Source organism: Faecalispora sporosphaeroides DSM 1294 (assembly GCA_000383295.1).
GTDB lineage: Bacteria > Bacillota > Clostridia > Oscillospirales > Acutalibacteraceae > Faecalispora > Faecalispora sporosphaeroides.
Genome location: KB911066.1, coordinates 458,590 through 513,642 on the forward strand (window position 1 = coordinate 458,590; position 55,053 = coordinate 513,642).

The window sequence follows — 55,053 nt, forward strand, 5'->3', positions numbered from 1 at the left end:
TTGAAATCTGTTTGGTTCGGCTTACTCCAGCACGCAGGGCAGCATCAAAGGAAGCCCCGCTGCACAGGCTATTGATAATTGCTTCTGTAACGCCCCCCTTTGTGACCATTTTTTCAATATATTGATTCTGCTCCTTTTGTGTTTGAAAGTGTGGTAACACACTGACAGCCCATTGATAAAGCTCTGAAAAAAGAGGATATTCGTCCGCGATTTCGTAAATCGCCTTTTGCGCCTCATCCCGATGACCTGCTTTTAAGATTGCTGCTGGCATACAGACTCCAGCAGTAAAAACATCCAGATCATTTTCACTCTTCGACCGGATATGTGTTAGATTCATGCAGCGCAACAGCAGCTTCAAATCCTCGTGCTCTGGGAACATAGATGCTACACCACTCTCCTGTTCTATGGTGTCCGGCCCGCTAAACATCATTCGACACACCGGTGCATTCAATGCGGTATTGATTAATGAAATGGGAACGCCCGCCATACAAGAAACAATCAGTCCTTTTCCCGGTACCATTGTTTTTTTCAGCTCCGGGAGATCCTGAGGTCTTATTGTGATTAAAATAATGCCCGCGTTTTGAAATATTTCTTGATTTGTCTTAAGATTTTGGGCCAGTCCCAATGCTTGTAACCTACTTTGAGTCTTTGGATTTCCCCTACTGGAAAGAAAAAGGGTTTCTCTTTTCAGTCCGTTCTTTATGAGTGACAGGGCAATTGATTGCCCCAAATGACCGCAACCAACAATTCCAACTTTGCGATCGTTAAGAAATTCAATTTTATCTTTTTTTATCATGCACAATGCTCTCTTTCAGTTTTTCCGCACCAGCAATATAAGCATAAAAGACTTTCAAAAACACCCGATTGTAAGCTTATTCTATATCAAAAGAAACAGATTGTCTGCCCAGCAGCGAAAGTCTTTTTTGTATTTCAGGTACCTTCACAACAGCCTTCTTTACAATGAAACAGGGTGATACCTTTTGGTATCACCCTGTTTACGGAGAATATTTATTAATACATGCCGCCCATGCCGCCGTCTGCGGGCATTGCGGGAGCAGCCGCCGGTTCTTTCTTATCGGCAACCAGAGATTCGGTGGTCAGAATCATGGCCGCGATGGAAGCGGCGTTCTGCAGAGCGGAACGGGATACCTTGGTAGGATCGACAATTCCTGCATTAATCATGTCGCCGTACTCCTGGGTCAGCGCGTTAAAGCCGTAACCAACCTTGTTATCCTTCTTCAGGTTCTCTACGATGACAGAACCTTCGAGGCCGGCATTCACAGCGATCTGACGCACGGGCTCTTCCAGAGCCTTCAGAACGATCTGCACGCCGGTTTTTTCGTCGCCGTCCGTGCTTTCCAGCAGCTTTTCCACCGCGGGGATCGCGTTGATGAACGCAACACCGCCGCCGGCCACGATGCCCTCTTCCACGGCAGCCTTGGTCGCCGCCAGAGCATCTTCAATGCGCAGCTTCTTCTCTTTCATTTCCACTTCGGTAGCGGCGCCGACCTTGATGACGGCAACACCGCCGGCCAGCTTCGCCAGGCGCTCCTGCAGCTTCTCACGGTCGAAGTCGGAGGTAGTGGTCTCGAGCTGAGCGCGGATCTGGGCGACTCTGTCCTTGATCTCTTCGGACTTGCCTGCGCCGTCCACAATGATGGTGTTCTCTTTGTCCACCTTCACCTGGCGGGCACGGCCGAGCTGGTCGATCGTGGTGTCCTTCAGCTCCAGGCCGAGCTCCTCGGAGATTACCTGGCCGCCGGTGAGAACAGCGATATCGCGCAGCATTTCTTTTCTTCTGTCACCAAAGCCGGGAGCCTTCACGCCAACGCAGGTAAAGGTGCCGCGCAGCTTGTTGAGGATCAGGGTGGTCAGCGCCTCGCCCTCAATATCCTCGGCGATTATCACAAGCTTCTTACCGGACTGTACGATGCTCTCGAGCAGGGGCAGAATCTCCTGAATGTTGGAAATCTTCTTATCGGTAATGAGGATATAGGCGTCGTCGATTACGGCCTCCATCTTATTGGTGTCGGTTACCATATAGGGGGTGATATAGCCGCGGTCAAACTGCATGCCCTCGACAACCTCGGAGTATGTCTCGGCAGTCTTGGATTCTTCCACAGTGATTACGCCGTCGGAGCTGACCTTTTCCATCGCTTCCGCGATCAGCTTGCCGATGAATTCATCCGCGGAGGAAACGGTAGCGACTCTCGCGATATCGTCGGAGCCGGAAACCTTTTTGGAATTGTCAATGATCGCTTTCACAGCGGCGTCAACCGCCTTCTGCATTCCCTTGCGCAGGATCATGGGGTTAGCGCCGGCCGCCAGATTCTTCATACCCTCGCGAACCAGAGCCTGTGCCAGCAGGGTAGCGGTGGTGGTACCGTCGCCGGCCACGTCGTTGGTTTTGATCGCGACCTCTTTGACAAGCTGTGCGCCCATGTTCTCGAACGCGTCTTCCAGCTCAATCTCTTTTGCGATGGTCACGCCGTCGTTGGTGATCAGCGGAGCGCCGAACTTTTTATCGAGCACCACGTTGCGGCCTTTCGGGCCCAAGGTAATTTTAACGGTATCTGCCAACTGGTTTACGCCGCTCATCAGAGCTTTTCTGGCTTCCACGTCGAAAATAATCTGCTTTGCCATACTGCATTCCTCCTAAATTTCTGAATCAAAATGAAAAATCATTCCACAACAGCAAGAATATCCGACTGCCGTACAATGGTGTACTCTTCGCCGTCGATCTTCACTTCTGTTCCGGCATACTTGCTGCTGATAACCTTATCGCCCACCTTTACGTACATGGTAACCTCTTTGCCGTCTACCATACCGCCGGGGCCGACCGCGATAACGGACGCGATCTGGGGCTTTTCTTTTGCGGAACCGGCCAGCAGGATACCGCTCTTTGTGGTTTCCTCCGCCTCTTCCATTTTAATCAGAACTCTGTCGGAAAGTGGTTTGATCGTCATTTCCTATTTCCTCCTTATAAAAAATCAAATGATTGGTTTGGTTTAGCACTCAATATCCCCGAGTGCTAAGACTTATTTTAGCCGCTGTCCACATAAAAATCAAGAGGTTTTTTCCTAAAATACGGAATTTCACAATTTTTTTACAATTGCACGTTCTCAAGAAAAATCCGGGAACCCGCCGTGGATTCCCGGAAGTAGTCTTTCCTGAATTTTACATTTTATCAAAAGTATATCCGCGCCAAAAGCCTCTGCTTTCTCCTCCGATTGTCCAAAGAGAAACGCACTGCCGCCGCGCAGGGCCGCCAATTCTGTGATTACGCTTTAAAATAGCTGTACAGCTGGCATTTGATCATTCCGTTATACAGCTTGCGGCGCTTGTCCGCGGGGCGGCCGAAGCAGCTTTCAAACGTTTCGTCGGGGCTGATGATGTGGTAGCTCCAGCCGCGTTTGGGAACGAAGCGCTGCCCCATGGCCGTGTACAGCTCCTCCGCCTGGCTCAGGTCGAGCAGGCGCTCACCGTAGGGCGGGTTGCAGATCACGCAGCCGCGCTCACCCTCCTCCGCAAAGTCACGGATATCGCGCTTCTCCGCCCGGATGTGAGCAATGACGCCGGCCTTTTTCGCGTTTTCCAGCGTCAGGGCAACGGCCGCGCCGTCGATGTCGTAGCCGGTGGCGAGGAAGGTGCTGTCACGCCGAACCAGATCCTGCGCGCGCTCCCGCTCGCGTACCCACACGCTTTCGTCGACCCCCTTCCAGCTTTGCGCCGCAAAGCGCCGCTGCAGGCCGGGGGCAATGTTCATCGCGAGCAGCGCCGATTCGATGAGAATCGTTCCGGAGCCGCAGAACGGGTCGTATACGTGGGAATCCGGCCAGAGGCGGGCCAGCTTCGCCATCGACGCGGCCAGCGTTTCCTTAATCGGGGCCTCCGCCGCGTTGGGGCGGTAGCCGCGCTTGTGCAGTCCCACGCCGCTGGTGTCGAGCATCACGCTGACGGTGTCTTTTAAGATCAGAAACTGCACCTGATACATGTCGCCGGATTCCTCGAACCAGGGGATGCGGTATTTCATCTTCAGGCGCTCCACAATGGCCTTTTTGATGATGGACTGGCAGTCCGGAACGCTGGAAAGCTGAGAGCTGAGCGAGCGGCCTTTGACCGGGAACTTATCCAGCTTACCGATCCACTGCTCCCAGGGCAGTGCCTTTACCCCCTGAAACAGCTGTTCAAAAGTGACCGCACGGAACGTGCCGAGCAGCACGAGCACCCGCTCGCTGTAGCGGGAGCAGAGATTCGCGCGCGCCAGCATTTCTTCGCTGCCCGCGAACACCACGCGGCCGTTCTGGGGCTCTACCTGCTGCGCGCCCATATCGCGCAGTTCTTCCGCCACCAGGCCTTCTACGCCCAGCACGCAGGGGCATACCAGTTGAAATTGATCCATTGTGTTTCTCTCCGTATCTGAAAAATAGCGGGCAAAAATGTTTTGTTTTACCCGGGAAATAAAACGGGGGCCGCGTCAGACTGCGGCCCCCGCTGACTACTCTGTATTATTCCGCGTCCGGCTCCAATAAACCGTAATCGCCGTTTTTGCGCTGATAAACTACGTTGATCTCACCTGTGGCGCCGTTGCGGAACATATAAAACTGGTGCCCCAGCAGGTTCATCTGCAGAATTGCTTCTTCAATGGTAAGGGGTTTCACCGGGAAATGCTTGGTGCGCACAATCCGATATTCCTCTTCTTCGGCAACCTCGGCAGGCTCGGCCTCTTCCGGTACCTCCGCTACGAGCTGATCCAGCGCCGCGGAATGAATCTGCTTGTCCAGGCGGGTCTTGTTCTTGCGGATCTGCCGGCCCAAAGCGCTGATGACCTGATCCAGCGCGTCGTTCATTTCAAAATCGGTAGCCTCCGCACGATAAATCATGCCCTTGCTCCGGATTGTGATTTCAACCGTCTGGCGGTTGCGCTCCAGCGTGACCACCACATGAGCGTCCGCGTCCGCATCGAAGATCTTATCAAAACGGGAAAGCTTTTTGGTTGCCAGATTCTTGAAGTGATCTTTCAGTGTGACCTTACGTCCAATAATTGTGATATTCATGTACGCATCTCCTTTGCAAATGGAAATCGCAGAGTTTTCGGAACAAATTCCTGAAAATTCACCCGAACCCTCTGGGAGTATTATAACATAAATACCGAAAAAATAGAAGTAGTTCGATCTTAAATGATCATTTTTTTATGCCGGGTCACATGGCAGCCGACATTGACCGCAACGGGCAGGCCGGCAATGTGTGTTGCGTAGGTCTCGATATTCACGGCCAGCGCGGTCACATCGCCGCCAAAGCCCTGCGGGCCGACGTTCAGCCCGTTGACCGCGCGGAGCATATCCTGCTCAAGCCGGCGGTAAAACGGGTCGGGGTTCGGCTCATCCAGCGGGCGGCACAGCGCCTTTTTGGCCAGCTGCGCACACAGCTCGAAATCGCCGCCGATCCCGACGCCCAGCACGACGGGCGGACAGGGATTGCCTCCCGCGAGGCGGACGGTCTCCGTGACAAAATCGATCATCTGCTGCGGCCCGGCCGCCGGGGTCATCATGTTCAGGCGGCTCATGTTCTCGCTGCCAAAGCCCTTGGGGCAGGCGGTCAGCGTCACACGGTCGCCGGGCACAATGCGGGTGTGCAACACGGCAGGGGTATTATCCTCCGTATTCACGCGGCGCAGCGGATCGCCCACCACGGAGCAGCGGAGCAGGCCCTCCACATAGCCGCGGCGCACGCCCTCGTTCACAGCGTCCTCAAACGAGCCGCCGGTGAGGTGCACCTCCTGCCCGATCTCCGCAAACACAACCGCCATGCCGGTATCCTGGCAGATGGGCAGGTTCAGCCGCCGCGCGGCGTCCAGATTTTCACACAAATCCTCCAAAATCGATTTTCCCAGAGGATTGCTCTCCTGCTGCACCGAGCAGCGGATGCAGCTCTCCAGATCGCCGGACAGCTCGCGGTTCGCCTCAATAAACATTTGGCGCAGCCCGTCGCTGATCAGGGAAACGGAAACCTCTCTCATACTTCACACTCCTTTTTCTCTGCGCCGCACGGGGGGCGGATCGAACACTCTCATCCGCGTGCCGAACGGCGGAAATGCATTTCGCGCTCCCTCCGCAGGCGGAGAGAAGAATGAAAAGCAACGTCTTTTTTACCGGCTTGGTGAAAGCCCGGGATCAAAATACCCGCCGGCCGGATACGAACACCATTTCCGGCTTAGTGCTGATCTGCAGCGGGTCGGCGCGGAACAGGGAGAAATCGGCGTCCTTGCCCGGCTCCAGAGAGCCGACGCGGTTATCGATGTGGCAGATGCGCGCGGGGTTGATCGTGATCGCGCGCAGCGCTTCTTCCCGCTCGAGCCCTTCGCGCACCGCGAGCGCGGCGGACAGCGGCAGGTACTGTATCGGAACGACAGGGTGATCCGTGACAATCGCAATGCGAATGCCCTGCTTTTGGAGGATGCCGGGGCATGCCGGCGTCAGATTTTTCAGCTCGGGCTTGGAACGATCGCACAAGATAGGGCCGGAAAACACCGGCACATTCTCCTCCGCCAGATCGTCGGCAATCAGGTAGCCGTCCGTTCCGTGAATGATCACGTAATCGAGATCGAATTCGCGCCCCAAGCGCATGGCGGTAAAAATATCGTCGGCCCGGTGCGCGTGAAAATGCACCTGCAGCTCACGCCGCAGCACCGGGATGAGCGCTTCGCATTTGATGTCGTACTCCGGCGGATCGATGTCCTCATCCTTGCGCGAAAGCTCCAGATCCGTGAGGTAGCGCCGGGTCTTGTACAGCTCCTCGCGGATGAGGGCCGCCGTGGCCATGCGGGTGGAGGGCGTTTGACTTTTGCCGTGGTACGTGGATTTTGGGTTTTCCCCCAGCGCCATTTTCATCGCCACAGGCTCTTTGATAACCATATTGTCAACCCGCCGACCCGCCGTTTTAACCGCGGCCAGCTGCCCGCCGATGGGATTCGCGCTGCCCGGGCCGGTGACGACCGTGGTCACGCCCGCGGCGCATGCCTCCTCAAAACAGCGGTCGAGAGGGTTCACGGCGTCGATGCCGCGCATCTGCGGCGTGACGGGGTCGGTATCCTCATTGCCGTCGTCGCCCTCAAAGGTCAGGCCGTCCTCCCACATGCCAAGGTGGGTGTGGGCGTCCACAAAGCCGGGGTAGAGGGAGGCGCCGCCGGCATCGATCACCTCTTCCCCCGCGGCACCGGGCGCGGGCATGGGGCCCACCGCGGCGATCTTGCCGTCTCGCACAAGCAGGTAACCGTTCGGGATCGGGTCGCCCGCCATCGTATAAATCATTGCATTTTGTATCAGCATGTGTTACCTCCAAAAATGGACAGACGCCCGGAAAGCGCCGGGCTTGTCTGTAAATTGATATTGATGGATATTAAAAGAGCAGGGGCGGCCAGGGCGACGCGGCGATCATAACGCGCGTACCGCATGGATTCCGGGCATTGGAACGGGGCCGCCCCGCTTTATATGGAGCAAACTCAAAGCGGAATCGCTTTGAAGCGCACGGGAAACCGCCGCCGTTTCTCATCCATTCGCACCGGAAAGTCGCGCTGCGGTATCGTCAATCAGCCCCTGAAAGTATTGCACAAAAAAGCGGAGTGTAACCACTCCGCCTGCTCTATTTGGATGAGCCGCCGTGCTTGGTAAAGCCGCCGCGCTTGGAATCAATGCACCTTTTGAGGTCGGACATTTTTTCATCGCTGGACTGCTTGAACCGAGACATCATTTCCTCAAAGCTGGACGCTTCGGGTTTCTTGCTCGCCTGCCACTCGTAGCTGCCCGGCCGGCCTGCGGAACGAGGTCCGGAAGGACGTGGCCCGGAAGAACGCGGCGCAAAGTGACGCGTGGCGGGGCCGTTGTCACGAGGCGGCGGCGGAACAGCCTTTTTCATGGAAAGGCTCACCTTGCCATCATCGCTGATGCTCAGCACCTTCACCTTGACCATCTGATTTTCCGTTACATAGTCGCGGATTTCCTTCACGAAGGTCGGAGCTACCTCGGAAATATGAACCATCCCGGTCTTGCCCTCGGGAAGCTCTACAAAAGCGCCGAACTTTGTAATTCCAGTAACCTTTCCCTCAAGAATTGTCCCTACCTCAAGTTGCATACAGTAATAATATCCTCCTCTTAAATTCAGAGCCTTTAATTCCCCGCAATATTTACAAAAACACGTTCGCCGGGTTTGGCATAATCAAGCCCCTCCCGCACAACGCGCTCTATGTACTCGTCACTGACGCCGCTGCCGGAGGACAAGCTGTGTTTTAAGTCCTCGTTTTTGATCTCCTGAATTTTGATCTGCTGCTTTAAATCGGCCAGCTGCCGCTTCTTTTCACTGATCTGCATCTGCTGGTTCACAAGGGCGACCGCCGCGTAAACCGCAAATACCAGGATGGCAAACCGCAGCAAAAAGCTCTTTTTTTCTTTTTTTGCTTTCAGCACCCTCATAAATTCAAACAGCCCCCCTCTTTGCAGTCCGCTGTCATCGGGCAAATTCAGAATCTATATAGTTGATTATACACTATCTGACGGGGAGGTTTCAAGCGATTTTTTTCTTTTCTTCCGAAATTTTAAGGGTTTTGTTGTGACTTTCGCGATTTTGACGCAGACAGCACGCACCCCGCGAAAGATCCGGCGGAACAAACGCCCGATCGGCCGGAGGATCCAGCGCAGTAGAAAGCGCTTGATCGCCGTTAAAATCCACAGCAGAAGCTTCGCCAAACGGAAGGTGATTTCGCCGAGGGTAAGAAAGTAAACGCACATGCCGATGGCCTCGCCCGCCAGCAGATAAAACCGAACCTCTCCCCAATTCACCGCGAGGGCCAGAAGAAAGCTGGCCACGGCCGCGACAAAGCAGACAAAGATATCCTGCCAGATCACCTGGTGCTTTTCACTGCGGGCAAACACCCGAAAAATGCGAAACACATCGTAAAACGCGCCGAGCGCGAACCCAACCGCCAGAGCCATCAAAAAGCCCTGGCCCTGCTCCTCCAGAGTAAGACCCAAAGCGCCATCACCCCGCTATCGGAACATCTTGGAGAACACACCGCCCCCACTGCTCGGTTTTTGATCGGTATAGGTAACGGAATAGATTTCCCCCGTGATCGTCAGCTCGCCGGTTTCGGTATTGAGCTTGCCGATCTGCAGGTTCCGGCCGCGGATGACGATTTCGCCAAGGTCGGTATACGCCACCACCGTCTGGTCGTCGAAGCTGTCTACATTCGAGACTCCTGTTGCCGTAAGCGTCTTTCTGTTATCCACAATCAGGCTGTGCGGCACGCGCACCGTTTTGGCTGCTGGTTTCTTTTCTTCCGCCATGATCGTACCCTCCCGACAGTATAGTATGTCACAATTCCGCTTTTCCCGGGGCTTCCCGCCCGCGGCAAGGGCGAGGGATCCGGCGCAAAAGAGGATTGGGCCACAGCCGCTTCTCTCCCAAACCAATCCGGTTTTTCAGGGGAAGCGGCTATACTACATATATGCTGGCGCAAAGGGACATATTCTGGCTCAGTTCAGGAAACCGCCTCGTACATTTCGGACGCTTCCCCCTTGGGGGCGTATTCGCTCACCCGCACCACACGCACTTTCAGGCTGCGCGCGCCGAGCTGCAGCTCCAGCACGTCGCCCTCCTTCACCTCGTAAGAGGCGCGGGCAGCCTTGCCGTTTACCGTCACCCGCCCGGCGTCGCACGCTTCGTTCGCAACGGTGCGCCGCTTGATCAGGCGGGACACCTTCAAATATTTATCCAATCTCATGAGACAAATTTTCTCCTTTTCCATCTACCGCAGGGCCATTGAAGCCGGGGCCGCCGTTTCTTCCGCCCGCGGCGCAAAAAGACGCGCTCCAACAGACCCCGCCGCCGGTAACACAAAAGGCCACGGCAAACGCAAAACGCCTGTCCGCAGCCTTCAATATCGAAAACAATTTATTTGTCGGTAGCATCCTTAAATGCCTTGCCGGCCTTGAACGCCGGAATTTTAGACGCGGGGATTGTGATGGGAGAATTGGTTCTGGGGTCGCGGCCCTGTCTTTCGTTGCGGGAACGAACCTCGAAAGTGCCGAAGCCAACCAACTGAACTTTCTCCTCCTTCGCAACGGTCTCGATGATCACATCGATCACTGCGTTCACTGCGCTGTCGGCGTCTTTCTTGGAAATAGCGGCTTTCTCTGCCACTGCAGAAATCAATTCTGTTTTGTTCATAAGATTTGTTACCTCCAAAATTTTATTTTTCAGTCTGGTTTTCCAGCTGGGGAATGGTACGCTGTTTTACTTCATCCCAAAGCCTGTCCAACTCTTCAGGCGACAAAGCGTCCAGCCGCTGTCCCCTTTCCTTTGCCAACTCCTCCGCCGCGGTAAAACGCGCGATGAATTTGTTGCAGGAAACAGTCAGCGCCTGCTCCGGTTCCGTTTTCAGGTGCCGGGCCGCATTTACCACCGAAAACAAAAGGTCTCCGACCTCCTGCCGGCAGTCCTGCGCATTACCCTTCCGGATCGCCTCCTTCAGTTCCGCGGTTTCTTCCTCCACCTTTTGCAGCGTCTGCCAGACATCGGCAAAGTCATACCCCGATTTTGCCGCTTTCTGCTGCACCTTGGCGCTGCGCATCAGCGCCGGCAGTGCGGGCGAAACGCTTTCCAACACCTGAGCCTGAGTGGACTGGTGCTTGGTGCTTTTTTTGATGGCATCCCAGTTTTTGAGAACCTCCGCGGAATCCTGAACGTGGACATCCCCAAACACGTGGGGATGCCGAACAATCAGCTTTTTACAGATGCCGTCGGCAACCTGGTCAAAATCGAACCTGCCTGCCTCAGCTTCCAAATCTGCATGGAACACTACCTGAAGCAGCACATCACCCAGTTCTTCCTTTAGAAGCTCCGTATCCTCGGTGTCGATGGCCTCGACCGCCTCATACGTTTCTTCAATCAGGCAGGCGCGGATGCTGTGATGTGTCTGCTCCCGGTCCCAGGGGCATCCCCCGGGCGAACGGAGAATTCTGACGATTTGCAGCAGGTCCTCAATCGTATAAGTTTCTTTTCTTTGAAAATCCAACCTGACAGGTCCTTTCCTGGAATATAGCCGGCGAAAACTAGTACTATATTACCTTATCCATCCATGTTTTTCAAGTATTTTTGCAATTTTTTGCCCGTTCGGGAGCATCAAAATGTCATCGCGACAAATTGCGCGCAAACACAGCAGCGAAAGCGAATAAACCAGCACCGCCGCGCCCACTCCGCCCAGGGTAGAGAGATTCTCTGTAAGAACATGCGAAAGAAGACCGCGGGCCGACCACGCGGCGGCGCAGCACAGGATCGACGCGATGAGCGGCTTGCCGAAAATCGAGAGAAAATCCGGCAGGATTCCGGTCTCGCGGCACAGGCAGGTCAGCGCCGCCACCGTGAGGAAGAAATAGCAGGCCAGCGTGCCCGCGCCGGCGCCCAGCACATTGATTTGGGGGATTCCCACCAGAAAATAATTGAGCGCCACCTTGATCGTGAGCCCGACCGCCAGAAGCTTTACGGGCAGATCGACCCGGCCGACCGCCTGCAGCATGCTGTTGACCGGTGTGCTGAACGACGCGAAAATCGCGCCGACCCCCATGATGACCAGAACATGGGAGGTAATGGGCAAAGAGGGGCGCGCACCGAACACCAGGCGCGCCACCGGCCCGGCCATTACGGCAAGGCCCATGCCTGCGGGGATGCTGAACAGTGCGGTGACCCGCAGAACCGCCTCCATGCTCTTTTTCAGGTGCGTTTTCTCCCCGCGCGTATACGCGGCGGTCACGTTGGGCAGCGCGCTGATGCCAAACGCCTGCGTGACGGCCGGCACCAGCATGAACAGCGTGAGCGCCATGGAGAAGCAGCCGAACAGAAAATTCGGGACGGTATGTGCTTCTATATTGATTTGTGGTATCATTCCCTGATACATGGAAAGTAATACCTGCGGATTTTGCTCCATGACATTGTGTATCCGGGTCTGCAAAAAGGTGGTGTCCACCATGGCGGCCACATTGACCGCCATGGCCCCCACACCGATGGGAACCGCCGTTCTCACCAGGCGGGATACCGTTTTGCGCATGCTGCGCGGCGGCGGGGAATTTTTCAGGTTCTCTTCCGTAATGCCGTCGCCGAGCAGTCTGTGGCGGCAGAACAGGAACAGAAAGCTCAACGCCGAGCCGACCGTCACGCCAAGGATCGCGCCCGCGGCGGCGTAGGGCAGCACCGCGCTCCTCGCGTAATCGCGCGAAGCGGCGGCCACACCGAACACCGTGCCAAGGGCCTCGTATTCCTTCATTCCCCGATGCAGGATCAGGCAAGCGGCGGAAAGCCCGACCGTCAGCTTGCTCAGCGCTTCGATGATTTCCGAAATTGCGGTGGGATACATATTCCGCAGACCTTCATAGTATCCCCGATAAATGGCGGTTAAACAGCTGAACAAAATCGCCGGAGCCAGCGTGTACAGCGCGGGCAGGGCGCTTTCGTTGCCGATGATCCTCGCGTAGGCGGCCGCACCGAACACCATCAGCGCGAAGCCAACCGTTCCGGTGCCGATAAAGATCGGGGCCGACGCGCGGTGGATGCGCCGGATATCCCGGTAAGCGCCGCGGGTGCAGCTTTCAGAAACGAGGCGCGAAATCGCGATTGGGAACCCGGCCGTAGCCAGGCTGTAAATCGGCCCGTAAAAATTATAGGCCGTGTTGAAATATCCCAAGCCATCCTCGGTGATGACCCAGGTCAGCGGCACCTTGAACAGGGCGCCGATCAGTTTTACGATTAAAACGCTTGCGGTCAGAATCAAAGCGCCGTGTAAAAAGCTCTGGCTCTTCCTGCGGGAAGCTTTCGCCATAGTAGCACATCCATTCCCCAAAAATCCCGTTCGGGCGTTTGCCCTCTCTTTGGAATTTATATTAACCCCGAGGATCGGTTATGCCCGCAGAAAGAACGGCGGCGGTCTGTTCCGCCCGTTCTGACCCCAAATCGGGCGGCCGTCGCGCGCTTATTTTTCTTCAGGAACTTCCGATATACAGAGTGAGCGGAAACAACACGGAAAAATTTCATTTGAAACCTGTATACGGAAAGGAAGATTGGAATGGGTATGACGGTTTGCTACACACAGGCAAATTCCTCCCTGCTGAACACACTGCAAGTAGCGGGTGACCCGGAGGAAATACTGGAACAACTGGAGGCTCTGGGAGAAGAAGCGGAAAGCTGCTATCTGGATAAAATGTGGGACGGCCTTCACTGCTTTTTGACCGGCGCTTCCGCCGGCACCCCGACGGAAAACGATCCGCTCAGCGAAGCGGTACTGGGCAAGGGACACTTTTTCGAGGACGAGGAATCGGACTACATGGCATACCTGATGCCGGAGGACGTAAAAAAATCGGCCAAGGCGCTGGACGCGGTTGATCTTGAGCGGAGAAAGGCCGCTTTTTCACCCAAGGACTTTCAGGAAAAAGAAATCTACCCTGCCATTTGGCTGGAAGATGACCGCGACAGCCTGCTGGAGGAGCTGGTTGAGAATTTTAACGCCTTAAAGGAATTCTACCGTGCGGCCGATGATAGCGGCAAGGGGATCCTTATCAGCATCTATTAACCGGAACCCCGCAAAGGCAACACCGGCAAAAAAAGCAGACTCCGCTTCCCGTTCAACGGGAGAGAGTCTGCTTTTCATTTCATTCAAAGATACGGCGGTTACAGCTGGGCAGAAGCTTCCTTAATCTGATCCTCGAGCGCCTTCAGCTGATCCTGAAGCTCGTCGATCGCGACCATTGCCTCCGCCACCAAATCCGCAGGATCGCTGTCTGCTTTTTTGGCGTCGTAAACCGCCTTGCCCAAAGCCTCGTACTTTTTGTTGATTTCGTTATTCAGCTCGGCCGCACTGATTTTCAGTTTGGATACATCCACAAGCTGACCGGCTTTTTTCCCGACCGCATTCGCGGCCGATTTCGCATTGATGACAACATCTTCAAAAAGGCCCATCGTAGACACGCTCCTTCGATTTTTGATATTACGATTATACCACCTGTTCGGCTGATAATGCAAGAATCTGTCCTGTAAACAAATTATAAATTATTTGGGTACAAAATGATAGGAACCTGTAAAATTCTCCCCGATTTCCAAAGCCGCAGAGCGGCGGGAAACCGGAGCGGTACCGTTCCAACGTTCCGCAGCCCGGCGGCGCGGCTTATTCTGCGGCGCTCTGGTAGATGCTCCCGCCGATAAACTCGCGCAGAATGGAGTTTTCGGGCACGAGGCTTTCGTCCACCGGCACAAAGCGCTCGAGCTGCGTGAGAAGATGGCTGGTGTAGGAATAGCGGGGGTGCTCACACGAGATTTCGCGCAGCAGCGGAATGGCCTTGCGGCGCAGAATGCAGGGCTCATACATGTGGATGGAATTGATCGTGATGTTGCTCACACTCTTGTACGGGCGGATATAATTGTTCTCGCCGTCGAGCACATTCTGCCACATGGAGAGCGTGCGCTCGGGGCCGGCGCCGCGAAAGCTGTAATCGCGCACCACGCGGCGAATAAACCGCAGATCGTTGTGCGAAAGCACCACGCCCGCGCTGTCCTTAATATCCTGCTTGACGCTGATGTACAGCTTGAGCAGGCGATCCTGCGGCAGGTGCGCGCTGATGCGCGGATTCAGCGCGTGGATGCCCTCGAAAATGGCCACGCCGTTTTCCGGCAGATCCACCGGCTTTGTACGTCCCGTGGGCTGGTGGATGGAAAAATCAAATACCGGCACATCGCAGCGGCCGGTTTTGATCAAATTCATCATGCAGCTCTCCAGCACGGGAACATTCAGCGCGTCCACCGATTCATAATCATGATCGCCGTTTTTCAGCAGAGGCGCCTGGCTTTCTCCCCGGTAAAAATCGTCGAGAGAGATCGTCGCGCAGCGAACCCCGCGGTTCTGGAGCATTTCCTTCATGATCTCCATGGTTGTGGTCTTGCCGCTGCTGGACGGCCCGGCCAGAAGAATGATCTTATTCCGCTCCGGATTATCCGTGATGGTATTGACGATGGAGCCAAGGTACCGGCGGTAGGCGGATTCAATCTGCTCGATCATGCCGACCGGGTCGGTTTTGGCCGCCTCGTTGATCTGCTCGAGGTGATCGACATATTTGACGTAGCTATTTGCGAAATAATTCATACAGCTCTTTCACCTGCTCCTTCCTTGCAATCATTTCCTCATGTCTGCTGACATATTCATACGGAAATTTAAAATTGAAAATACGCCGCAGCGTATCGGAATACGGATCCTTCACCTTGCTGACGGCGCCCGCGCCGCAGGCCAGAATGGTGTGGGTCTCGTCCATGATGTACACGTTATAATCGCTGTAACAGCCGGGCTTGGCCCAGCCGGTATTCTCCAGATTGCCGACCATGCGGCTCTGCCGGTACAGATAGTACGGCTCGTACCCGGACGAAAACAGGCTTTTCGCGGTATCGTCCAGCATCTGCGCGGCAGCGGCGGCGTCGGGGTCAAAGCCGTCGCGCCCCGACTGGTTCAGCCGGGAGGAACGCTTCAGCGCCAGCGTATGCACGGTGACGCTCTCCGGGTCGAGCCGCAGCACATGCTCCAGCGTGCTGCGGTAGCCCCCCACCGTGTCCCCGGGCAGCCCGACGATCAAATCCATATTGATATTGTCAAAGCCCATTTTGCGGGAGAGCTCAAATGCCGAAACCGTCTGCGCGGTGGTATGGCGGCGGCCGATCCGCTCCAGAATTTCGTCGTTCATCGTCTGGGGATTGATGCTGATGCGCGTCACGCCGAATTCTTTGAGCGCCTGCAGGCGCTCGGGCGTGACGGTGTCGGGCCGGCCGGCCTCCACCGTGAATTCGCGGCAGGATGAAACCGGGAAATGGGTGCAGAGCGTATCGAGCAGCGTGCGCAGCTGCTCCGGCGAAAGGGTGGTGGGCGTTCCGCCGCCGATGTAGACGGATTCGAGCCGCAGGCCCAGCTCCCCGGCCACCTTTGCCGTGTGCTCCAGCTCCCTGCACAGCAGGGAAACGTATTCCGGCATGAGCCGAATCGCCTTGTCCACCGACTGCGACACAAACGAGCAGTACGCGCACCGCGTGGGGCAAAACGGGATGGAAATGTAAAGGCTGTACGATTCGGGACGGGACTTGGAGAGAATTTTCTGCTCGTTGTCCATCGTCACCACACTCAGCCGCGTTTTTTCGGGTGTGACGAGAAAGCCGGAGGTAAAATGCCCGATGGCCCGCTCCCGGCCCATCTGCCCGCACAGGCGGCGCAGCAGCTTAATCGGGCGCACGCCGGTCAGAATGCCCCACTGCGGGCGATGACCGCAGCGCTCGGCGAACAGCTCGAACAGCATCACCGCCATCAGGCGTTCCGCTTCCTTGTCCATTTGCAAAATGGATTCCGGGAAGACCCTGCTGTCCTCCAGCACCCGGCCGCCCATATGCAGCCGCACAAAAAGCTGCACCTCGCCGCCCTGCCGCCGAAGGCCCGTGTAAACGGTGGTCTGCGTTTCCGGCAGCGCCTCGGGGGCTTCATATACCGTTTTGATTTCTTCATAAGGCAGGAACACCCGGCACAGATTTTCCATTTCATAGTGGTACGGGTGCCCGTCGACCAACAGAACCATCAATAAAATCCCTCTTCATTCAGAAACGGGTTGTACCGCCTTTCTCTCTCCAGAGTCGTGGAGGGGCCGTGGCCGGGATAAACATTGTAGTCGCCCTCCAGATCGGCAAGCCTTTTCAGGGATTCCCGCATGTCGCGGCTGCTGCCGGTGGGCAGATCGGTTCTTCCCATGGAGCCGGCAAACAGCGTATCGCCGCTGAAGATCGCGTCATTCACAAGAAAGCAGCAGCTGCCAACGGTATGCCCGGGCGTAAACAGCACTTTGATCTTCAGGCTGCCCAGCTCGATCACATCCCCGTCGTCGAAAACGCGGTCCGGCACAAAGCTCTCGTGCCGAATTGAGGGCAGCATGCTGCCCTGGCTGATATCCGGGTCGCCGGCGCAGGGCGCGTCGGGCCGGGAGATGCACACCTCGCACCCCGTCAGCTCCCTGACGTGCGGCACGCCGTCAATATGGTCGAAATGGCCGTGGGTCAAAAGGCAGAGCGCCACCTTTTCCGCGGGCAGAGCGCGAATGGCCTCATCCAGCCGCGCAGAAGTAAAACCGGGATCGATCACGGCGGAAAGGCCGGTTTCGTCGTCGGTGAGCAAATAGCAGTTTTCTTCCAGCAATCCGCCGGTAATCGCGTTGATTTTCATAAGCCGAGTCTCCTTTTCATCTGTCGTGAGGGCATAACGGGCCCTCAGGAACGGCGAACGGACAGAATGCCCTCGATTCCGCTCAGCTTAGAGATCACGCCGGCCAGATGGTCGATGCCGTTGACGGTGATAGTCGCGGAAATAATGGTTTTGCCGTCCTTTGTTTCGCGCGAGTTCAGCGAGTGGATGAACAGGCGCATGGTAAACATCTGCTGGGTCAGGTCGGCAAGAAGGCCCGAGCGAACCTCCGCCACGATTTCAAGGGTGGACTTGAATTCCTCCTTAACCTCGCCGCTCTCCCAGTGCGCGGAAACCCAGCGTTCCGGCTCGGGGGATTCCGCGATATTCCGCGGCACGTTGGGGCAGGACCGCTTATGCACGGACACGCCGAAGCCGCGTGTGATAAAGCCGATGATCTCGTCGCCCGGCAGCGGGTTGCAGCAGCGCGAGAACTTGATCAGGCAGTTTTCCATGCCGTCGATGAGAACGCCGCCCGCCGCCCGTTTGATGGGGCTCTGGGGCTGCTTGCGTTCCGTCGTCTGCGCCGGCTTTCTCGTTTTCAGGTATTCCTCGCGCAGGCGGGGCATGTTCTTCCACAGCTGAATTCCGCCGTAGCCGATGGCCGCGTACACGTCGTCCATCGTATTGCAGCTCACCTTGCGCCCGATGCCGAGCAGAAAGTTCTTCAGCTCCTCGTCGGTGAGCGCGATGCCGTTGCGCTTTAATTCACGCTCTACCTCGGCACGGCCCTCCACAATATTTTCGTCGCGGCGCTCTCTCTTGAACCACTGGCGGATCTTATTGCGCGCCTCGCTCGTCTTTACGATCTTGAGCCAGTCGCGGCTGGGGCCGTGGTTTGCCTCCTTTGTGGTGAGAACCTCGATAATCTCGCCGTTTTTTACTTTATAGTCGATCGGGACGATGCGCTTATCCACCTTGGCGCCGATCATGCGGTTGCCCACCGCGCTGTGAATGGCATAGGCAAAGTCGATGACCGTTGCGCCCATGGGCAGGTTGATGACCTCTCCCTTCGGCGTAAAGACAAACACCTCTTCCGGCACAAGGTCGGATTTGATGTTGCGCACGATATCGGTCGCGTCACTGTCCTTCTGGTTTTCGAGCATCTGGCGAATCCAGGCCAGGCGATTCTCCAGAGAATCGCCCTTGCCGGCAATGCCAAGCTTGTATTTCCAGTGCGCGGCGATACCGTATTCCGCCGTGTGGTGCATCTCCCAGGTGCGAATCTGCACCTCGAACGGGATTCCCTCCTTGCCGATCACCGTGGTGTGAAGCGACTGGTACATATTCGGCTTCGGCGTGGAAATATAATCTTTAAAGCGGTTCGGCAGCGGGCGGAACATGTCGTGAATGATGCCGAGCACGTTATAGCAGTCGTTCACGGTATCCACAATCACGCGCACCGCGTAAATATCGTAAATTTCATCCATGCTGCGGCCCTGCATAAACACCTTGCGGTAAATGCCGTGGATGCTCTTGACGCGCCCTTGCAGGTACACATTGGGGATCATGCGGGAAACGCGGTCGTAGACCAGCGCCTTGGTCGTTTCAATAAAGTGGTCGCGGTCTTTTTTGCGCAGCTCGAGCGTGTTTTCAATCTCCTGGTAGGCGATCGGGTCAAGGTAGCGCAGAGAAAGATCCTCGAGCTCCTCCTTGATGGCGCGGATACCGAGACGGTGCGCGATGGGGGCGTAAACCTCCATGTTCTCGAGCGCCTTGTCGCGCTGCTTTTGGGGGGTCATGTATTCCAGCGTGCGCATATTATGCAGGCGGTCCGCCAGCTTGATGATGATGACGCGGATATCCTCGGACATGGCGATCAGCATTTTGCGAATGTTCTCCGCCTGCTGCTCCTCGCGCGAGGAATAGGGAATCCGGCCCAGCTTGGTAACGCCGTCGATCAGGTTGGCGATGTCCTGCCCGAACTGCTTTTTGATTTGATCGAGCCCGACGGAGGTATCTTCCACAACATCGTGCAGAAGGCCCGCCGCCACGGACTCCGAATCCATGCCGAGCTCCACGAGGATGCACGCGACCGACACAGGGTGAATGATGTACGGCTGGCCCGAAAGGCGCTTTTGCCCCGTGTGGGAGCTCTCCGCAAGCCGGTATGCGCGCCCGATCAGTTCAAGATCAAAATCGTGGCCGCTCGCCTCCATCACCTGCAGAAGATCATCATAGGTTTTTGAAGTTGTATCAGTCATGTGCAACACCATCTTCTTTGATTTGGTTAATATCACATAATATTGGGGATTCAAACAAATTGACCTTCTGATCTGCTTCGCACAGCTCAATATTCAGCTGGTCGCCGCTCTGCCGGAGCAGAATCAGGCCGCGCTCCACAAATACCTCCAGCGCGGTCAAAAGCCGGGCATAGCCCATTTTGCCGCCGTCGAGCCGGTAGAGCAGAAGCTCCGCCCCGCCCGACCAGCCGCCCCGCTCCCGCAGAAAGCGGTACAGCTGCGCAAAATTGGTGTAATCCGGCAGCAGCTCCTCCGCCTCTTTCAGAGTGAGGTCGTCTCCCCGCTTATACTTTTCAAAGGTTAGCTTGCCCAGAATGAGCGCGTCCGTATCCAGCGCCGACAGCTTCATCTCCCGAATGAACACAGAAAGCTGCATTTCGCCGCGGAATTCCTTTGCGTCCAGCGTGACGGCCAAATCCAGCTCATCCCCGGGCTCATAGGGGAACTCCTGCGCGGCGGTGTGGAACAGCATGCAGTTCGTCACGGTTCCGTCGCGCGAGAACGTCAGCCGCAAATGCTTCCCCTCCCCCACCGGGGTGATTTTTTCGAGACGCATGCGGTACAGCCCGAACAGCGGCGCCGGGTTGTCGGTGCCGAACGGCTCCAAAGCCTGCAAAAGGCCCGGCAGCTCCGGGGTGAGCGTGGCAGGGCGCAGCTTGCAGTCGAGCCGCAAAGTGGGAACCGCCACCGGAACACCGGCCGCGTAGCGGTTGACCGCCTCGCGGAACGCCCCGATATTCTCCGCGGGCATGCTGATGCCGGCAGCCATGGGGTGCCCGCCGAATTTTGTAAACAGCTCCGAGCAGGAGCAGAGCGCTTCAAACAGAGAAAAGCCCTCGACACTGCGGCCGGAGCCCTTGGCCTGCTCCCCCGAATACGAGATCACCATGCAGGGCTTGCCGAAGTGATCCACCAGACGCGCCGCCACAATGCCGATCACGCCGTGGTGCCATTCGCGCCCGGCGACGACCAGCACGCGGTCATACAGGCGTTCGGGGTGCTCACTCAAATCCTTCAGGGCGCTTTGAAACAGCTCGGATTCAATCTGCCGCCGGCAGTCGTTGTCGTCGCAGATTTCCTCCGCGAGCTCGCGCGCCTCGTCGGGGTCCTCACTGACCAGCAGGCGCACGGCCCTGCCCGGCGAACCGATGCGGCCCGTCGCGTTGATGCGCGGCACAATCGAAAAGGCTACGTTCCCGGCGGTCAGCCGACGCCCAGCCATACCGGAGCGCTCGATCAGCTCGCGCACACCGAGACGGTCTGTGCGCGAAAGCAGTTTTAACCCCTCGCGCACCAGCAACCGGTTTTCGCCGGTGAGCGGAACCACGTCGCCGATGGTGCCCACCGCAACCAGATCGGCATAGTTTTCGATCAGCCCTTCCAGATCGCAGTCCTCGCCCTCGAGCGCCATGATCAGCTTAAAGGCAACGCCCACTCCCGCAAACTGCTTATAGGGAGAAGCATCGTCCGGCCTGTGGGGATCAACCACCGCCACCGCGTCCGGCAGAACCTCCTGCGCACGGTGATGGTCTGTGACGATCAGTTCCATGCCCAGCTCTTTGACATACTCGGCTTCCCTGACCGAGGCGATGCCGTTGTCCACCGTAATAATCAGGTTGACCTGCCTGCTGTGCAGGAATTCCACCGCGTTCAAATTCAGGCCGTAGCCCTCCCCCTCGCGCTCCGGAATATAGTACATCACATTGCCGCCGCAGGATTCCAGGTAAGAATACAGAATCGCCGTGGCGGTCACACCGTCGGCATCGTAGTCGCCATAAATCGCGATTTTTTCAAAATTGTCCAGCGCACGGCGGATTCGCTGTGCCGCCTTTTGCATATCCGCTGTTAAAAACGGGTCGGACAGCTCCGACCTTTCTCCCAGCAATTCTTCTATCTGATCACGCCGGTGTGCGCCCCGAATCTCCAGCATCATCGCAAGGAAAAACGGAAGACCGTACTCCTCCGCAATCTGCGCCGCACGCTCTTTGTTCAGAGGGGACACCAGCCATTTTTTGAGCCTCAACCTGTTCACCTACCTCATGAAAATTAATTGTACCATTTTGTGTCAAAATATTCAATCGTTTGACAAAAATACTACATTTACAACAAAAGAGCTTTTCTCCCTGAAAGAATCAAAAAATTCGTTTTTCTCTCCCTTTACAGGAAAGACCGCATCGGTATGATTTGAAAAAAGCATGCCAGCATTAATTATGATACCGAATAGAGTTCCATACGAAAGCGGACAAGGCTGCAACAGAAGCCTTGTCCGCTTTTCATCAAGAAAGAGTGGGATAGATTATCATAGAATAAACTCAACACGGCATTTCCGGTGCTTTGGGCTTACTTGTTATTTCTTACTTCTTTGATCAGCTCCCGCACATCGCCGTCGATCGCCGGAAATTCCAACGACAGCTGTTTCATGGTTTTGACAATGACGCTCAGGACAAAATAATCCCGGAACCACCGGTGGTTGGCCGGAACCACATACCACGGCGCTTCTTTTGTGCTGCAGTGCGAGAGCACGTCGGAATAGCAGTGCTGGTATTCGTCCCAAAAACGCCGCTCCTTCAGGTCGGCCGCGGAGAACTTCCAGTTCTTTTCGGGGGTTTTCAGCCGCTCCTCCAGCTTCTTCTGCTGAAAATCCTTTGAGATATGCAAAAAGAACTTGAGCAGAATCGTATTGTTGTTAACCAGGTATTTTTCAAATTCTCGGATTTCATCAAACCGGCGGTGCGCCGTTTCGTCGTCGATCGTCCTGTGCACACGGGTCACAAGCACATCCTCATAATACGAGCGGTTAAAGACGACGATGTCCCCCCGCTTCGGCGTTTTCTGGTGGACGCGCCACAAATAATCGTGATTGAGCTCCAGCGGCGTGGGCACCTTGAAGTTTTCCACATAAAAGCCGTTGGGGTTGATGCCGGACAGCGCCTTTCGCACGGTGCCGTCCTTCCCGCTGCAGTCCATCCCCTGAAGCACGATCAAAAGAGCATACTTTTTCGAGGCATAAAACGTTTCCTGCAGCTCCTCAAACTCGTCATGGAGCTTTTTGTATCTTTCCTCAATATCCTCTTTGGAAAGGCCTGCAGTGTCGTCGGGACGAAAGTCTTTCACGTTGATGTGAGCCTGACCGGAACTGACCGTAAATTTACCGAACAACTGGATTCCCTCCTCTTTTGAAACGCAAACCGAAGAGCCCACAGCGTTTCTGATTGATTATGCAAACGAGTTTGCGTTCCTTCCCCGCTGAGAAAGAAGAACGTATCTTGCTCGAACAAAAATAGAACTGCCGTAAGATTGATTTCATTATATTCTTCTGTATCTGATTTCTCAATATGCAGAGAAAAATGTAAGAAAAAGCATCGCAAATATGGTATGATAAAAAAGCGAAGCCACAATCTGGAATTGACCAAAAACAGGAGGACTTTTATGCACTCAATTCTATTTTCCGAATCGCCAATTGCCCGCTTTGCCGCCGAAGTATGCACCGAAAACGAATGCAGCTATTTTTATTTGTATCAGATGGAGCCGCAGGCGCAAAAGCTGAACACCCTGGCTGCCTGCTGGATCAAGAATCACGCAACGGTGGAAGACGGTTACTCCCCCAAAGAGGATATGCTGAGCGGATTGCAGCCCAAAATACCCACCTCGCTGTGCCGCTACCCGCAGGATTTGTCTCTCTTTCAGGAGGAAGAGCTGGAGATCGTATGGGGCGAGGAGGGCTGCCTTGCCGGCTTGTACCAGAACGGGGAGCTGATCTGCGTGGTACCCTATTGGGCTGAAGCGAATTTTACAGGCTACTCAAAATATTCCAATACCGATAAAATGGGGATATATCCGCTGCCCCTGCAGGACGGCAATGCCATGTTCGGCCGGCTGGAAGCCGCCGCCCGATTTTGGCAGCAGGACTTTTCCGCCGTATGGGAAAGCTACCAACAGGAATATCTGGAGGACTTGACGCAGAGGTACGGCAAGCCCGTGAAGTACTATGGCATCGACGGCGGCCATTTTCCGCCGCGCGGCCTTGTGGTTTTTGAAAAAAGCGGGTATCGGCTTGCCTTTACCATTGGGATGGGGCTATTCACCCAGCCCTCCGCCGAGCTGTACCACAAGGATTCCCGCCTGCACGACCACGTTGAGCTTGCCTTTGGTTGGAAAGCGGACCTGCCGTTGGAGCCGACCCGGATTTATTCTCAAATCTCCTCCATCGCGGCAATCCCGTGGATGTACAAAACCTTTTTGGATCATCATCACACCATTGACCTGAACGTAGAACAAGAATACCAGAATGCTGTTTTCATCTCTGACCAACAGGCAAAGGTACTGAACAGCACATTCCTGCGGGAAAAGCAAATCAATCTGCTGTGGCTGATGCCGATTTCAGAATCACTGTGCCGAAAGCTGACGGCGGAGGAACCGGATTACGCCGGTGTGGAGCAGCAGCTTGAAGAATACGGAGTGATGCTGGAACACCTGTAATTGCAGGGCGCTCTACTCCACTTTTCCTTGGAGGATTGCGAAACGCACTTTAACATGCTAATATGAGAAAAACACACCACACAACATACTGATGGAGGTTCAAGCATGGAGGAATTTCAGAACGTAACCGTAGTGAAAAAAGCCAATATTTATTTTGATGGGAAAGTGACCAGCCGCACCGTGCTGTTTGAGGACGGTACCAGAAAAACTCTCGGCATCATGCTGCCCGGGCAGTATGAATTCGGAACGGGCGACAGCGAGCGGATGGAAATTCTGGCAGGCACGGTAAGAGTGCTTCTGCCGGGCCGCACAGAATGGCAGACCATTGAGGCCGGGCAGAGCTTTCAGGTTCCCGCCAACAGCAAATTCCAGATTGAAATGCAGGAGCCCGTGGACTACTGCTGCTCTTACGGCAAAGAATAACTCACGGACAAAGCAAACAGGAGGCTTTTCTCATGGGTCTTTTTTCTTCCCGCTGGCAGGAGGTCTTTTTCAGCACAAGTGCACAGTCGTTTTTCCGCGGCCAGAATGTGCTGAGAGAGCACGGCCTGCCGTTTAAAACCAAGACGGAAAACCGTGCCTTCCGGGAATCCAGTAATCATCTGGGCGGAAGATCCCCCATGCCGGGCAGGGTGCGGTTCGGCCCGGAAAGCGGCGACGAATACCGGATTTTCGTCGCAGAGGAAAACGCCGCGGCGGCCAGATTCCTGCTGCAAAACGACGAGAGAACGGACGGATAAACACAAAGAAAACGGGCCAGAAGCCGGAAAACAAATCCGGCTTCTGGCCCGTATTTTCGGGGAGCAAAATCGCGAACGATCCCGTCCCCGTTTTCTTAAATCTGATCTTTACGGTTTGCTCAACCTGCTTACGAAACCTTCACGACGCCAAACGTGGTCTGCTCCCCGTTAACGTCCCATTCGGCGGTGTAGCCGTCTGTTTCGCCAAGGCGGATTTCGTCGGCCAGCACCTCGCGGCTGATCTGTTCGCGGTTCTTCCACAGCAGGTCTGCTAGCTTATCGTTGCCGTTCTGGTACACGACAATGCGGTCGGTCACCTCGAAGCCGGCGTCCTTGCGCATGGACTGCAGCTTGCTGATGATCTCGCGCACAAAGCCCTCCTCCACCAGCTCGGGGGTGAGGGTCGTATCGAGCACGATGGTCACGCCCTTATCGGACATAGACTCAAAGCCCTCCTTCTGTGCGGTTTCAATCAGGAGCTCCTCCGCGGTGAGAGAAATCTCCCCGGTAGAGATCGAGAGCCTGATCGAGCCGTTCAGAGCCAGCTCCTTCTTCGCGGCGGAGCCGTTCAGAGCCGCCAGAGCCTCGCGAACCTCGTTGATCTGCTTGCCGTACTTTTTGCCGAGCAGCTTGAGCTGAGGCTTAAAGCGGTAATCCGAGAAATCGGAGGCGTCCGACACAAAGTGAACCGTTTTGATGTTCAGCTCCTCGCGGATGATTCCGCGGTAATCCTCTCCCAGATCGCGCTCCGCGTGGATGAACAGGTTTGCCAGAGGCTGGCGGATCTTCATGCCGACCTCGTTTCGGGCCGCGCGGCCCAGCGTGACGATTTGCATGGCCTGCTTCATGTCCTCTTCCATCTTCGCGTCAATCATGGATTCCTCGCACGCGGGGAAGTCGCACAGGTGCACGCTTTCGGGCGCTTTGGGGTCGACGCTGCATACCAGATTGCGGTAAATCTGCTCCGTCATGAACGGGATCATCGGGGCGGCGGCCTTCGCCACCGTCACCAGAGCGGTGTACAGAGTCATATACGCGCTGATCTTGTCCTGGGTCATTTCCTCCACCCAGAAGCGCTCGCGGCTGCAGCGCACATACCAGTTGCTCATGTCGTCCACAAAATCCTGGAGCGCGCGGGCCGCCTCGGGAATGCGGTAATTTTCAAGGTTAGCGTCCACGTCGCGCACCATCGAATTCAGGCGCGAGAACAGCCATTTGTCCAGCAGCGTCAGCTTGTCGCGCTCCAGGCGGTACTGGGTGGCGTCGAACTCGTCGATGTTGGCGTACAGCACAAAAAATGCATACGTATTCCACAGGGTGGAGAGGAACTTGCGCTGGCCCTCCACCACGGCCTTGCCGTAAAAACGGTTTGGCAGCCACGGGGCGGAATTGCTGTAAAAATACCAGCGGATAGCGTCCGCGCCGTACGTTTCGAGCGCGTCGAACGGGTCGACCGCGTTTCCCTTTGATTTGGACATCTTCTGCCCGTTTTCGTCCTGAACATGGCCCAGCACGATGACATTGCGGAACGGCGCCTGATCGAACAGCAGCGTAGAGATCGCCATCAGCGAATAGAACCAGCCGCGGGTCTGATCGACCGCCTCGGAGATAAAGTCCGCCGGGAACTGCTCGTGGAACAGCTCCTTGTTTTCAAAGGGATAATGATGCTGGGCAAACGGCATGGAACCGGAATCGAACCAGCAGTCGATCACCTCCGGCACGCGGTGCATCTGCTTGCCGCAGTCGGGGCAGGTGATGGTGACAGCGTCGATATAGGGGCGGTGCAGCTCAATATCCTCCGGGCAGTTCGGGGACATCTGTTTGAGCTCCTCGATGCTGCCGACCGCATGGCGGCAGCCGCATTCGCACTCCCAGATATTCAGCGGGGTGCCCCAGTACCGGTTGCGGCTGATGCCCCAATCCTGCACGTTTTCCAGCCAGTCGCCGAAGCGGCCCTTGCCGATGGCCGGGGGAATCCAGTTGACGGTGTTGTTGTTGCGGATCAGATTTTCGCGAACCGCGGTCATCTTGATAAACCAGGATTCTCTCGCGTAATAGATCAGCGGGGTGTCGCAGCGCCAGCAGAACGGGTAACTGTGCTCAAACTTCGGCGCGGAGAACAGCAGCCCCCTCGCTTTCAGGTCATCCAGAATCAGCGGATCGGCGTCTTTGACAAACACGCCGGGCCACGCGGTTTCCTTTGTCATCTCGCCCTTGCCATCCACCAGCTGAACGAGCGGCAGGCCGTAGGTACGGCCCACGCGGGCGTCGTCCTCACCGAACGCGGGCGCGATATGAACCACGCCGGTACCGTCCGTCAGTGTGACGTAACGGTCGCAGGTGACGAACCAGCACTTCTCCTTCGGCTGCACGAAGGGGAACAGCGGCTCATATTCCTTGTATTCCAGATCGGTGCCGATAAAGTTTTCCAGAATTTCGGCGTCCTCGCCGAGAATGGTGCTCACAAGCTCCGCCGCCATATAGTAAACGGTATCGTCTTTTTTAACCTTTACATATCTTTCGTCGGGGTTCACACAAAGGCCCACGTTCGAGGGCAGCGTCCACGGGGTGGTCGTCCACGCCAGAATGTAGGCGTCTTCTCCCTTTACCTTGAACTTGACAATCGCGGAGCGCTCCTTGACGTCCTTATACCCCTGCGCCACCTCGTGGCTCGACAGCGGCGTTCCGCAGCGCGGGCAGTAGGGAACGATCTTGAAGCCCTTGTAGAGAAGCTCTTTTTCCCAAATCTGTTTGAGTGCCCACCATTCGGACTCGATAAAGTTGTTGTCATAGGTGACATAGGGGTGATCCATGTCCACCCAGAAGCCCACCGTGCGGGAGAAATCCTCCCACATGCCCTTGTACTTCCAGACGCTTTCCTTACATTTATCGATGAAAGGCTCCAGGCCATAGGCCTCAATCTGATCCTTGCCGTTGATGTGCAGCAGCTTTTCCACTTCCAGCTCCACGGGCAGGCCATGCGTATCCCAGCCGGCCTTGCGCGGCACCTGCTTGCCCTTCATGGTCTGGTAGCGGGGCAGCAAATCTTTGATGACGCGGGTCAGCACATGGCCGATGTGCGGCTTGCCGTTTGCCGTGGGCGGGCCGTCATAGAAAATATAAGGCGCTCCCTTGCGGCGGGTTTCCACGCTTTTTTCAAACACATGGTTTTCCTGCCAATATTGCTCCACTTCTTTTTCACGGTCCACAAAATGAAGGTCTGTGGATACTTTTTGATACATGCTCTGTACCTCCTACAATATTACACTCACGCGAACAAAAAAACCTTCGTCCTGAATCAGGACGAAGGCCAAGCTTCGTTATACCACCCTTTTACATACCGCCATATGCTATCCCGGTAACGGGGGAATCCCGGCACGGCCTACTCTGATTCAGCCTGCGGCTCCAAAGTGATCTTCGGCTTTCCCTACTCTGGCCGGGCTCGCACCCTCCCCGGCTCGCTTTGCATTTGGTAAAAAGCGTACTCTCTTCGTCTCAGCCTTTTTGATTATTGAAAATAACTGCTCTAAGGCTACCACCAAACACACATTTTGTCAAGAATTCTGCGGCGGGCTTTCTCTGCACCGCACGGCCCTACCGCAGGAAGAGCCTGTATTCAAACCCCTGACGCTTTACACGGAAACAGCTTTGCAAAGCAGCAGCGACGTAATTTCACAAAATGATCTGCTGCCCCGGCATGAGGCGAAACCGCAAAGCGATGAAAGCAGAAGTCTTTACAGCCATTTTTTGAACTGAGCAGCGTCCTTTTTTGTATTGAGTCTTTCAAAAATCCGGCACATTTCATCCTCATCATAATACTCTCTCACTTCAAAATTCAAGAGAATTCCTTTGCTGGGAAATGAGTCAAAAAATCCCTCTGCTTTCAATTGTTCTATGTTTTGAATCAAATATTCAAAAAAATCGTCTCTGAACTGCATAAAATCTTTTGTATAGCAGCTTTCTTCATCTGAGATTGACGCCTCGTTGCGGATGATATAATCGCGGATAATTTCGTTGGACCGGGGAAAGTCATTGTCTGAAAGAGAATGGTCCTCCCATTCCTCCATATTATATTGATAATACAATTCATCGGGATCCTTACTGTTATAGGAATGACCTTCCTCCTCGAATTCTTTCACAGTATTTCCATTAAAACAAATACAGTTGGAATTCGGATGGTTGATCGCAATATAATCCGGCACAGATATCGTGAAAATATAGGGCCTTTTTTCTTGATTCCGCGTGACAAACTGCTGGTACACAGCTTTTATTTCATTGACAAAAGCTGTTTGAAAAAGATCGAATGGAAACGGATCCATTTGCTATTCCTCCTATGTATTATGCCATCAGCATAGCATGGCAAAGGCCTCTCTTTGTTCTTTCAAAAAAATTAGAACCACATCGTTTTGTTTTTTCTGCATTAGCGAAAGAATCAACGGAAAGCTGGATGTGCGAAATCTTTCCCGGTGATCTGTTGACAAGCGCTCCGTCAGCGGGCATACTGTTAGTACATTTTGCTTCTGTTTTCCAGTCTACAAAGCGTAGGTTGCTTTGGGACCCCAGTCCCGTTATTCTGAAAAAGGAACAACTGCTGACAGCGCTTTCTCTCCCCATATCAGCCGTAAAGAGTGAGCGGCCTACATTTTACACTTTTAGAAATCGCTGTGCTGCCTTAGTGTGCTTAGAAGATGCCAGACAATATCAGCAGAATGAGAACCGGAAAGGGATTCAGAAAATATGACACAGTATGTGACGGGAACCACCATAAAATTCCTGCGTGAGAAAAAAGGATATACCCAGCGCCAGCTGGCCGACCTGCTGGCCGTGAGCGACAAGGCCGTTTCCAAATGGGAAACGCAGCGCGGCCTGCCGGACATCTCTCTTCTGGAGCCGCTGGCAAAAGCGCTCGGAGTCTCCGTCGCGGAGCTTTTGTCGGGGGAACAGGTGATCAACAGCAACCGCTCCGGCAATATGCTGCGCACCTGCATTTACGTCTGCCCGGTATGCGGGAACGTGATCCAATCGCTTGGCCAGGGCTCGTTCACCTGCTGCGGCATCACTCTGCCGGTGCAGGAGGCGGAGGAGGCCGACGAGGCGCACGGCGTCTGCGTGCAGCAGGTAGAGAACGAGTACTATGTTACGCTGAGGCACCCGATGGAAAAGGATCACTATATTTCGTTCCTCGCCCTGATCTCACCGGATCAGATTCAGATGAAAAAGCTGTACCCGGAGCAGAATCCCGAGGCTCGCTTTGCGATCTCCGGTGCGGGAACGCTGTATGCTTACTGCAACCAGCACGGCCTATTCCGGGTGAGTGCCAGCCCAAGAAGGAGCGTGTCACCGAAATGACGTTTTTTGTTTTTCTTTCGGTGGAAAACGCGCCGGCGCGCGATGATCCGGCCATGCAGGCCGGGCCGGGCGATTTGACCGGAACCGCGCGGGCCCATTTTTCGGTGCCGACGTAAAAGTGTGGGATTTCGACCTGGCGCGGCAAACAGCTTTGAGGAATTTCTTCTTGACGGCCTGCGGAGTGCAATTATATCCTGACCCTGCGCGGTACGGAGCGGAGCATTCCGCGGCAGAGCCTTTTTTTGACGCAGCGCGGTTCCACACGGCATTCCCAAGCATTCCGAATCGGGCCGCGCCTGCGCAAAAACGGAAAAAATCCATATTCCACTCTTGCCAACGGAATTGGAATCTGCTATAATGCTTTTGTTAGTTTTTTCTAACACAATTGTTCTGCGCGTTTCCATGGAAACGCGCCCACTGTAACAGCTATTTGCGGCGGGGATCACCGCCCCGAGGTTAGCTAGCGCTAACATCCAGACTGCAAAATCAGAAACGAATAAAGGAGACAGACAGGAATGGCAACAAGAAGAGGCCCTCGTTTTAAGGAATGCCGCCGGTTGGGGGTGAATGTTTGCGGGCACCCCAAGGCCATGAACCGCGCGGGCGCACCGGCATTCAACAAGAGAAGAAAAGTTTCGGAATACAGCATGCAGCTGACCGAAAAACAGAAGGTAAAGGCGTATTACGGCATTCTGGAAAAGCAGATGGCGCGTTATTACCGCGCGGCGGAAAGATCCAAAGGCAAAACCGGCGACGTTCTGCTGCAAAAGCTTGAGTGCCGCCTGGATAACATGGTATACCGAATCGGGTTTGCCAATTCCATTCGTCTGGCCCGCCAGCAGGTGACGCACGGCCACATTCTGGTGAACGGCAAAAAGCTTTCGATCCCTTCCTACGCGATTCGGCCGGGGGATGTGATTACCCTGCGCGAAAAATCCAGAAGCAACGAGCTGTTCCGCACGAATTTTCTGGAGGGAAAGGGCTTTGCGGTTCCCTATCTGGAGCGTGATTTCAACGCCTTCAGCGGCACGCTGACCCGTTTGCCCAACCGCGAGGAAATCCCGGTGGAAGTCAACGATCAGCTGGTCGTTGAATACTATTCGAGGTAACCGCCATGCGCAGCCCGGCCTGTAAATACCAGCAGCCCGGCTTCTGGGAGTGGACCCTCGGGAAGCAGGATGTGTGGAACGACCTGTTTGTGCCGCCGGAGCAGCTCCGGCAGCCCGTTTTCGTCAACGCCTGCGTGGCGGACGAACGCCGTTTTCTGCTCGACAGCAACTGGGCCTGCTACCCGGACACCGAATCCGTATTGGGCTTTGTGCAGTATATTTTTCTTCCCACCGTGTTTTACTATGTGCTTCACCCCGAAAACGATCGTCTGATGGTTCCGATTCAGTCCACCGCAGAGCTTTTGGAGATGGTTCAAAAAACCGATTCCCCCCATCGCCTTGCGATGAGCGGCTTTGTTTTCGAGCTGAGCGCCGTATGGCAGCACACCGGGGAACAGCGCGAAAATGCCCTGCGCCGCTTTTGCAGCCGATTTAACCGATACTGGCAGCGCGAGGATTTTCAACTCAGCCTGCATATTTTCTCTCACGCGGAAGAAGTGGCTTCTCATTTAAAGGAGCTGGTCTGGTGCGAAGAGCTGTTCGAGGAAGAGTTCGGGTATTCGTACGCCCAGCTGGATGAACTGTGCACCCGGTTTACAACAGAGCCGTTCGCGAAGCATCTGCTGCTGAATTGGCTAAACACCCGGGTCGGCAGTCTTACTTAAATTCGCAATCATCTTAATTTTCGATAAAAAGCTGAAAAACATCGCCCGGCAGAGCAATCTGCCGGGCGATGTTTTGTTTCGGGAACGCAAAAGAATTAGGTGCTTCACTTTTTGTTTGAGCCAGTGAAAAGCATCCAGCGTCAAGTATCCTGCTAGTTCAAAGCTGGAATAAGCAAGCTGTTTCCGCTGCGCGGATTCAAGTCCGCATTTTTTTCCCGCCGCTTCCACAACCAACGCCAGGCAGCATCCAGAAATGTTACCAAAATCACGGCAAACACGATTACAGCAACAGACTGGTTGTCAATCCAATCCATCCATCGCAAAAGTCCCAGAACCAGTGCTGTCCATACAACGGAACTGAAAAAACCAATTACCCTTACCTTCATCAGCAGCAGCCCTCCCGAAAAGATTTCAAACAATTGGTACCTCAATTACCTATAAGTCTCCGGTCATTCCGCCCACGCAGTAAAATAATAGTATAATTATAATAATAAGTAAAAGCCGATTTATTCCGAATAAGAAATATAGATAGTGTTATTCAAAATTGAGAGAATCGCACCGCCAACAGGTAACTTCCATCGCGGTTCTGAATTGGTTAAGAGGGTGACAATACCTTCAGCCCCACTACCCCGCCGATGATCATCAAGACGCACAGCACCTGCGGCAGCGTGATCGCCTCCCGAAACCAGAAGATGCTGAAAAACAGCGTTCCGGCCGTGCCGATTCCCGTCCAAATGGCATAGGAGGTTCCAATCGGCAGTTCTTTCAGTGACAGCGACAAAAAATACATGCTGGCGATCAGCCCCACAACCGTTACCGCACTGGGGACGAGTTTGCTGAAGTTTTCAGACATCTTCAGCCCAACCGCCCAAACCACCTCGAATAATCCCGCAATCAGCAAAAAAATCCATTGCATTTTACTACAGCTCCTTCCTAAATTTTCACAGAAAAAGGCCTGGAAAATCTGAAAGACCTCCCAGGCTTTTATCCTTCCGTGAGCACAGTATTCTGTGTGTTTTATCTTGGTCCAGCCCGGCAAACACCGCGGAACCCTATAAAACTTTATTTTAGTATACCAAAAAGAATAGCAAATGTCAAATATTATACCGGCTGGTTTTTTTCGTACAGCATCCGCAGGCCCTCCAGCAGCAGGTTGCAGCTGTAAATGATCTCGCGCCGGCAATAGGTAACGATATCGCGCGACAGCCCGCCGGTGGCAATCACCTTGCACTTTGCACCCAGCTCTTCCTCAATGCGGTCGCACATGCCGTCCACCATCGAGGCCTGTCCGTAAATCAGGCCGGAGCGCATGCAGTCCACCGTATTGGCACCGATCACTTTATCCGGCGCTTCCATACTGATGGCCGGCAGCTGGGCCGTGCGGGAGGTAAGCGCCTCCATGCTGATGCCCGCGCCGGGAATAACGCAGCCGCCCAGCATGCTGCCGTTTTCGTCGATCACAGAAACCGTTGTGGCCGTGCCCATGTCCCAAATGATGCAGGGGCCGCCGTACAGCTCAATTGCCGCCACACAGCCCGCCACCAGATCCGCGCCCAGCGCTTCCGGCGGGTTCAGGCGCACATCCAGCCCTGTCACGGTTTTTTCCCCCACGACAACGGGCTCTATTTTGGCCAGCTTTCGGATGGCACGGGTAATATAGGTCGTTACCGGCGGCACCACCGAGCCGATGATCGCCCCGGTAACATCCGTCACCTTGATTCCGTAAATATCCAGGATATCGCGCAGCTCGATTGCGTACTGATCCTCCATTCGGGAACGGTCCGTCGCCATTCGGGATACAAATCGAAGCTTCTTCCCCTCGTAACCACCGATCGTAATATTCGTATTGCCGACATCCAGCGTTAAGAGCATAAGTGCATCCTCCCCCGATTTTTCACGAAGGTTATTATACCCAAATTAGACTGAATACGCAATACCTAAAACTGCTCTCATTCGGCATTCCCGCTGTTTTTTTCTAAAAAAGCCGCTCTTATTTTCCGTATATTCCTTGCCAGAATCAAAACCGTTTCAAAGGAGCGTGATTTTGGAAAACAGGCCCCTCCCCGCACCGATTTTATTCCGTCGAACTGTATATTTATTAATGGCCCCGAAGCGGGAATATTCCTCTGCTAAAGGAAAAGCGACTGGTTTATCTGCTCCCGCAATAAAAGCCCCGCGCTGTTCACGGCGACAGGCTGCCGGCGGCTGAGAGAGCCCCGGGACCCGGGAGCGGCATATTCCCCGCCGCTCCCGTCAAAGGAAAAGAAGGCGAACCGCCCACACCGAAGCAATGTACCCCACCAAATCGGCCGTGAGGGCTGCGGGGATGGTGTGGCGGGTCTTTTTGATTCCCACCGCGCCGAAATACACGGCAATCGCGTAGAAGGTGGTTTCGGTTGAACCGTTCATCACAGACGCCACGCGCCCGACAAAGCTGTCCGGCCCGTAATCACGGAACAGCTGCAGCAGCAGCGCGTTTGACCCGCTGCCGGAAACGGGGCGCATGAGCGCCAGCGGCATCACCTCAGGCGGCAGGCCGAGCGCCAGTGCCGCAGGCCGAAGAAAGGACGACACCAGATCCAGCGCGCCGGACGCACTGAGCATGTTTACCGCCAAAATCAGTCCGACCAGAGACGGCAGAATATCAAAGCATGAAACCGCGCCCTCCCTGGCCCCGCTGACAAAAACGTCGAACACCGGCACCTTCCGAAGGAAGCCGAAAATAAGAATAAAAAAAATCGTGGCCGGTACCACCACGCTCCCCAGATCAGCCAAGCCTGTCGTCCCGCCTTTCCAGCAGTTTTGCGGCCAAAATCCCCAGCCCCAGCGCCACAATGGAAGCAAGCCATACGGCCGGCACTATGTCAAAGGGCTGAGCGGAACCGTACTGCGCCCGCAGCGTTCCCATAAAGGTGGGCACCAGCTGAATCGACGCCGTATTGATGACCACAAACATCACCATATTGTTGTCGGCCTCCGCCGGGCGCTTGCTGATGCGGCTCATCTCTTTCATGGCCGCAATTCCCAGCGGCGTGGCTGCGTTTCCCAGCCCCAGCAGGTTGGCTGTTATGTTCATGCAGATCGCCCTCATGGCGGCGCTGTCTTTGGGGTACTTGGGGAACAGCAGTCTCATCACGGGGTAAAACATCCGGCTGAGCAGCTTTGTCAGCCCTCCCGCATCTGCAATTTTCATCAGACCCGTCCATACGCACATCATACCCAGCAGAACAATCACCAGCTGAACCGCGCTTGCCGCGCCGGAGAGCACCGCGTCGGAAAGCTCCGGCAGCCGCCCGGTCAGCAAAGCGCAGATGCAACTGAACAGAATCATGCCGGCCCAAATGTAATTCATCATATTTCTTCACCCGTACATACATATGTAGCAGCGCTCTGTTCCATACCCAAAGCATTTTGATAGATAAAACAGGAATCAAAGTCAAGAAAATAAGTTTATTTGTACAAATACATACTGTAAAAATTAAAGATTTATTCACTGTTTGTTGATTGACACAAATGCCAAAAAAAGGTATTATTAACACGCAATATCAATTTATCGGGAATACAGCTTTGTTTTTGGCAATGGCATTGGTATTGGTATTGGTTATGATTAGGAGGAACCATCATGAAATCTACGGGGATTGTTCGGCCGGTCGATATGTTCGGGCGTATCGTACTGCCAAAAGAGCTTAGATCCACTCTCAACATCACAGAAAAAGATTCTTTGGAAATTTTTGTGGAAGATTCTGCGATTATTCTGAAGAAATACCAACCTTCCTGTATTTTCTGCGGGAGCATGGATCGCATTTCAAAGTACAAAGACCACAACGTATGCCACAAATGTATGGAACGGTTAGCAAAGCGGCTTGAAGAAGAATCTGATTGAGCACACCCGTTCGTTACGGCAGTTTTTCAGAAAAATCCTCCGGTGTTCTTCATTGGGAGGTTTTTTTTGAACCCCAGCCTGTTTTCGCAGAGGCACAGCAAACGGTAAGCCTGACGCCGGACGTATTCCTCGCCGTCCCTCTGCCGAAGGGTACAAACCCTTTGGCATTCCGGGCAAGGGGACAGATGCCCTCACGGCCGTCTGCCGACCCATGGGGTTCTGCCAATGCGCATTTGTCCGTATTTCCTTCACTTGGAATGATTTACTTGACTTTTCCGCCTGCGCACAGTATAATAAGGCCACAATTGAAAACTCATGAGGGAGTAGTTTGCATACCTGTTGTATGCGGCAAGTCAACATAATGACTTTATCCGGTCTGGCTTGCCTTAATGAACGAGACTCATGTATACCTTTACCGGCTATACATGTGTTCTCAGTGTTTCGATGAACCCACCCAAGTATGGCTGTACAGCTATACTTGGGTTTTTCTTTTGTCATTTTTAATTACAAACGGAGGAAGTAGAATGGGAATCACAGCCTTAGCCTTTTCACTGGGCGCAGTCGTTTTAGCCGAAATGGGAGACAAAACACAGCTTTTGGCAATGGCCTTCGCGGCAAAATACAAAGCAGCCAAGGTCATGGTCGGCGTATTATTGGCCACGATTTTAAACCATGCGCTGGCCGTGGCCGTTGGCCATATGCTGACGCGGTTTGAAACAATTCAGGTATGGATTCAGGGAATTGCCGCGCTGTCGTTTATCTTTTTCGGGCTATGGACCATCCGCGGGGACAAGCTGGAGGGAGAGGAAAACAAAACAACAAGGTTCGGCGCCGTCGCAACCGTAGCGCTTGCGTTTTTCGTTGCGGAAATGGGAGACAAAACCCAGCTGACCACAGTGGCGCTTGCCGCGAAATTCCCCACAAACCCGCTTTGGATTCTGGCCGGCACCACGCTGGGCATGCTGGTCGCCGACGGCATTGGGATCCTCGTCGGCGTCGTATTGTGTAAGAAGATCCCGGAGCGGACGGTAAAGCTGATTTCAGCCGCGGTGTTCCTCTTCTTTGGTTTTCTGGGCAGCTATCGGGTCATGAGAAGTGATTTGGGCCTGAATACCGACAGCATCCTGCTGGTTATGACGCTCCTTTATGCCCTGACTGCCGCGGCGGCCATTTATCTGCTGAAAAAGGAGCGCGCGCAGGAGCCCCAAGACTCTGTTTCTCCCGCATGCTGTCAGGTCAAAAAGGGAATGTGATCTTCTTTTACAAAGCATGCAGAACACCGAAAACAGCGCAGGAGAAAACGGCAAACCCGGCAAGAGCATACCGGCTTGTATGCTCCTGGATTTCGGGGTGCGGCTGTACTGCAAAAATATTTCTGAAAACAGGAAAAACGCTTTCAAACGGCATAGTAGGATCATGAGCTGCACCCCATTGGTTCCCGTATGGCATACGGAAACCAATGGGGTGTTTTGATGCCGAAAGGCGTGCGGCGGCCACTTTTTCTCTGCCTCCCGGTACGGGGTGTTTTGAGCCGTCTCGGAAGCAGCGTCTCTTCTCAAAACGACAGAAAAGCTTTTGCTTTATCGCAGGGAAAAGTTCCCTTGACGGCAGCAAATATTCTTTTAAACAGTTTTCCCCGGCACGGCATTGCCTGAAAAGCGAGATGCAGAGCCGATTCTTTGAGAGATTTGTTAAAAATTGCTTTTAGGGTTATTGATTTTTATCGTTCAAGCTGTTATTCTGAAAGCATATGAGTGGGTTCCGAGTGTACGAAATCGGTTCCGAATACTGCCGGCGGGTTTTCTGCCCGGTGCGGAAAACTGCGGTAAGGAGGTTCTTTCGGATGGAGAAAAGCGCCCGGCCCGAATGGGACTGGGAGATTCCGGCCCGCCGGCAGCTGGAGCTGCTGGCGGAATCATCGTATCGTTCGTTCAGCGAAAAGCTTCTGCCCGGAACCTCTCACATTTTAGGCGTGCGGCTCCCCACGCTGCGACGGCTGGCAAAACAGATTGCGGCGGGAGACTGGCGCGGCTATCTCGCGCAGGCGTCGGACGACACCTTTGAGGAGATTATGCTTCAGGGCCTTGTTCTCGGGTGCGCCAGGGCAGACACACCGGAGCTGCTGGCCCGCACCGCTGATTTTGTTCCCAAAATCGACAACTGGTCCGTGTGCGACAGCTTTTGCGCCGGCTTCCGCCTGGCCGGGCGCGAGCCGGAAACCGTGTGGAATTTCCTTGCACCCTATCTGGACTCCGAACGGGAGTTTTTTTGCCGCTTCGGTGTGGTGATGCTGCTGGATCATTACTGCGGCGCGGAATACCTGGAGCGCACGCTGCTTCGGCTGACGAGGCTGCGGGCGGAAGGGTATTATGCCAAAATGGCGGCCGCATGGGCTGTTTCGGAGTGCTTTGCCAAAGACCCGGAGCGAACGCTCCCTTACCTGGAGCAGCCGACCTGGGATGTTTTTATTCACAATAAGGCGATTCAGAAGATCACGGAATCCTACCGGGTTCCCCCGGACAAAAAGGCTTTGGCTCGCGGCCTGAAACGCACAGCCCCAACCTGAAACGCACGCCCCGGCCCCAACAAAACCACGGCGCGGGCACTTTACCGAACACCGACATCGTGTCGTTTTCTGAAAACATGAATCAAACGGGCAAAGGAGGTCTATTATGGAACCGCAGCTAGATCTGGCAATTGACTGTACCTATGCTGATTCCGACATGCCGATTCAACAGCTTTACTTCAACGTATACCGTCAGATTTATATCAAACAGGGAAAAATTCGGCTGACTGTCAACGGAGCAAATTACATTATTCCTGCGGGACATATGTTCTTTTTCAGTAATTTGGATGAATGCTCACTCGAGGTGCTGGAAGCGCCGTATCAACGGTATTTGGTAACGATTCAGCCGCTGAAAATTCATCACATACTGTATGACAGCCCTTTGATGTCTGTTTTTCAGCATCATTCCGCCGAAAGCTTCCCCACCTTCGATTTAACCGACTGCCAGGAGGAAGCCGAAACGCTGTTTGAAGGAATGACCCGCGAGAGCGCTCATTTTCGCCCTTACCGCGGCGACTACATGGTATCCTTTCTGCAGCAGTCCCTGATTCTGGCCTACCGCCGTTCCGCCGGGCAGTTTGCCTCGTACGACGGCCGGCACTCCTCGCACATTTACGAAGTAAAAAAGTATTTGGAGGAGCATTGCCTGGAGGATATCCAGATCAAAGAGCTGGCGGAACAGTTCTACATCAGCGTTTATTACCTGTCGCACAGCTTTAAAAGCATGACCGGGTACAGCCCAAAGCAATTTTTGCTGATGAACCGGCTCTCCTACGCCAAGGATTTGCTGTGGAATACGAAAAAACCGATCGCCCAGATTGCGGTGGAATGCGGATTCGGCAACGCCAACAACTTCATCCGCGCGTTTAAAAAGCACACGGGAGCCGCTCCCGGAAAATTCCGTTCCTCCACGACCTCCGGCAATCAGCTGTAACCGAATTCTGTCTCTGCAAACGAAGCGCTGAGTCAAACATCAGTTTTTTTGGTCTTTTGCACAGAGGCTGATTGAGCATTTGTAAAAAATTGCGCTGCTGCAATCAAATTTGCCCTGATAAATAAGCGACCACCGGCAAGGCCGGTGATTGCTCTGCAACGAAAAATGCGCTTTGATCCGGCTGGGCCGGATCAAAGCGCATTTTTGCGCACTGTTTTTCAGCGGGCGCATTTTACAGCAGCCAACATCCCTTCGGCTTGCGGCGAGGCCACGACAGGCTTTGCAATTATTTACGGAAATACCCTACCAAAATGGCGCCCGGGCCGGCGTGCGTGCCCACCACGCTGCCCATCAGCAGGGTTTGCCCCTCTCCCAGGTCCTGCTTGAGCGCGTCAAGATCCTGCTGGTTAAAGCTATGCGAATACGCAATCGGCATCGACGAATCAAAATCCGGGAGCTCGCGCAGATGGTGAACGACAAACTCACACGCCTTTTTCATGCCGCGCTCTTTCCCGATCACCTCGAGAACGCCGTCCTTTACCCGGATGATCGGTTTAATCCCCAGCAGGTTGCCGATCGTCCCCTTCGTGCTGGAAAGGCGGCCGCCCTTGACCAGATATTTCATTGTGTTGAAAACCGCCAGCATTTCCACGCGCTTTGCCAGCCCGGTGACGTATTCGGCAATTTCTTTGCCGCTCTTCCCCTCGTCGCGCAGGCGGATCGCCTCGCGCACCAGCAGAGCCGCGCCGGCGGAAACCGTTGCGGAATCAACCGGGTAAACATCGTCGCGTCCACATTCCTCTTTCGCAATCACGGCGGACTGATAGGTACCGCTCAGCTTTTGAGAAATGTAAATCCCCACAATCTCATCGTTCGGGTACTCGGCATAAACGTCCAGAAAGCTCTGGGGGCTCACCTGCGTCGTCGTCGGCATCTCCGCCTCTGTGTTGAGCATCCCATAAAACTCTTCGTCTGTGATCGTATATTTATCGATAAACTGGCGATTGCCGAAGTGCACGGTCAGCGGAACAATCCGGACTCCGAGCTGCTCGGCCTCCTCCCGGGACAAATCTGCCGTACTGTCTATTAAAATCTGAACGCTCATGCTGTCATTCCGCCTTCCTTTTTTTCTTCAAAAAAACGACTTAAGATTTTCAGGGATTCCAAAAGGGAGCAAAGCCTTTCTTCCGAAAGGGAATCGCCGATCATCTGAACCATATCGCGGTGAAACAGACGATGCTGCCACTCCGCCCTTTCCCCCTTCGGTGTCAGTACAATCCACACAACCCGGCGATCCTGTTCACAGCCGCGGCGCTCAAGGCACTGCTTTGCAACCAGCACACCGACTGCCGTGGTGAGCGCGCCTACGCTGATTCCCAGCCGCGCCGCGATCTTCGACATGGTGTTCTCCTGCCGGGCCTGCATCTGCGCCACCGCCTCCAGTATGTGCAGCTCCTTCATGCTCAGGCCGGCAGTGTCTCCGGCAGAAAGCGCGGCTTCCTCATACTGCAGAATCTTATTAAAGGTTTCTACAAAAAAGTGATTCAGCTCCTCCTGCTGAACAGAATTCATGAATATGGATACTCCTTTAAACTTTTAAGTTAAAAGTATTTTACCGGAAAACAGAAGCGTCTGTCAAGTTTTTCAAAAATTACTTTACTTGTCGTAGTAGTTGTGCTATACTCAAATTACTTCAACAGACGTAGTAATAAAAGGAGGGAGAACGCATTTGATCAGCAGCGATATCATGCGCGGCTACAACGACATTATGATTCTGTTCCTTCTGCTGGAGCACGACTCCTACGGATATGAAATCTCAAAGGAAATTCAGACGCGCACCGGGGGACTTTACAGCATGAAAGAAACAACCCTGTATTCCGCCATCAACCGCCTGGAAAAAGGCGGATATATCGCCAGCTATCACGGTTCTGAATCCTTCGGCAAGCCCCGCACCTATTTCACCATCACCAATGCTGGAAGATCGTATTACCGCGAGAAGTGCGGCGAATGGAAGCTGACCAGGCAGATCGTAGACTATTTTACCAGTGAGAAAGAGGAGAACAAGCATGAGCATGAGTAAAATTCAGATTTACGTAGAAAATTCCTTTGCCTCCTTGCCCCGCACGAAGGAGGTCGCCGAAGTGAAAATGAACATCATTGAAAGCATGGAGGAGCGCTATGAAGCGCTTTTAAAAGAGGGAAAGAACGAAAACGAGGCGTTCGGGGCCGTGATCTCGGAATTCGGCAGCATGGATGAAATCCGGCAGGAGCTGGGGATTTCGGAGGATCAGAATTTCCCCACCGCAGCGTCTCCGGCGGGGAGCTACCCACCCTCCATTCCCGAAGAGCTGCTGCGCGGCTATGAGGCGTTCCGCGGCCGCTTCGCCATCGCGATCACCGCAGGGGTGGTCTGCTGTATCCTCGCCATTGTGATGCAGCATATTTTTGAAGCGATTTTCGGCGATGGCTTTCTGGCTACGACCATCTTCTTCCTCCTGGTTGCCGCCGGAGTCAGCCTGTTTGTTTACTTCGGGATGCAGAAATCCTACTGGGAGGAGCAGCTGCAGCAATACCAGCTGTCCGCACCTGTTTACCACCGCTACGCTTCCAGGGGGCAGGACGATACGCTCGCGGGTCGGCTGAGCGGCGCCATTATGCTGATAGCGACAGCGGTGTTTCTCCTCCTCGGCTTTCTGTTTGGCCTGTGGCACCCGGGCTGGGTGGTGTTCCCCGTGGGCGGAATCCTGTGTGGGGTCGTATCGACTCTGCTCGGCGACAGAGCCTGACCTGATTTCCCGATTTCTGTCTTTTCAAGAAAAACAATTTTTCTGCCTGTCCCTCTTGACAAACCAAAAACAATCGAATACTATGATAACAACAGAAAAAATGCTTTGACAGGGACACGAATGTGAGATACCGTCTTTTCAGAGAGCTGCCGGTTGGTGCGAGGCAGCAGGGCGCCCACAGGACATCACCCTTGAGCAGACGGCTGAAACCGCTGGGTAGTAAGCTGAGTCCGGATTTCCTCCGTTACCGGGAAGCATATTGTTAGATATGCAGCAAGAGGCTGCCTATACCGGGCAGCAATACAGAGTGGTACCGCGGGAGCTGACGCCCTCGCCTCTGGGAAACCGGAGGCGGGGGCTTTTTTATTTGTCCCCCTTCCGACGGAACGAAAATTCATTGCAGGAGGAAAAAACATGCTGTTAACCGGCGCGCAGATTATTATGGAATGCTTACTGGAACAGGACGCCACCACCGTATTCGGGTACCCGGGCGGGGCGGTGCTGAACATTTACGACGCCCTGTACGAGTACCGGGACAAGATCAATCACATCGAAACCTCTCACGAGCAGGGCGCTGCTCACGCCGCCGACGGCTATGCCCGCGCCAGCGGAAAAACCGGCGTCTGCCTTGCTACCTCGGGCCCCGGCGCGACAAATCTTGTGACCGGCATCGCCACCGCGTACATGGATTCCGTTCCGATGGTCGCCATCACGGGGAACGTCAATCTCGGCCTTCTGGGTCTGGACAGCTTTCAGGAGGTGGACATCACCGGAATCACGATGCCCATCACCAAGCACAACTTCATCGTCAAGGACGTCGGCGACCTGGCGTTCACCCTGCGCGAAGCGTTTCGCATTGCGCAGAGCGGCAGAAAAGGCCCCGTCTTGGTGGATATCCCAAAGGATGTGACGGCGCACAAGTGTGAATTCACCTCCCAAAAACCGGATCATCCGGTCGGCGCGCCCGCCCTGCCGGACGAGAGCAGGCTCCTGCAGGCGGTGGAGCTGCTCCGGGAATGCCGGCGTCCCTTTGTTTACGCGGGCGGCGGCGTCATCGCGTCGGAGGCCGCCGGCGCTCTGCGGGAGCTGTGTGAAAAGCTGGACGCTCCTGTCTCCTGCTCTTTGATGTGTCAGGGCGGGTTCGACCAGACCGACGAGCGGTACCTCGGCATGCTCGGCATGCACGGCACAGTTCCCTCCGCTCTGGCGCTGAAGGAATGCGACGTGCTGGTCGCGGTCGGCACCCGTTTTTCCGACCGCGTGATCTGCAACGCGGATTTGTTCGCGCGCGGCTGCCGCGTGGTGCACATCGATATCGACTCCGCCGAGTTCAATAAGAACATCTATGCCGACCTCCGCCTCAAGGGCGACGCCCGCACCGTACTGGAGGCTTTGAACAGCCGGCTGGAACCGGCCAGCCGCCCCGAATGGACGGCGCAGATCAAGGCGTGGCAGCGGGAATATCCGCTCTCGCAGGCGGCCGGCTGTAAAGACGGCGTGACCCCGCAGTACCTGCTGGAAACGCTTTACCGGCTGGCCGGGGACCAACTGATCCTTTCCACAGAGGTGGGCCAGCATCAGATGTGGACCGCGCAGTTTTATCCCTTCCAAAAACCGCGCCGCATGATCACCTCCGGCGGGCTGGGCACCATGGGCTTCGGCCTGGGCGCGGCGCTCGGCGCGCAGGTGGCGCAGCCGGGGCTGCGGGTGGTCAACGTTGCGGGCGACGGCAGCTTCCACATGAACTGCGCGGAGCTTTCCACCGCCGCCAAGTACAATATCCCCGTGATTGAGCTGATCGTGAATAATAACGTTCTGGGAATGGTTCGCCAGTGGCAGAAGCTGTTTTACAACGGCCGCTTTTCTCAGACAACACTGAATAAGGCGACAAACTACGAGCTGTTGGCCGAGGCGTTCGGCGTAAAGGCCTTTACCATCCGCACCTGCCGCGACGTGGAGCCCGTTCTGCGCCAGGCGCTCGACTACCGGGGCCCGTCCCTGATCAACTGCCTGATCGACAGCGACATGAACGTTCTGCCCATGGTTCCTGCGGGAGCCGCGGCGGAAGAACCCATTTTGGAAATCGACGAAAAGGAGCAGCAGCAATGAGTGACACAAAAGCAACAGAGTACATTTTGTCGGTGCGCGCCAAAAACACCCCCGGCGTTCTGCTGCGCATCTCGGGCCTGTTCAGCCGCCGGTGCTACAACATCATGAGCATCGTGGCCGCGCAGACGGAGGATGAGCAGTATTCCGAAATGATCATTGTCGTGCGGGGTGACGACCGCATTGTCCGCCAGGTGGATAAACAGCTGAGCAAGCTTGAGGAAATTGAGCAGGTGACCGTTCTGGAGCGGGACAGCGCGGTGGTGCGCGAACACCTGCTGCTGCGCGTTTGCCGCACACCCGAAAACAGCGAGTTTCTCGTCACGCTGGCCAACGCGTTACACGCCTCGATTCTGCAGGTCTCCCCCACCGCGATGATTCTGGAGCTGGTGGGCGACGCCACGGCGCTGAACAGCCTGATTGAGCTGTGCAAGCCGTGCCAAATTGAACAGATTCTTCGCACAGGGGCAATGGCCATGAGCACTCAGGGGGTAGAAGCATGCTGACCTTAGATAAAATATACCACGCCGCGTTCGTTTTAAAGGATGTGATCCGCCAGACCGATCTGATCCACGCGCCCAAGCTCAGCGACGACTGCGAGCTTTACCTGAAAACAGAAAATCTTCAGGTCACCGGCTCCTTTAAGGTGCGCGGCGCTTACTATAAAATAGCATCCCTCAGTCCGGAGGAGAAGGAGCACGGCGTGATTGCCTGCTCCGCCGGAAACCACGCGCAGGGCGTGGCTCTGGCGGCCGCCAGAAGCGGCATCCCGTCCTGCATCTGCATCCCGAATTCCGCCCCCATCTCAAAGGTGGAGGCCACCCGTGCATACGGCGCGCAGGTGGAGCTGGTGGACGGCGTATACGACGACGCGTACCAGCGCGCGCTCCAGATTCAGAAGGAAACCGGCAGCACCTTCATCCACCCGTTCGACGACGAGGACGTGATGGCGGGCCAGGGCACCATCGGCCTTGAAATTTTGAGCCAGCTGCCGGACGTGGACGCGGTGATCGTTCCGGTCGGCGGCGGCGGGCTGATTTCCGGCGTGGCCTACGCCATCAAGTCGCTGAACCCCAACTGCAAGGTATACGGCGTGCAGTCCAGCGGCGCGCCGTCTATGGTGCAGGCGCTGGCGCACCATCAGGTGGAATGCCTGAACGGCGTATGCACAATCGCGGACGGCATCGCCGTCAAGCAGCCCGGCGACCTGACGTATTCGATCTGCGACCAATACGTTGACGAGATCGTGACCGTGACCGACGACGAAATCTCCACCGCCATTCTGACGCTGATCGAGCAGCAAAAGCTGATCGCCGAAGGCGCGGGCGCCGTTTCGGTGGCCGCCGCCCTGTTCAACAAGCTGGACCTGAAGGGCAAAAAGGTGGTCTGTCTCGTGTCCGGCGGCAATATCGACGTCACGATTCTGTCCCGCATCATCAGCCGCGGCCTGCTCAAGGCCGGCCGCTCCTGCGACATGACGCTGGAGCTGGTCGACAAGCCCGGGCAGCTCAAAGAGGTTTCGGCCATCATCGCAGATCTGGGCGGCAACGTGGTGGCCGTTCGCCACGACCATTCCGGCGAGGGCAGCGACATCAACGGCTGCACCCTGCGCATCGTGATGGAAACGCGCAATCACCAGCACATTCAAGAAATTCGCAGCGCGCTTCTTACGGCAGGGTACCGGATGATTCAGCACTGATCTCCCCCCAAAAAAATCAAAATGCGGCGGCTCCCCCTTCTTTTTGGAAGCGGGAACCGCCGTTTTTGCGGCAGCCGAGCACAGACCGGCTGCCAGAAAATCACAGGTGGATCAGTCTTTTTTGTATTTCATTCTGGTGGCCATGCCGCCGCGAATATGGCGCTGAGCCTTGTTGATCTCCAGCACATTCTTCACTTCTTTGTACAGCTGCGGATCAACATATTTCAGACGTTCCGCCACATCTTTATGTACAGTGGATTTGCTGACGCCGAATTTTTTCGCGGCTTTGCGAACGGTCGCGTTGTTCTCTATGATGTATTCTCCCAGCTCTACGGCTCGCTCTTCTACTATGCCTTTCACAGCTCTGCCTCCCAAACTAATCTGATTGGTTATAGATATGCGGCCAAAAATCAGAATATGAAAGCAACCGGAAAGAATCGAACGTTCCTCCCCATTTCTTCCCCAAAAACGGGAGGGAGAATTGAAATCTGCGCAATTGTATGTTATAACTAACAAAGAGAGCCAAGCTTCCTGATTTTGGCAAAAGCTGTCATCGAGCTGGAGTATGCCTCCGGAGAAACCCGGATGCTGGCCGAACACTGAAAAGCTCCGGAGCCGGCCAGTCGGCCCTCTCCGGAGCTTGGTTCTTGATGAAGGAAACGCAGCCCCGCCAAGGCAGGGCAAAACACGCGGCGACCCGCCGAGCTTTGGCGGCCCGGGAGCCGTCAGCCCAGTTTAATCTCCAGATACGCCTTCACAAGCCGGACACACTGATCCCACGAAAGCTGGCTGCTGTTGAAGCACAGGTCGTAGTTGTCCGCATCCTTCCAGTTCCTCCCGGTGAAATACTCGTAATATTCCGCGCGGCGCTTGTCGATTTTTTGAATCAGGCGGCGCAGCTCCGCGTCCGAAAGATTTGGGTGGAATTCTCTGGCGCGCTCTATGCAGGATTCCATTGGGGCGTGAACATACAGCCTCAAAACGTGATCCATGTCCCGCAGGATATAGTCCGCACAGCGGCCGATGATCACACAGGATTCCTGCATCGCCAGCTCGCGGATCACCTTAGACTGAAACTGAAACAAATTGCTGTTGGATACAAAATCCTCGCTGTCCGGCGGAATCGGTTCGCCCGTATACGATTTGCGGAACGCCTTCCACAGCACGGTGCTTTTCACATTTTCGTCCGCTCTCGCAAACAGGGCCTCGTTAATTCCGCTTTCATCGGACGCCATGCGAAGCAGCTCTCTGTCATAAAACGGAACCCCCAGCTCCTCGGCCAGCAATTTGCCGACGGTTCTGCCGCCGCTGCCGTATTCACGTGCAATCGTAATGACAAATTTTTTCATGATATCACTCTCCTGCTGGTTCCTGTTTGGTATTTTCATTTCCAGTATAAGCCTTTCCGCCGCCACGGTCAACACAAAAACAGTTCCCCGTTTTGGGATCAAGCAGTTTTTTCAGTCTTGTTACTTTTCTTGCAAATATTTCCATCTCATGATACATTATAGTTATATTATCAATCAGAATAAAATGACATCTTATGCATTTTTAAAAAGGGAGCGTGTTTCTATGAAGAAATACAAACTGCTGACTCTGGTCATCGGTTTCGTATTGGCTGCATCGGCTTTTTCTGCGCCGTCTGTATTCGCCGCATCCAGCGATTTTAAAATATCGAACGGAGTGCTGACCAAGTACAGCGGAACCGACACTACCGTAAAAATCCCGTCCACCGTTACCGAAATCGGCGCCAACGCGTTTTCGGGAAACAATCGCATCACCTACGTGACGATCCCCGATTCTGTTGAGACAATCGACGAGAAGGCATTCTACGACTGCGGCCGCCTTGCCTCGGTCTCCATGCCCAGCAGTGTTGAGTCGATCGGTTCCCGCGCCTTTGCGGAATGCCCTAAGCTGCGCAATATTACACTGCCCAAAAAACTGACGGAAATCAGCAGCGGGCTGTTCAGCGGCTGCACCGTTTTAAACAACATTTCGATTCCGTCGAATGTGACGGTCATTGAAGACGCCGCCTTTTACAACTCCGGCATCACAAGCATATCCATTCCGCCGGACGTCAATACTATTGAAGAAAACGCGTTCAGCTACTGCTCAAGGCTCACCAGCGTCAACTTCCGCAGCGGTCTAACCGAGCTTGGGCAGGAAGCGTTCAGCTACTGCAAGGCCTTGACCTCTGTTTCTCTTCCCCGCACCATCTCAGAGATGGACGATTCCGTGTTTGCCTACTGCACGGCGCTGACAAGCGCCAGCCTGCCGGACGGCATGGAAGAACTCCCGGCCAAAACCTTTTTCAACTGCACCTCTCTGACCAATATCAACTTTCCGCGCTCACTCTATTCCATTGGGGAACGCGCGTTTTACAACTGCCGCGCAATGACGGGCGTTTCGCTGCCCTCGCTTTTGGAAGAAATCAAGTCGGAGGCGTTCGCCTACTGCGTCAATTTGCAGTCCGTCAGGCTTCCCCAGTATCTTTCCACGCTGGAAGACGGCGCGTTCTCTTACTGCTCACGCCTGCAGTCCGTCAATATTCCCGCCGAGCTCGGCACGCTGGAGGACGACCTGTTTGCTTACGACCAGATGCTCAGCTCCGTCACCATTGAGGATGGGCTGAAGGGAATCGGCGACGGCGTGTTTTACGACTGCGCAAAGCTCTATACCCTTGTCGTCCCCGACAGCGTGCAGGACATCGGCCGCAGCGCGTTTGGAGACAACACCACGCTGCGCGGCTCCGCGGATTCCTATGTGCGCGCATACGCCAGCAGCAAGGGGTATTCCTTTAAGCTCAAAAACGATCCCTCATCGGATATCCCCGCCGGCGAGAACACCGGAACGAACAACGGCTCCGCTAATACCGATCTGATTTACAACGGCGTGCAGTACGCCGGCTCTGTCATGATCGATACGAACACCTACACCATGGCGCCCGGCAACATTTACGACATCGGCGTCGTTCTGGCCGGAAACGCCTACACCAAAACCATCAACGTTTATTCCAGCCGCACCGGAATCGCCAGCGTGCAAAGGCTCCCGAACGGCAATTACCGCGTAACGGGAAAAGCCCCCGGCACCTGCTATGTTGTGGTGGATGTGCTGAGCGGTTCTACCGTACTGAATCATGTTTCCATCCGCTTTGACGTGGCGTATAACGTGGTGCAGCATGGTCAGGCTGCACGCAACCGCAGCTATTTCAACTGATCATTTTCCGTTGACTTATCAGGGCGCGGCGCCTGCGGAATCTTCCGTGAAGAGGCTGCGCTTTGCTGTAGATGCTCTGAAAGCTTCCGGCAAAACCGGAAGCTTTTTGCATACTTTGCATAGACTTTTTGAAATCTCTTTACTTTTTCTTATGAATCGAGTAGAATAAAAAACGTTATCGCGAACGCTTTTTAATGCTACTATACTAAAGTGAACAAAATGATCAAAATCGGAAGGACTGTTATTATGAAGAAATTATTGGCTTCGCTCCTCGCTCTTACGATATCGCTCGGCATGACCGCCTGCGGCCAGGGAAACCAGCCGGCATCTTCGGCGGCCGGCGCAGATGAATCCTGGAACAAGGTGGAAAAGGCCGGCACTCTGGTGGTTGGGCTGGACGATGCATTCCCCCCGATGGGCTATAAAGATACCAAGACCGGCGAGTTGATCGGATTCGATATTGATCTGGCGAAGGAAGCCTGCAAGCGCCTTGGCGTAGAACTGAAGCTTCAGCCGATCGACTGGAGCAACAAGCAGGCCGAGCTGGACAACGGCAACGTGGACTGCCTGTGGAACGGCTTCAGCAAAACCCCCGAGCGCGCAGAGGCGATGGCCTTGAGCATTCCCTACATGAGCAATAACCAGATCATTCTGGTCAAGACGGAGTCCGCCTACAAAACGCTCAAGGATTTGAGCGGCAGGGTGATCGGCGTGCAGAGCGATTCCTCCGCCGAAGCTGCGCTGAACGCGGTGGAAAATAAGGAATTCAAAAGCTCCCTGAAGCAGGTCGTGCAGATCGACGACTACACCAAGGCGATTCTGGAAATTCAGAACGGCACCATCGACGCAATCTCGATCGACGAGGTTGTCGCGCGCTTCTACCTGAAAAACCAGCCCGGCTCCTTCCGCATTTTGGAGAACGGCGGCACGGCGATCTCTTTGGCGTCTGAGGATTATGTTGTCGGCATGCGCAAAAACGATCTGGCCCTGAAGGATAAGATCGACGAAACCCTGCACGCAATGGCAAAGGACGGCACGATGAAAACCATTTCTGAAAAATGGTTCGGTGAAGATGTTACAACGGTGGACGTAAAATAAAACCCGCCTGCAAAATTGGTCCCGGAGGTCTAAGCTATGAATTATCAGGTGCTATTAACAGAAATGTTTACGGCAACGCTGATGTCCCTGCAAATTTTCCTTTTCACCCTGATTGTCTCGCTTCCCTTGGGACTTTTGGTGGCGCTTGGCAGAATGTCGAAGCTGAAAATCGTCAATCTGCCCGTGCGCTTCTACATATTGATCATGCGCGGAACCCCGTTGATGCTCCAGCTGCTGTTCATGTTCTACGCGTTAAAGCCCCTGTTCGGGATCCAGCTGGATCGTGTATTGGCTGCGGAGGTTGCGTTCGCCCTGAATTACGCCGCCTATTTTGCCGAGATTTACCGCGGCGGGCTGGAGGCCATCCCCAAAGGGCAGCGGGAGGCCGCAAAGGTTTTGGGGTACACCAAATCGCAGGCCTTTTTTCACATTGTTCTGCCCCAGGTGATCAAGCGGATCACGCCCCCGATGGGGAACGAATTCATCACTCTGGTAAAAGACACCTCTCTGGCGCAGGTGATCGGCGTCGTGGAACTGCTGAAGGTCACCTCTCAGTGGGTTTCGAGCGCTGTGGATATGACTCCTCTGGTAATCGCCGGGCTGTTCTACCTGGTAATGAACGGGATCGTCACCCGGGCATTTACGGTGCTGGAAAACCGGCTGAGCTATTACCAATAAGGAGGGATTTCCAATGAGCCAGACAATTCTGACCGCGACAGACATCAAAAAAGGCTTCGACGGCGAAGAAGTCCTCAAGGGGATCTCGCTGGAGGTGCGCAGGGGCGAGGTGCTCGCCATCATCGGGCCGTCCGGTTCGGGAAAAAGCACTCTACTGCGCTGCATCGCCCAGCTGGAAAGCGTGGATTCGGGCCTTATTTCCGTCTGCAACGATGTATTGGTACAAAACGGCCCCGATGGAAGGGCCGTGTATTCCTCCCCTGAGCAGTGCCGGAAAATCGGCCTGCGCCTGGGGCTGGTATTCCAGAACTTCAATCTGTTCCCGCATTACAGCGTGCTGAAAAACATTACGGACGCGCCGGTGCGCGTGCTGCAGAAAAGCCGCGAGGAGGCCGTCGCTGCCGCGAGAGAGCTGCTGAAAAAAATGGGGCTTTCTGAAAAAGAGGACGCTTATCCGTACCAGCTTTCCGGCGGGCAGCAGCAGCGGGTTTCGATTGCCCGGGCACTGGCCATGAATCCGGAAATTCTGTTTTTCGACGAGCCGACCTCGGCCCTTGACCCCGAGCTGACGGGCGAGATTCTGCGGGTCATGCGCCAGCTGGCCGCAGAGCACATGACCATGGTGGTGGTAACGCACGAAATGCAGTTTGCCCACGACGTGGCAGACCACGTCATCTTTATGGACGGCGGCACGGTTCTGGAAAACGGCACGCCGGACGAGATTTTCTCCCACACCCGCAACGAGCGCACCAGAGCGTTTCTTTCGCGCTTTACGGAATAATTTCTTTCACCAGCCCGGGCCGCTTGATGGCGCCCGACCCAATTCGCTTACGAGTGCAACTCACAGGATATACAATCTTCTGAACCAAGCAGGAGGCTCCGCCAAATGGCGGGGCCTTTCTGCTTGGGAAAAAAACAGCCTTCCCGATTCGCATTGCGCGATTGGGAGGGCTTATTGATAAGGGTACGATAGTTGTATTTTTCTGCCATAGAAAAAAATGAGAGTGTTCGGATACGAGCGAATTGTTTTAGGCGTATCTCTCCTAATCTCAATTTCTAATAAATACAGCTTAACCGCATCTTTCGTCAACATATCAAACACTCCTTAAACAATGTTTGTATGTAACAATACAGTTAAGCTGTTTCTCACAATTCAATGATGTTTTACACAATTCAGCCGAATTCTGCTATTGCAAAATCACCCGAAAACCCGCCTGAGCACCGGAAAAATCACGGGATTATTCCGCGTCGTCCGCGTTCTCCCAATTGTGCCACACGTTCTGCACGTCGTCGTTGTCTTCCAGATTATCCAGAAGCTTCTGCATTTTCGCAATGGAATCCGGGTCGGTCAGCTTGGTGTAGGTAGTGGGAACCATCTCCACCTCGGCGGACACAAACTCATACCCCTTGCCCTCCAAGTCGGAGAGCACGGCGCTGAAATCATCCGGCTCGGTATAGATTTCAAACACATCGTCATCCGCCTGAAAATCGGAAGCGCCGGCCTCGAGGCAGTCGGTCATCACGGTGTCCTCCGACAAGCCTTCGCGCTCGATCACCAGCAAGCCCTTCTGCGAAAACAGGAAGGAAACGCAGCCGGTGGTGCCGAGGTTGCCGCCAAATTTATCAAAATAGTGGCGCACATCCGCTGCGGTGCGGTTGCGGTTGTCCGTCAGAGCCTCTACAATCACCGCCACACCGTTGGGGCCGTAGCCCTCGTACACGATGCTCTCATATTTGGTGCCGTCACCGTCGCCCGCCGCCTTTTTAATGATGCGCTCAATATTATCATTGGGCACGTTCGCGGCCTTGGCCTTCGCGATGCAGTCCTTCAGCTTGGAATTGGATCTGGGATCCGGCCCTCCGCCCTCTTTTACCGCCACCGCAAGCTCTCGTCCGATTTTAGTAAAGACCTTGGCTTTGGCACCATCTATTTTCTCTTTCTTTCGTTTAATGGTACTCCATTTTGAATGGCCTGACATACTAATAAGCCTCCCGTAAAAATAGCTTTGATATTTTATTCTATCACGTTTTTTCCATCATAGCAAGCGCCGCCTGGTGCGCCTTCTCCATAACCTCCGGCGGAATCTCCGCCGTGCCGGTTTGATCCGTATGCGGCCACTCCACCACATGCTCCAGCTTCGTGTTCATAACGGTAAAGGCCAGCTCCAATTGGCGGGTCATCATATGCGCCCCCTCGGGGTTGCTGGAGCCGTAGGCAGTTAAAAAGGCAGCGGTTTTCGGCTTTTCGATCGGCGGGCGGATCCCCATGGCGAACCGCGCTTCAAAATACCGCTGCCAGCGATCCATCACGGCCTTGCACGGTGCGGGGAAGCTCATATGGTAGACCGGCGCCGCGATCACCAGATAATCCGCGGCGCGCAGTTCGCGGTCGAACTCATCCAGATCATGAAACACGCACGCCTCACGGGTCTGACAGTACCCGCAGGCGATACAGGGGTGATAGTTCCCCCGGTACGCGTCGAATGTCGTCACCCGAACAGCTTCGGGGTCTATCTTTTGCAAAAATGTCTGCAGCAGCCGCGCGGTCGCGCCGTGGGGCCGCGGGGAGCCGAATAAGACCAGCATATTCTTCTTTTCCATCTGCGGGCCTGCCTTTCTTTGCGTCATGAAACGATTGTAGCATGGCCGCTTCTCTTTCGCAAGGCAAAAATCACATGAAAAAAGACACGCGCTCTGCATATCCGGCGGTGCGGTGCAAAAGCTAGAACAATGCTTTTGGGCTTGTACGGGAGCGAAAAGTATGTTATACTAGACTAACAAAATGGAGGAAAGGAAGTGTTTTCATGTTTGAGCAAGTGAAGCTTTCTTACGATTTCAACGCGTTGGAGCCGACGATCGACGAGCTGACCATGGTGACCCACTACACAAAGCACCACGCTGCGTACACCAAGAACCTGAACGCTGCGATGGAACGCCTGCCGGAGCTTTCCGGGGAATCCATCGAGCGGATTCTGTCGCATCTCGAAACCGTAAAGGACCCCGCTCTGCGGACTGCGGTGCGCAATAACGGCGGCGGATATTACAACCACAACCTGTATTTCGATACGCTTTCCCCGAACGGCCCGCGCGCCCCCGGCGGGAAGCTGGCCGCGGCGATTGACCGCACCTTCGGCAGCTTTGAGGTGATGAAGGAAAAGCTCGCGGCGGCGGCCGTGGGGCAGTTCGGTTCCGGCTGGGCGTGGCTTTCCGCAAACTCCAGCGGAGACGTAATGATCTCCGCCAGCCCAAACCAGGACAACCCGATCATGGAGACCCGGGGAGAATGGCGGCCGATTCTGGGCATCGACGTATGGGAGCATGCCTATTATTTATCGTACAAAAATCTGCGGGCAGATTATGTGGAGGCTCTTTTCCGCGTGATCGACTGGGCCAGGGTGGATGAATACTACCACCGGGTCATCGACTAAAAACACCAGTCGACGAGGCTTGCGCGGCAGTAAAACGGTAAGCTGCGGCCTCACAATCTTTTGACAGCCGGAGCGGCAGGGGAATTCCCCTGCCGCTCTTTGTTAGATAAAAAAAGCCGGAAATCCCCAAGAAGCACTTAGGATTTCCGGATAAACTGAGCCTTGCACACCGGGCAGGTCACTTCGATCTTGCCGCGGCCTTTCGGCACGCGAAGCCGGGTCGTGCATTTCGGGCATTTAAAGTAACGGTATATTCTACGATCCTGCAAATATTTCTGCTGGGAGCGGAACCACTTGGGCACCTTGTTCCAATACTTTAAAAACATCTGGTTTTCCGCATAGCGGCGAGGAATGTTGCGGGAAAGGATGCGAAACATACTCCACCCGAAAATCACATAGGCCACCAGCGTCAGCGGATAGAAATTCGTCAGCCGTGAAGCCGTTACGAGCACCATATAAACCACCAGGCTGCCCACCATCAACTGATCGCCGCCGTAGCGTCCATACATGACTCTTCTGATTCTCTCCAACACGCTCGATCACCTCTCTTCTATTGCTTGTTGCAGGTTTGTTTTTTACTCTGATACAATAATATCGGGCACAAAATTTTTTGTCAAGAACTATCCATCAGTGTTTACATTCTGTACTTATTTTGAGACGATTGTTTCCACTTTCGTCATAATAAAACGGCGGATGATTTGTCTCCTCCCCACCGGACGCTTTTTTCGCTCGGATGCATTCGGGAAAAGAAATCTGTTTTTTTTGAATAAATTCTTCA

At 54.7% G+C, this 55,053-nt stretch carries 60 protein-coding genes, 1 riboswitch and 1 other annotated feature (1 of these 62 only partly in view); of the genes, 23 read left to right on the top strand and 37 right to left on the bottom strand.

Features of this window, described 5'->3' with window-relative positions:
• From G340_RS0102345 to G340_RS0102420, 15 genes are all read right to left on the bottom strand, one after another.
• A protein-coding gene (locus tag G340_RS0102345; RefSeq protein ID WP_020072049.1) for a pyrroline-5-carboxylate reductase family protein crosses the window boundary here: on the bottom strand, positions 1 to 796 show its 5' portion. Its footprint begins 41 nt before the window's first position; only the first 796 of its 837 coding nucleotides appear in the window; it begins with the start codon at positions 794 to 796; the stop codon falls past the left edge of the window.
• Positions 797 to 1,011: 215 nt separating this feature from the next.
• A complete protein-coding gene (gene groL, locus G340_RS0102350) occupies positions 1,012 to 2,643 on the bottom strand; it encodes a chaperonin GroEL (RefSeq protein WP_020072050.1) in 1,632 nt (543 codons plus the stop codon).
• A 38-nt stretch (positions 2,644 to 2,681) separates the two neighbouring features.
• Positions 2,682 to 2,966: a co-chaperone GroES gene (locus tag G340_RS0102355; protein ID WP_009065964.1), complete on the bottom strand. Its 285-nt coding sequence runs from the start codon at positions 2,964 to 2,966 to the stop codon at positions 2,682 to 2,684.
• Positions 2,967 to 3,280: 314 nt separating this feature from the next.
• A complete protein-coding gene (locus G340_RS0102360; protein ID WP_020072051.1) occupies positions 3,281 to 4,402 on the bottom strand; it encodes a THUMP domain-containing class I SAM-dependent RNA methyltransferase in 1,122 nt (373 codons plus the stop codon).
• 106 nt (positions 4,403 to 4,508) lie between these two features.
• A complete protein-coding gene (hpf, locus tag G340_RS0102365; RefSeq protein ID WP_020072052.1) occupies positions 4,509 to 5,057 on the bottom strand; it encodes a ribosome hibernation-promoting factor, HPF/YfiA family in 549 nt (182 codons plus the stop codon).
• Between the two features lie 119 nt (positions 5,058 to 5,176).
• Entirely contained in the window at positions 5,177 to 6,019 is an 843-nt protein-coding gene (locus G340_RS0102370; RefSeq protein ID WP_020072053.1) for a fumarate hydratase, read from the bottom strand.
• Between the two features lie 154 nt (positions 6,020 to 6,173).
• Entirely contained in the window at positions 6,174 to 7,328 is a 1,155-nt protein-coding gene (locus tag G340_RS0102375; RefSeq protein WP_020072054.1) for an amidohydrolase, read from the bottom strand.
• 313 nt (positions 7,329 to 7,641) lie between these two features.
• Positions 7,642 to 8,130 (bottom strand): S1 RNA-binding domain-containing protein, encoded by a 489-nt coding sequence (locus G340_RS0102380; protein ID WP_020072055.1) that lies wholly within the window; start codon positions 8,128 to 8,130, stop codon positions 7,642 to 7,644.
• 35 nt (positions 8,131 to 8,165) lie between these two features.
• Positions 8,166 to 8,468: an FtsB family cell division protein gene (locus tag G340_RS0102385; RefSeq protein ID WP_020072056.1), complete on the bottom strand. Its 303-nt coding sequence runs from the start codon at positions 8,466 to 8,468 to the stop codon at positions 8,166 to 8,168.
• 66 nt (positions 8,469 to 8,534) lie between these two features.
• Positions 8,535 to 9,026, bottom strand: coding sequence for a spore cortex biosynthesis protein YabQ (gene yabQ, locus G340_RS0102390; protein WP_020072057.1), 492 nt, complete (start codon positions 9,024 to 9,026; stop codon positions 8,535 to 8,537).
• Positions 9,027 to 9,041: 15 nt separating this feature from the next.
• Positions 9,042 to 9,338, bottom strand: a complete 297-nt coding sequence (gene yabP / locus G340_RS0102395) for a sporulation protein YabP (protein WP_020072058.1) — start codon at positions 9,336 to 9,338, stop codon at positions 9,042 to 9,044.
• A gap of 194 nt (positions 9,339 to 9,532) precedes the next feature.
• Positions 9,533 to 9,775: an RNA-binding S4 domain-containing protein gene (locus G340_RS0102400; protein WP_020072059.1), complete on the bottom strand. Its 243-nt coding sequence runs from the start codon at positions 9,773 to 9,775 to the stop codon at positions 9,533 to 9,535.
• 170 nt (positions 9,776 to 9,945) lie between these two features.
• Positions 9,946 to 10,221, bottom strand: a complete 276-nt coding sequence (locus G340_RS0102410; protein ID WP_027103825.1) for an HU family DNA-binding protein — start codon at positions 10,219 to 10,221, stop codon at positions 9,946 to 9,948.
• Positions 10,222 to 10,243: 22 nt separating this feature from the next.
• Positions 10,244 to 11,068 (bottom strand): nucleoside triphosphate pyrophosphohydrolase, encoded by an 825-nt coding sequence (mazG, locus tag G340_RS0102415; protein WP_020072062.1) that lies wholly within the window; start codon positions 11,066 to 11,068, stop codon positions 10,244 to 10,246.
• A 48-nt stretch (positions 11,069 to 11,116) separates the two neighbouring features.
• A complete protein-coding gene (locus tag G340_RS0102420; RefSeq protein ID WP_020072063.1) occupies positions 11,117 to 12,865 on the bottom strand; it encodes a putative polysaccharide biosynthesis protein in 1,749 nt (582 codons plus the stop codon).
• Positions 12,866 to 13,108: 243 nt separating this feature from the next.
• Between G340_RS0102420 and G340_RS0102425 the strand changes: the two genes are divergently transcribed.
• Positions 13,109 to 13,612, top strand: a complete 504-nt coding sequence (locus G340_RS0102425; protein WP_020072064.1) for a YfbM family protein — start codon at positions 13,109 to 13,111, stop codon at positions 13,610 to 13,612.
• Between the two features lie 98 nt (positions 13,613 to 13,710).
• Here the strand turns inward: G340_RS0102425 and G340_RS0102430 are convergent, their stop codons facing one another.
• From G340_RS0102430 to G340_RS0102465, 7 genes are all read right to left on the bottom strand, one after another.
• A complete protein-coding gene (locus G340_RS0102430) occupies positions 13,711 to 13,998 on the bottom strand; it encodes a hypothetical protein (RefSeq protein ID WP_020072065.1) in 288 nt (95 codons plus the stop codon).
• Positions 13,999 to 14,203: 205 nt separating this feature from the next.
• Positions 14,204 to 15,175: a uridine kinase family protein gene (locus G340_RS0102435; RefSeq protein ID WP_020072066.1), complete on the bottom strand. Its 972-nt coding sequence runs from the start codon at positions 15,173 to 15,175 to the stop codon at positions 14,204 to 14,206.
• Positions 15,156 to 16,640 carry a coproporphyrinogen dehydrogenase HemZ gene (gene hemZ / locus G340_RS0102440; RefSeq protein ID WP_020072067.1) on the bottom strand — a complete coding sequence of 495 codons (1,485 nt, stop codon included), beginning with the start codon at positions 16,638 to 16,640 and terminating at the stop codon, positions 15,156 to 15,158. Before hemZ ends, G340_RS0102435 begins: the two co-directional genes overlap by 20 nt.
• Positions 16,640 to 17,278: an MBL fold metallo-hydrolase gene (locus G340_RS0102445; RefSeq protein ID WP_020072068.1), complete on the bottom strand. Its 639-nt coding sequence runs from the start codon at positions 17,276 to 17,278 to the stop codon at positions 16,640 to 16,642. Before G340_RS0102445 ends, hemZ begins: the two co-directional genes overlap by 1 nt.
• Before the next feature lie 44 nt (positions 17,279 to 17,322).
• Positions 17,323 to 19,500, bottom strand: coding sequence for a RelA/SpoT family protein (locus G340_RS0102450; protein WP_020072069.1), 2,178 nt, complete (start codon positions 19,498 to 19,500; stop codon positions 17,323 to 17,325).
• Complete coding sequence (recJ, locus tag G340_RS0102455) at positions 19,493 to 21,571, bottom strand: single-stranded-DNA-specific exonuclease RecJ (protein ID WP_326522299.1); 2,079 nt, start codon at positions 21,569 to 21,571, stop codon at positions 19,493 to 19,495. Before recJ ends, G340_RS0102450 begins: the two co-directional genes overlap by 8 nt.
• A 308-nt stretch (positions 21,572 to 21,879) precedes the next feature.
• Positions 21,880 to 22,698: a PPK2 family polyphosphate kinase gene (locus tag G340_RS0102465; RefSeq protein ID WP_020072072.1), complete on the bottom strand. Its 819-nt coding sequence runs from the start codon at positions 22,696 to 22,698 to the stop codon at positions 21,880 to 21,882.
• A 270-nt stretch (positions 22,699 to 22,968) separates the two neighbouring features.
• Here G340_RS0102465 and G340_RS0102470 point away from each other — a divergent pair, with 270 nt between their 5' ends.
• From G340_RS0102470 to G340_RS0102480, 3 genes are all read left to right on the top strand, one after another.
• On the top strand, positions 22,969 to 24,018 hold the full coding sequence (locus tag G340_RS0102470) for a suppressor of fused domain protein (RefSeq protein ID WP_020072073.1): 1,050 nt from the start codon (positions 22,969 to 22,971) through the stop codon (positions 24,016 to 24,018).
• A gap of 105 nt (positions 24,019 to 24,123) precedes the next feature.
• On the top strand, positions 24,124 to 24,441 hold the full coding sequence (ppnP, locus tag G340_RS0102475; protein WP_020072074.1) for a pyrimidine/purine nucleoside phosphorylase: 318 nt from the start codon (positions 24,124 to 24,126) through the stop codon (positions 24,439 to 24,441).
• A gap of 32 nt (positions 24,442 to 24,473) precedes the next feature.
• Complete coding sequence (locus G340_RS0102480) at positions 24,474 to 24,758, top strand: hypothetical protein (RefSeq protein ID WP_020072075.1); 285 nt, start codon at positions 24,474 to 24,476, stop codon at positions 24,756 to 24,758.
• Positions 24,759 to 24,886: 128 nt separating this feature from the next.
• On the opposite strand, the gene ileS is transcribed toward G340_RS0102480, so the two are convergent.
• Positions 24,887 to 28,000, bottom strand: coding sequence for an isoleucine--tRNA ligase (ileS, locus tag G340_RS0102485; RefSeq protein ID WP_020072076.1), 3,114 nt, complete (start codon positions 27,998 to 28,000; stop codon positions 24,887 to 24,889).
• Positions 28,001 to 28,262: 262 nt separating this feature from the next.
• On the opposite strand from ileS, the gene G340_RS17715 reads away from it, so the two are divergent.
• On the top strand, positions 28,263 to 28,514 hold the full coding sequence (locus G340_RS17715) for a hypothetical protein (RefSeq protein ID WP_154653066.1): 252 nt from the start codon (positions 28,263 to 28,265) through the stop codon (positions 28,512 to 28,514).
• Here the strand turns inward: G340_RS17715 and G340_RS0102490 are convergent.
• A complete protein-coding gene (locus G340_RS0102490; RefSeq protein WP_020072077.1) occupies positions 28,493 to 29,077 on the bottom strand; it encodes a DUF4303 domain-containing protein in 585 nt (194 codons plus the stop codon). The genes G340_RS17715 and G340_RS0102490 overlap by 22 nt on opposite strands.
• On the opposite strand from G340_RS0102490, the gene G340_RS0102495 reads away from it, so the two are divergent.
• The 4 genes from G340_RS0102495 (at position 29,062) to G340_RS0102515 (ending at position 31,881) form a co-directional block, all read left to right on the top strand.
• Positions 29,062 to 29,499 (top strand): hypothetical protein, encoded by a 438-nt coding sequence (locus G340_RS0102495; protein ID WP_154653067.1) that lies wholly within the window; start codon positions 29,062 to 29,064, stop codon positions 29,497 to 29,499. The two genes, G340_RS0102490 and G340_RS0102495, sit on opposite strands and share 16 nt — an antisense overlap.
• On the top strand, positions 29,496 to 30,107 hold the full coding sequence (locus tag G340_RS0102500; protein WP_020072079.1) for a helix-turn-helix domain-containing protein: 612 nt from the start codon (positions 29,496 to 29,498) through the stop codon (positions 30,105 to 30,107). Before G340_RS0102495 ends, G340_RS0102500 begins: the two co-directional genes overlap by 4 nt.
• 515 nt (positions 30,108 to 30,622) lie before the next feature.
• A complete protein-coding gene (gene rpsD, locus G340_RS0102510; protein WP_020072081.1) occupies positions 30,623 to 31,216 on the top strand; it encodes a 30S ribosomal protein S4 in 594 nt (197 codons plus the stop codon).
• A 5-nt stretch (positions 31,217 to 31,221) separates the two neighbouring features.
• The gene (locus G340_RS0102515; protein ID WP_020072082.1) at positions 31,222 to 31,881 is read left to right on the top strand and encodes a hypothetical protein; all 660 of its coding nucleotides are present in this window, start codon (positions 31,222 to 31,224) and stop codon (positions 31,879 to 31,881) included.
• A gap of 152 nt (positions 31,882 to 32,033) precedes the next feature.
• On the opposite strand, the gene G340_RS0102520 is transcribed toward G340_RS0102515, so the two are convergent.
• The 5 genes from G340_RS0102520 to G340_RS0102540 all read right to left on the bottom strand — a co-directional run bounded on the left by G340_RS0102520 (position 32,034) and on the right by G340_RS0102540 (position 35,233).
• Positions 32,034 to 32,267 carry a hypothetical protein gene (locus G340_RS0102520; protein ID WP_154653068.1) on the bottom strand — a complete coding sequence of 78 codons (234 nt, stop codon included), beginning with the start codon at positions 32,265 to 32,267 and terminating at the stop codon, positions 32,034 to 32,036.
• A gap of 209 nt (positions 32,268 to 32,476) precedes the next feature.
• Entirely contained in the window at positions 32,477 to 32,797 is a 321-nt protein-coding gene (locus tag G340_RS0102525; protein WP_020072084.1) for a DMT family transporter, read from the bottom strand.
• A 55-nt stretch (positions 32,798 to 32,852) separates the two neighbouring features.
• Positions 32,853 to 32,948: riboswitch (guanidine-I (ykkC/yxkD leader) on the bottom strand.
• 34 nt (positions 32,949 to 32,982) lie between these two features.
• Positions 32,983 to 33,753, bottom strand: a complete 771-nt coding sequence (locus G340_RS0102530) for a type III pantothenate kinase (protein ID WP_020072085.1) — start codon at positions 33,751 to 33,753, stop codon at positions 32,983 to 32,985.
• A 381-nt stretch (positions 33,754 to 34,134) separates the two neighbouring features.
• Positions 34,135 to 34,656, bottom strand: coding sequence for a spore maturation protein (locus G340_RS0102535; RefSeq protein ID WP_020072086.1), 522 nt, complete (start codon positions 34,654 to 34,656; stop codon positions 34,135 to 34,137).
• Entirely contained in the window at positions 34,649 to 35,233 is a 585-nt protein-coding gene (locus G340_RS0102540; RefSeq protein ID WP_326522300.1) for a nucleoside recognition domain-containing protein, read from the bottom strand. The genes G340_RS0102535 and G340_RS0102540 overlap by 8 nt, the downstream gene beginning before the upstream one ends.
• A 270-nt stretch (positions 35,234 to 35,503) precedes the next feature.
• Here G340_RS0102540 and G340_RS0102545 point away from each other — a divergent pair, with 270 nt between their 5' ends.
• On the top strand, positions 35,504 to 35,764 hold the full coding sequence (locus G340_RS0102545; protein WP_009065992.1) for an AbrB/MazE/SpoVT family DNA-binding domain-containing protein: 261 nt from the start codon (positions 35,504 to 35,506) through the stop codon (positions 35,762 to 35,764).
• 524 nt (positions 35,765 to 36,288) lie between these two features.
• Positions 36,289 to 37,017, top strand: a complete 729-nt coding sequence (locus tag G340_RS0102550; protein ID WP_020072088.1) for a TMEM165/GDT1 family protein — start codon at positions 36,289 to 36,291, stop codon at positions 37,015 to 37,017.
• 7 nt (positions 37,018 to 37,024) lie between these two features.
• On the opposite strand, the gene G340_RS17720 is transcribed toward G340_RS0102550, so the two are convergent.
• On the bottom strand, positions 37,025 to 37,261 hold the full coding sequence (locus tag G340_RS17720) for a hypothetical protein (protein WP_154653069.1): 237 nt from the start codon (positions 37,259 to 37,261) through the stop codon (positions 37,025 to 37,027).
• 346 nt (positions 37,262 to 37,607) lie between these two features.
• Between G340_RS17720 and G340_RS0102560 the strand changes: the two genes are divergently transcribed.
• Entirely contained in the window at positions 37,608 to 38,330 is a 723-nt protein-coding gene (locus tag G340_RS0102560; RefSeq protein WP_020072090.1) for a DNA alkylation repair protein, read from the top strand.
• Between the two features lie 106 nt (positions 38,331 to 38,436).
• On the top strand, positions 38,437 to 39,264 hold the full coding sequence (locus G340_RS0102565; protein WP_020072091.1) for a helix-turn-helix transcriptional regulator: 828 nt from the start codon (positions 38,437 to 38,439) through the stop codon (positions 39,262 to 39,264).
• Between the two features lie 286 nt (positions 39,265 to 39,550).
• Here the strand turns inward: G340_RS0102565 and G340_RS0102575 are convergent, their stop codons facing one another.
• Positions 39,551 to 40,369: a DegV family protein gene (locus G340_RS0102575; RefSeq protein WP_020072093.1), complete on the bottom strand. Its 819-nt coding sequence runs from the start codon at positions 40,367 to 40,369 to the stop codon at positions 39,551 to 39,553.
• The gene (locus G340_RS0102580) at positions 40,366 to 40,836 is read right to left on the bottom strand and encodes a MarR family winged helix-turn-helix transcriptional regulator (protein WP_020072094.1); all 471 of its coding nucleotides are present in this window, start codon (positions 40,834 to 40,836) and stop codon (positions 40,366 to 40,368) included. Before G340_RS0102580 ends, G340_RS0102575 begins: the two co-directional genes overlap by 4 nt.
• Before the next feature lie 157 nt (positions 40,837 to 40,993).
• Between G340_RS0102580 and G340_RS0102585 the strand changes: the two genes are divergently transcribed.
• The 5 genes from G340_RS0102585 (at position 40,994) to ilvA (ending at position 45,855) form a co-directional block, all read left to right on the top strand.
• The gene (locus tag G340_RS0102585) at positions 40,994 to 41,344 is read left to right on the top strand and encodes a PadR family transcriptional regulator (RefSeq protein ID WP_020072095.1); all 351 of its coding nucleotides are present in this window, start codon (positions 40,994 to 40,996) and stop codon (positions 41,342 to 41,344) included.
• A complete protein-coding gene (locus tag G340_RS0102590) occupies positions 41,331 to 42,050 on the top strand; it encodes a permease prefix domain 1-containing protein (protein WP_020072096.1) in 720 nt (239 codons plus the stop codon). Before G340_RS0102585 ends, G340_RS0102590 begins: the two co-directional genes overlap by 14 nt.
• 96 nt (positions 42,051 to 42,146) lie before the next feature.
• Positions 42,147 to 42,392: a binding site (T-box leader), on the top strand.
• Positions 42,393 to 42,464: 72 nt separating this feature from the next.
• Positions 42,465 to 44,159, top strand: a complete 1,695-nt coding sequence (gene ilvB / locus G340_RS0102595; RefSeq protein ID WP_020072097.1) for a biosynthetic-type acetolactate synthase large subunit — start codon at positions 42,465 to 42,467, stop codon at positions 44,157 to 44,159.
• A complete protein-coding gene (ilvN, locus tag G340_RS0102600) occupies positions 44,156 to 44,662 on the top strand; it encodes an acetolactate synthase small subunit (protein WP_020072098.1) in 507 nt (168 codons plus the stop codon). The genes ilvB and ilvN overlap by 4 nt, the downstream gene beginning before the upstream one ends.
• The gene (gene ilvA, locus G340_RS0102605; protein ID WP_020072099.1) at positions 44,656 to 45,855 is read left to right on the top strand and encodes a threonine ammonia-lyase; all 1,200 of its coding nucleotides are present in this window, start codon (positions 44,656 to 44,658) and stop codon (positions 45,853 to 45,855) included. The genes ilvN and ilvA overlap by 7 nt, the downstream gene beginning before the upstream one ends.
• A 111-nt stretch (positions 45,856 to 45,966) precedes the next feature.
• Here ilvA and spoIIID read toward each other — a convergent pair whose 3' ends face one another.
• Together spoIIID and G340_RS0102615 are read right to left on the bottom strand one after the other, a co-directional pair.
• The gene (gene spoIIID, locus G340_RS0102610; protein WP_009066041.1) at positions 45,967 to 46,215 is read right to left on the bottom strand and encodes a sporulation transcriptional regulator SpoIIID; all 249 of its coding nucleotides are present in this window, start codon (positions 46,213 to 46,215) and stop codon (positions 45,967 to 45,969) included.
• A gap of 365 nt (positions 46,216 to 46,580) precedes the next feature.
• Positions 46,581 to 47,204: a cytidylate kinase-like family protein gene (locus G340_RS0102615; protein WP_020072100.1), complete on the bottom strand. Its 624-nt coding sequence runs from the start codon at positions 47,202 to 47,204 to the stop codon at positions 46,581 to 46,583.
• A 223-nt stretch (positions 47,205 to 47,427) separates the two neighbouring features.
• On the opposite strand from G340_RS0102615, the gene G340_RS0102620 reads away from it, so the two are divergent.
• The 4 genes from G340_RS0102620 to G340_RS0102635 all read left to right on the top strand — a co-directional run bounded on the left by G340_RS0102620 (position 47,428) and on the right by G340_RS0102635 (position 51,628).
• Complete coding sequence (locus G340_RS0102620; protein WP_020072101.1) at positions 47,428 to 49,071, top strand: leucine-rich repeat domain-containing protein; 1,644 nt, start codon at positions 47,428 to 47,430, stop codon at positions 49,069 to 49,071.
• 246 nt (positions 49,072 to 49,317) lie between these two features.
• Entirely contained in the window at positions 49,318 to 50,169 is an 852-nt protein-coding gene (locus tag G340_RS0102625) for an amino acid ABC transporter substrate-binding protein (protein WP_020072102.1), read from the top strand.
• Between the two features lie 36 nt (positions 50,170 to 50,205).
• Positions 50,206 to 50,847 (top strand): amino acid ABC transporter permease, encoded by a 642-nt coding sequence (locus G340_RS0102630; RefSeq protein ID WP_020072103.1) that lies wholly within the window; start codon positions 50,206 to 50,208, stop codon positions 50,845 to 50,847.
• Positions 50,848 to 50,860: 13 nt separating this feature from the next.
• Positions 50,861 to 51,628, top strand: coding sequence for an amino acid ABC transporter ATP-binding protein (locus G340_RS0102635; protein ID WP_020072104.1), 768 nt, complete (start codon positions 50,861 to 50,863; stop codon positions 51,626 to 51,628).
• A 457-nt stretch (positions 51,629 to 52,085) separates the two neighbouring features.
• On the opposite strand, the gene G340_RS0102645 is transcribed toward G340_RS0102635, so the two are convergent.
• Both G340_RS0102645 and G340_RS17180 read right to left on the bottom strand, forming a co-directional pair.
• Positions 52,086 to 52,826 (bottom strand): YebC/PmpR family DNA-binding transcriptional regulator, encoded by a 741-nt coding sequence (locus tag G340_RS0102645; protein WP_020072106.1) that lies wholly within the window; start codon positions 52,824 to 52,826, stop codon positions 52,086 to 52,088.
• Between the two features lie 43 nt (positions 52,827 to 52,869).
• Positions 52,870 to 53,475, bottom strand: coding sequence for a flavodoxin family protein (locus G340_RS17180; protein ID WP_020072107.1), 606 nt, complete (start codon positions 53,473 to 53,475; stop codon positions 52,870 to 52,872).
• A 176-nt stretch (positions 53,476 to 53,651) separates the two neighbouring features.
• Between G340_RS17180 and G340_RS0102655 the strand changes: the two genes are divergently transcribed.
• The gene (locus tag G340_RS0102655) at positions 53,652 to 54,275 is read left to right on the top strand and encodes a superoxide dismutase (RefSeq protein ID WP_020072108.1); all 624 of its coding nucleotides are present in this window, start codon (positions 53,652 to 53,654) and stop codon (positions 54,273 to 54,275) included.
• A gap of 137 nt (positions 54,276 to 54,412) precedes the next feature.
• Here G340_RS0102655 and G340_RS0102660 read toward each other — a convergent pair whose 3' ends face one another.
• Positions 54,413 to 54,805, bottom strand: a complete 393-nt coding sequence (locus G340_RS0102660) for a hypothetical protein (protein ID WP_326522301.1) — start codon at positions 54,803 to 54,805, stop codon at positions 54,413 to 54,415.
• Between the last annotated feature and the right edge of the window lie 248 nt (positions 54,806 to 55,053).

What these genes read in the sequence shown, in the direction of transcription:
- G340_RS0102470 (WP_020072073.1), top strand. Translation starts at nt 22,969, where the DNA reads ATGCACTCAATTCTATTTTCCGAATCGCCAATTGCCCGCTTTGCCGCC.
- G340_RS0102480 (WP_020072075.1), top strand. Translation starts at nt 24,474, where the DNA reads ATGGGTCTTTTTTCTTCCCGCTGGCAGGAGGTCTTTTTCAGCACAAGT.
- ppnP (WP_020072074.1), top strand. Translation starts at nt 24,124, where the DNA reads ATGGAGGAATTTCAGAACGTAACCGTAGTGAAAAAAGCCAATATTTAT.
- G340_RS0102580 (WP_020072094.1), bottom strand. Translation starts at nt 40,836, where the DNA reads ATGAATTCTGTTCAGCAGGAGGAGCTGAATCACTTTTTTGTAGAAACC.
- G340_RS0102400 (WP_020072059.1), bottom strand. Translation starts at nt 9,775, where the DNA reads ATGAGATTGGATAAATATTTGAAGGTGTCCCGCCTGATCAAGCGGCGC.
- G340_RS0102625 (WP_020072102.1), top strand. Translation starts at nt 49,318, where the DNA reads ATGAAGAAATTATTGGCTTCGCTCCTCGCTCTTACGATATCGCTCGGC.
- G340_RS0102430 (WP_020072065.1), bottom strand. Translation starts at nt 13,998, where the DNA reads ATGGGCCTTTTTGAAGATGTTGTCATCAATGCGAAATCGGCCGCGAAT.
- G340_RS0102435 (WP_020072066.1), bottom strand. Translation starts at nt 15,175, where the DNA reads ATGAATTATTTCGCAAATAGCTACGTCAAATATGTCGATCACCTCGAG.
- G340_RS0102515 (WP_020072082.1), top strand. Translation starts at nt 31,222, where the DNA reads ATGCGCAGCCCGGCCTGTAAATACCAGCAGCCCGGCTTCTGGGAGTGG.
- G340_RS0102590 (WP_020072096.1), top strand. Translation starts at nt 41,331, where the DNA reads ATGAGCATGAGTAAAATTCAGATTTACGTAGAAAATTCCTTTGCCTCC.
- hemZ (WP_020072067.1), bottom strand. Translation starts at nt 16,640, where the DNA reads ATGGTTCTGTTGGTCGACGGGCACCCGTACCACTATGAAATGGAAAAT.
- groL (WP_020072050.1), bottom strand. Translation starts at nt 2,643, where the DNA reads ATGGCAAAGCAGATTATTTTCGACGTGGAAGCCAGAAAAGCTCTGATG.
- G340_RS0102615 (WP_020072100.1), bottom strand. Translation starts at nt 47,204, where the DNA reads ATGAAAAAATTTGTCATTACGATTGCACGTGAATACGGCAGCGGCGGC.
- G340_RS0102385 (WP_020072056.1), bottom strand. Translation starts at nt 8,468, where the DNA reads ATGAGGGTGCTGAAAGCAAAAAAAGAAAAAAAGAGCTTTTTGCTGCGG.
- G340_RS0102500 (WP_020072079.1), top strand. Translation starts at nt 29,496, where the DNA reads ATGACACAGTATGTGACGGGAACCACCATAAAATTCCTGCGTGAGAAA.
- ilvA (WP_020072099.1), top strand. Translation starts at nt 44,656, where the DNA reads ATGCTGACCTTAGATAAAATATACCACGCCGCGTTCGTTTTAAAGGAT.
- G340_RS17180 (WP_020072107.1), bottom strand. Translation starts at nt 53,475, where the DNA reads ATGACGCAAAGAAAGGCAGGCCCGCAGATGGAAAAGAAGAATATGCTG.
- G340_RS0102635 (WP_020072104.1), top strand. Translation starts at nt 50,861, where the DNA reads ATGAGCCAGACAATTCTGACCGCGACAGACATCAAAAAAGGCTTCGAC.
- G340_RS0102370 (WP_020072053.1), bottom strand. Translation starts at nt 6,019, where the DNA reads ATGAGAGAGGTTTCCGTTTCCCTGATCAGCGACGGGCTGCGCCAAATG.
- rpsD (WP_020072081.1), top strand. Translation starts at nt 30,623, where the DNA reads ATGGCAACAAGAAGAGGCCCTCGTTTTAAGGAATGCCGCCGGTTGGGG.
- G340_RS0102375 (WP_020072054.1), bottom strand. Translation starts at nt 7,328, where the DNA reads ATGCTGATACAAAATGCAATGATTTATACGATGGCGGGCGACCCGATC.
- hpf (WP_020072052.1), bottom strand. Translation starts at nt 5,057, where the DNA reads ATGAATATCACAATTATTGGACGTAAGGTCACACTGAAAGATCACTTC.
- G340_RS0102655 (WP_020072108.1), top strand. Translation starts at nt 53,652, where the DNA reads ATGTTTGAGCAAGTGAAGCTTTCTTACGATTTCAACGCGTTGGAGCCG.
- G340_RS0102425 (WP_020072064.1), top strand. Translation starts at nt 13,109, where the DNA reads ATGGGTATGACGGTTTGCTACACACAGGCAAATTCCTCCCTGCTGAAC.
- G340_RS0102495 (WP_154653067.1), top strand. Translation starts at nt 29,062, where the DNA reads ATGGAAACGGATCCATTTGCTATTCCTCCTATGTATTATGCCATCAGC.
- G340_RS0102360 (WP_020072051.1), bottom strand. Translation starts at nt 4,402, where the DNA reads ATGGATCAATTTCAACTGGTATGCCCCTGCGTGCTGGGCGTAGAAGGC.
- G340_RS0102445 (WP_020072068.1), bottom strand. Translation starts at nt 17,278, where the DNA reads ATGAAAATCAACGCGATTACCGGCGGATTGCTGGAAGAAAACTGCTAT.
- G340_RS0102530 (WP_020072085.1), bottom strand. Translation starts at nt 33,753, where the DNA reads ATGCTCTTAACGCTGGATGTCGGCAATACGAATATTACGATCGGTGGT.
- G340_RS0102540 (WP_326522300.1), bottom strand. Translation starts at nt 35,233, where the DNA reads ATGAATTACATTTGGGCCGGCATGATTCTGTTCAGTTGCATCTGCGCT.
- G340_RS0102620 (WP_020072101.1), top strand. Translation starts at nt 47,428, where the DNA reads ATGAAGAAATACAAACTGCTGACTCTGGTCATCGGTTTCGTATTGGCT.
- G340_RS0102525 (WP_020072084.1), bottom strand. Translation starts at nt 32,797, where the DNA reads ATGCAATGGATTTTTTTGCTGATTGCGGGATTATTCGAGGTGGTTTGG.
- G340_RS0102545 (WP_009065992.1), top strand. Translation starts at nt 35,504, where the DNA reads ATGAAATCTACGGGGATTGTTCGGCCGGTCGATATGTTCGGGCGTATC.
- yabP (WP_020072058.1), bottom strand. Translation starts at nt 9,338, where the DNA reads ATGGCGGAAGAAAAGAAACCAGCAGCCAAAACGGTGCGCGTGCCGCAC.
- G340_RS0102550 (WP_020072088.1), top strand. Translation starts at nt 36,289, where the DNA reads ATGGGAATCACAGCCTTAGCCTTTTCACTGGGCGCAGTCGTTTTAGCC.
- ileS (WP_020072076.1), bottom strand. Translation starts at nt 28,000, where the DNA reads ATGTATCAAAAAGTATCCACAGACCTTCATTTTGTGGACCGTGAAAAA.
- G340_RS0102645 (WP_020072106.1), bottom strand. Translation starts at nt 52,826, where the DNA reads ATGTCAGGCCATTCAAAATGGAGTACCATTAAACGAAAGAAAGAGAAA.
- G340_RS0102630 (WP_020072103.1), top strand. Translation starts at nt 50,206, where the DNA reads ATGAATTATCAGGTGCTATTAACAGAAATGTTTACGGCAACGCTGATG.
- G340_RS0102490 (WP_020072077.1), bottom strand. Translation starts at nt 29,077, where the DNA reads ATGGATCCGTTTCCATTCGATCTTTTTCAAACAGCTTTTGTCAATGAA.
- G340_RS0102420 (WP_020072063.1), bottom strand. Translation starts at nt 12,865, where the DNA reads ATGGCGAAAGCTTCCCGCAGGAAGAGCCAGAGCTTTTTACACGGCGCT.
- G340_RS0102450 (WP_020072069.1), bottom strand. Translation starts at nt 19,500, where the DNA reads ATGACTGATACAACTTCAAAAACCTATGATGATCTTCTGCAGGTGATG.
- G340_RS0102560 (WP_020072090.1), top strand. Translation starts at nt 37,608, where the DNA reads ATGGAGAAAAGCGCCCGGCCCGAATGGGACTGGGAGATTCCGGCCCGC.
- G340_RS0102410 (WP_027103825.1), bottom strand. Translation starts at nt 10,221, where the DNA reads ATGAACAAAACAGAATTGATTTCTGCAGTGGCAGAGAAAGCCGCTATT.
- G340_RS0102380 (WP_020072055.1), bottom strand. Translation starts at nt 8,130, where the DNA reads ATGCAACTTGAGGTAGGGACAATTCTTGAGGGAAAGGTTACTGGAATT.
- ilvN (WP_020072098.1), top strand. Translation starts at nt 44,156, where the DNA reads ATGAGTGACACAAAAGCAACAGAGTACATTTTGTCGGTGCGCGCCAAA.
- G340_RS0102355 (WP_009065964.1), bottom strand. Translation starts at nt 2,966, where the DNA reads ATGACGATCAAACCACTTTCCGACAGAGTTCTGATTAAAATGGAAGAG.
- G340_RS0102520 (WP_154653068.1), bottom strand. Translation starts at nt 32,267, where the DNA reads ATGAAGGTAAGGGTAATTGGTTTTTTCAGTTCCGTTGTATGGACAGCA.
- G340_RS0102565 (WP_020072091.1), top strand. Translation starts at nt 38,437, where the DNA reads ATGGAACCGCAGCTAGATCTGGCAATTGACTGTACCTATGCTGATTCC.
- G340_RS0102575 (WP_020072093.1), bottom strand. Translation starts at nt 40,369, where the DNA reads ATGAGCGTTCAGATTTTAATAGACAGTACGGCAGATTTGTCCCGGGAG.
- ilvB (WP_020072097.1), top strand. Translation starts at nt 42,465, where the DNA reads ATGCTGTTAACCGGCGCGCAGATTATTATGGAATGCTTACTGGAACAG.